The sequence below is a fragment of the Nonomuraea jiangxiensis genome (genome assembly GCF_900099965.1).
Classification (GTDB): domain Bacteria; phylum Actinomycetota; class Actinomycetes; order Streptosporangiales; family Streptosporangiaceae; genus Nonomuraea; species Nonomuraea jiangxiensis.
The window spans coordinates 1-42,278 of sequence record NZ_FNDJ01000054.1; the positions used below are offsets into that span (position 1 = coordinate 1).

At 67.8% G+C, this 42,278-nt stretch carries 43 protein-coding genes and 2 pseudogenes; 24 read left to right on the plus strand and 21 right to left on the minus strand.

Annotated features, from left to right (window positions below):
- Nucleotides 1-150 precede the first annotated feature (150 nt).
- A complete protein-coding gene (locus BLS95_RS52875; RefSeq protein ID WP_218135763.1) occupies nt 151-1,350 on the plus strand; it encodes an ISAs1 family transposase in 1,200 nt (399 codons plus the stop codon).
- On the opposite strand, the gene BLS95_RS58800 is transcribed toward BLS95_RS52875, so the two are convergent.
- From BLS95_RS58800 to BLS95_RS52885, 3 genes and pseudogenes are all read right to left on the minus strand, one after another.
- Nucleotides 1,330-1,605, minus strand: a complete 276-nt coding sequence (locus BLS95_RS58800; protein WP_245765826.1) for a hypothetical protein — start codon at nt 1,603-1,605, stop codon at nt 1,330-1,332. The two genes, BLS95_RS52875 and BLS95_RS58800, sit on opposite strands and share 21 nt — an antisense overlap.
- 328 nt (nt 1,606-1,933) lie before the next feature.
- Nucleotides 1,934-2,263, minus strand: a pseudogene (locus BLS95_RS60175) (HU family DNA-binding protein); the annotation flags it as partial.
- A 140-nt stretch (nt 2,264-2,403) separates the two neighbouring features.
- A complete protein-coding gene (locus BLS95_RS52885) occupies nt 2,404-3,198 on the minus strand; it encodes a DUF6585 family protein (protein WP_090947213.1) in 795 nt (264 codons plus the stop codon).
- 1,916 nt (nt 3,199-5,114) lie between these two features.
- Here BLS95_RS52885 and BLS95_RS52895 point away from each other — a divergent pair.
- Nucleotides 5,115-7,034 carry a sialidase family protein gene (locus BLS95_RS52895; RefSeq protein ID WP_218136452.1) on the plus strand — a complete coding sequence of 640 codons (1,920 nt, stop codon included), beginning with the start codon at nt 5,115-5,117 and terminating at the stop codon, nt 7,032-7,034.
- 123 nt (nt 7,035-7,157) lie between these two features.
- Here BLS95_RS52895 and BLS95_RS52900 read toward each other — a convergent pair whose 3' ends face one another.
- The gene (locus tag BLS95_RS52900; protein ID WP_090947215.1) at nt 7,158-8,090 is read right to left on the minus strand and encodes a dihydrodipicolinate synthase family protein; all 933 of its coding nucleotides are present in this window, start codon (nt 8,088-8,090) and stop codon (nt 7,158-7,160) included.
- 181 nt (nt 8,091-8,271) lie between these two features.
- On the opposite strand from BLS95_RS52900, the gene BLS95_RS52905 reads away from it, so the two are divergent.
- Nucleotides 8,272-9,006, plus strand: coding sequence for a FadR/GntR family transcriptional regulator (locus BLS95_RS52905; protein ID WP_090947249.1), 735 nt, complete (start codon nt 8,272-8,274; stop codon nt 9,004-9,006).
- A gap of 611 nt (nt 9,007-9,617) precedes the next feature.
- On the opposite strand, the gene BLS95_RS52910 is transcribed toward BLS95_RS52905, so the two are convergent.
- Nucleotides 9,618-10,211: a GNAT family N-acetyltransferase gene (locus BLS95_RS52910; protein ID WP_218136453.1), complete on the minus strand. Its 594-nt coding sequence runs from the start codon at nt 10,209-10,211 to the stop codon at nt 9,618-9,620.
- A 122-nt stretch (nt 10,212-10,333) separates the two neighbouring features.
- On the minus strand, nt 10,334-11,371 hold the full coding sequence (locus BLS95_RS52915) for a DUF6461 domain-containing protein (protein WP_090947216.1): 1,038 nt from the start codon (nt 11,369-11,371) through the stop codon (nt 10,334-10,336).
- Between the two features lie 366 nt (nt 11,372-11,737).
- Here BLS95_RS52915 and BLS95_RS52920 point away from each other — a divergent pair, with 366 nt between their 5' ends.
- Nucleotides 11,738-12,631 carry a TIGR03621 family F420-dependent LLM class oxidoreductase gene (locus tag BLS95_RS52920; RefSeq protein ID WP_090947217.1) on the plus strand — a complete coding sequence of 298 codons (894 nt, stop codon included), beginning with the start codon at nt 11,738-11,740 and terminating at the stop codon, nt 12,629-12,631.
- Between the two features lie 984 nt (nt 12,632-13,615).
- Here BLS95_RS52920 and BLS95_RS56610 read toward each other — a convergent pair.
- Nucleotides 13,616-13,783: a hypothetical protein gene (locus BLS95_RS56610; protein WP_176993914.1), complete on the minus strand. Its 168-nt coding sequence runs from the start codon at nt 13,781-13,783 to the stop codon at nt 13,616-13,618.
- Nucleotides 13,784-13,980: 197 nt separating this feature from the next.
- Here BLS95_RS56610 and BLS95_RS52935 point away from each other — a divergent pair, with 197 nt between their 5' ends.
- Genes BLS95_RS52935 through BLS95_RS52945 form a run of 3 tightly spaced genes read left to right on the plus strand, consistent with a single transcriptional unit; the run spans nt 13,981 to nt 15,018 of the window.
- Nucleotides 13,981-14,223, plus strand: a complete 243-nt coding sequence (locus BLS95_RS52935; protein WP_218136454.1) for an ArsR/SmtB family transcription factor — start codon at nt 13,981-13,983, stop codon at nt 14,221-14,223.
- Nucleotides 14,213-14,620, plus strand: a complete 408-nt coding sequence (locus tag BLS95_RS52940; RefSeq protein WP_090947220.1) for a YbaK/EbsC family protein — start codon at nt 14,213-14,215, stop codon at nt 14,618-14,620. The genes BLS95_RS52935 and BLS95_RS52940 overlap by 11 nt, the downstream gene beginning before the upstream one ends.
- A 26-nt stretch (nt 14,621-14,646) precedes the next feature.
- Entirely contained in the window at nt 14,647-15,018 is a 372-nt protein-coding gene (locus tag BLS95_RS52945; RefSeq protein ID WP_090947221.1) for a cupin domain-containing protein, read from the plus strand.
- Between the two features lie 220 nt (nt 15,019-15,238).
- Here BLS95_RS52945 and BLS95_RS52955 read toward each other — a convergent pair whose 3' ends face one another.
- From BLS95_RS52955 to BLS95_RS52975, 5 genes are all read right to left on the minus strand, one after another.
- A complete protein-coding gene (locus tag BLS95_RS52955; protein ID WP_143044313.1) occupies nt 15,239-15,973 on the minus strand; it encodes a sensor histidine kinase in 735 nt (244 codons plus the stop codon).
- A 215-nt stretch (nt 15,974-16,188) separates the two neighbouring features.
- The gene (locus tag BLS95_RS52960; RefSeq protein WP_090947223.1) at nt 16,189-17,190 is read right to left on the minus strand and encodes an NAD-dependent epimerase/dehydratase family protein; all 1,002 of its coding nucleotides are present in this window, start codon (nt 17,188-17,190) and stop codon (nt 16,189-16,191) included.
- A gap of 157 nt (nt 17,191-17,347) precedes the next feature.
- Complete coding sequence (locus tag BLS95_RS52965) at nt 17,348-18,877, minus strand: carboxylesterase/lipase family protein (protein WP_176993915.1); 1,530 nt, start codon at nt 18,875-18,877, stop codon at nt 17,348-17,350.
- 174 nt (nt 18,878-19,051) lie between these two features.
- Nucleotides 19,052-19,636 (minus strand): hypothetical protein, encoded by a 585-nt coding sequence (locus BLS95_RS52970; protein ID WP_143044314.1) that lies wholly within the window; start codon nt 19,634-19,636, stop codon nt 19,052-19,054.
- Between the two features lie 120 nt (nt 19,637-19,756).
- Nucleotides 19,757-20,284, minus strand: a complete 528-nt coding sequence (locus BLS95_RS52975) for a GNAT family N-acetyltransferase (protein WP_090947226.1) — start codon at nt 20,282-20,284, stop codon at nt 19,757-19,759.
- A 380-nt stretch (nt 20,285-20,664) separates the two neighbouring features.
- Between BLS95_RS52975 and BLS95_RS57430 the strand changes: the two genes are divergently transcribed.
- Both BLS95_RS57430 and BLS95_RS52980 read left to right on the plus strand, forming a co-directional pair.
- Entirely contained in the window at nt 20,665-21,054 is a 390-nt protein-coding gene (locus tag BLS95_RS57430; RefSeq protein ID WP_218136455.1) for an SMP-30/gluconolactonase/LRE family protein, read from the plus strand.
- A complete protein-coding gene (locus BLS95_RS52980; protein ID WP_218136456.1) occupies nt 20,963-21,547 on the plus strand; it encodes an SMP-30/gluconolactonase/LRE family protein in 585 nt (194 codons plus the stop codon). The genes BLS95_RS57430 and BLS95_RS52980 overlap by 92 nt, the downstream gene beginning before the upstream one ends.
- A 306-nt stretch (nt 21,548-21,853) precedes the next feature.
- Here the strand turns inward: BLS95_RS52980 and BLS95_RS52985 are convergent, their stop codons facing one another.
- The gene (locus BLS95_RS52985; protein ID WP_090947227.1) at nt 21,854-22,129 is read right to left on the minus strand and encodes a hypothetical protein; all 276 of its coding nucleotides are present in this window, start codon (nt 22,127-22,129) and stop codon (nt 21,854-21,856) included.
- 67 nt (nt 22,130-22,196) lie between these two features.
- Here BLS95_RS52985 and BLS95_RS52990 point away from each other — a divergent pair, with 67 nt between their 5' ends.
- The 3 genes from BLS95_RS52990 to BLS95_RS53000 all read left to right on the plus strand — a co-directional run bounded on the left by BLS95_RS52990 (nt 22,197) and on the right by BLS95_RS53000 (nt 24,985).
- Complete coding sequence (locus tag BLS95_RS52990) at nt 22,197-22,784, plus strand: RNA polymerase sigma factor (protein ID WP_090947228.1); 588 nt, start codon at nt 22,197-22,199, stop codon at nt 22,782-22,784.
- Nucleotides 22,777-23,520, plus strand: a complete 744-nt coding sequence (locus BLS95_RS52995; protein WP_090947229.1) for a hypothetical protein — start codon at nt 22,777-22,779, stop codon at nt 23,518-23,520. The genes BLS95_RS52990 and BLS95_RS52995 overlap by 8 nt, the downstream gene beginning before the upstream one ends.
- A gap of 589 nt (nt 23,521-24,109) precedes the next feature.
- Nucleotides 24,110-24,985 (plus strand): LysR family transcriptional regulator, encoded by an 876-nt coding sequence (locus BLS95_RS53000; RefSeq protein ID WP_176993916.1) that lies wholly within the window; start codon nt 24,110-24,112, stop codon nt 24,983-24,985.
- 127 nt (nt 24,986-25,112) lie between these two features.
- Here the strand turns inward: BLS95_RS53000 and BLS95_RS53005 are convergent, their stop codons facing one another.
- From BLS95_RS53005 to BLS95_RS53020, 4 genes are all read right to left on the minus strand, one after another.
- The gene (locus BLS95_RS53005; RefSeq protein WP_090947231.1) at nt 25,113-27,311 is read right to left on the minus strand and encodes a xanthine dehydrogenase family protein molybdopterin-binding subunit; all 2,199 of its coding nucleotides are present in this window, start codon (nt 27,309-27,311) and stop codon (nt 25,113-25,115) included.
- Nucleotides 27,308-28,291: an FAD binding domain-containing protein gene (locus tag BLS95_RS53010; protein WP_090947232.1), complete on the minus strand. Its 984-nt coding sequence runs from the start codon at nt 28,289-28,291 to the stop codon at nt 27,308-27,310. Before BLS95_RS53010 ends, BLS95_RS53005 begins: the two co-directional genes overlap by 4 nt.
- Complete coding sequence (locus BLS95_RS53015) at nt 28,288-28,902, minus strand: (2Fe-2S)-binding protein (protein WP_090947233.1); 615 nt, start codon at nt 28,900-28,902, stop codon at nt 28,288-28,290. Before BLS95_RS53015 ends, BLS95_RS53010 begins: the two co-directional genes overlap by 4 nt.
- Before the next feature lie 168 nt (nt 28,903-29,070).
- A complete protein-coding gene (locus tag BLS95_RS53020) occupies nt 29,071-29,688 on the minus strand; it encodes a helix-turn-helix transcriptional regulator (RefSeq protein ID WP_176993917.1) in 618 nt (205 codons plus the stop codon).
- 208 nt (nt 29,689-29,896) lie between these two features.
- Between BLS95_RS53020 and BLS95_RS53025 the strand changes: the two genes are divergently transcribed.
- The 6 genes from BLS95_RS53025 (at nt 29,897) to BLS95_RS53050 (ending at nt 35,830) form a co-directional block, all read left to right on the plus strand.
- Complete coding sequence (locus BLS95_RS53025) at nt 29,897-31,168, plus strand: extracellular solute-binding protein (RefSeq protein WP_090947235.1); 1,272 nt, start codon at nt 29,897-29,899, stop codon at nt 31,166-31,168.
- The gene (locus BLS95_RS53030) at nt 31,165-32,109 is read left to right on the plus strand and encodes a carbohydrate ABC transporter permease (RefSeq protein ID WP_090947236.1); all 945 of its coding nucleotides are present in this window, start codon (nt 31,165-31,167) and stop codon (nt 32,107-32,109) included. The genes BLS95_RS53025 and BLS95_RS53030 overlap by 4 nt, the downstream gene beginning before the upstream one ends.
- A complete protein-coding gene (locus tag BLS95_RS53035) occupies nt 32,106-32,945 on the plus strand; it encodes a carbohydrate ABC transporter permease (protein WP_245765827.1) in 840 nt (279 codons plus the stop codon). The genes BLS95_RS53030 and BLS95_RS53035 overlap by 4 nt, the downstream gene beginning before the upstream one ends.
- A gap of 538 nt (nt 32,946-33,483) precedes the next feature.
- Entirely contained in the window at nt 33,484-33,825 is a 342-nt protein-coding gene (locus tag BLS95_RS57435) for a GMC oxidoreductase (RefSeq protein WP_218136457.1), read from the plus strand.
- Nucleotides 33,826-33,868: 43 nt separating this feature from the next.
- Nucleotides 33,869-34,468 (plus strand): PadR family transcriptional regulator, encoded by a 600-nt coding sequence (locus tag BLS95_RS53045; protein WP_090947238.1) that lies wholly within the window; start codon nt 33,869-33,871, stop codon nt 34,466-34,468.
- A gap of 12 nt (nt 34,469-34,480) precedes the next feature.
- A complete protein-coding gene (locus tag BLS95_RS53050) occupies nt 34,481-35,830 on the plus strand; it encodes an FAD-dependent oxidoreductase (protein ID WP_090947239.1) in 1,350 nt (449 codons plus the stop codon).
- A gap of 322 nt (nt 35,831-36,152) precedes the next feature.
- Here the strand turns inward: BLS95_RS53050 and BLS95_RS53055 are convergent, their stop codons facing one another.
- Nucleotides 36,153-36,542: a MerR family transcriptional regulator gene (locus BLS95_RS53055; protein ID WP_090947240.1), complete on the minus strand. Its 390-nt coding sequence runs from the start codon at nt 36,540-36,542 to the stop codon at nt 36,153-36,155.
- A 78-nt stretch (nt 36,543-36,620) separates the two neighbouring features.
- Here BLS95_RS53055 and BLS95_RS53060 point away from each other — a divergent pair, with 78 nt between their 5' ends.
- On the plus strand, nt 36,621-36,917 hold the full coding sequence (locus BLS95_RS53060) for an SDR family NAD(P)-dependent oxidoreductase (protein ID WP_245765828.1): 297 nt from the start codon (nt 36,621-36,623) through the stop codon (nt 36,915-36,917).
- Complete coding sequence (locus BLS95_RS53065; RefSeq protein WP_090947242.1) at nt 36,914-37,282, plus strand: SgcJ/EcaC family oxidoreductase; 369 nt, start codon at nt 36,914-36,916, stop codon at nt 37,280-37,282. The genes BLS95_RS53060 and BLS95_RS53065 overlap by 4 nt, the downstream gene beginning before the upstream one ends.
- 116 nt (nt 37,283-37,398) lie before the next feature.
- On the opposite strand, the gene BLS95_RS53070 is transcribed toward BLS95_RS53065, so the two are convergent.
- Nucleotides 37,399-37,728, minus strand: coding sequence for a putative quinol monooxygenase (locus BLS95_RS53070; RefSeq protein WP_090947243.1), 330 nt, complete (start codon nt 37,726-37,728; stop codon nt 37,399-37,401).
- Nucleotides 37,729-37,792: 64 nt separating this feature from the next.
- Here BLS95_RS53070 and BLS95_RS53075 point away from each other — a divergent pair, with 64 nt between their 5' ends.
- Nucleotides 37,793-38,152 (plus strand): MerR family transcriptional regulator, encoded by a 360-nt coding sequence (locus tag BLS95_RS53075; RefSeq protein WP_090947244.1) that lies wholly within the window; start codon nt 37,793-37,795, stop codon nt 38,150-38,152.
- Nucleotides 38,153-38,312: 160 nt separating this feature from the next.
- On the opposite strand, the gene BLS95_RS53080 is transcribed toward BLS95_RS53075, so the two are convergent.
- A complete protein-coding gene (locus BLS95_RS53080; RefSeq protein ID WP_090947245.1) occupies nt 38,313-39,176 on the minus strand; it encodes an SDR family NAD(P)-dependent oxidoreductase in 864 nt (287 codons plus the stop codon).
- Between the two features lie 315 nt (nt 39,177-39,491).
- Between BLS95_RS53080 and BLS95_RS60180 the strand changes: the two are divergent.
- The 3 genes and pseudogenes from BLS95_RS60180 to BLS95_RS53095 all read left to right on the plus strand — a co-directional run bounded on the left by BLS95_RS60180 (nt 39,492) and on the right by BLS95_RS53095 (nt 41,379).
- Nucleotides 39,492-40,385 (plus strand): annotated as a pseudogene (locus BLS95_RS60180) (RNA polymerase sigma-70 factor).
- Between the two features lie 21 nt (nt 40,386-40,406).
- Nucleotides 40,407-40,790 carry an ATP-binding protein gene (locus BLS95_RS53090; protein WP_090947246.1) on the plus strand — a complete coding sequence of 128 codons (384 nt, stop codon included), beginning with the start codon at nt 40,407-40,409 and terminating at the stop codon, nt 40,788-40,790.
- Nucleotides 40,791-40,860: 70 nt separating this feature from the next.
- A complete protein-coding gene (locus BLS95_RS53095; protein ID WP_090947247.1) occupies nt 40,861-41,379 on the plus strand; it encodes a DinB family protein in 519 nt (172 codons plus the stop codon).
- A 431-nt stretch (nt 41,380-41,810) separates the two neighbouring features.
- Here the strand turns inward: BLS95_RS53095 and BLS95_RS53100 are convergent.
- A partial coding sequence (locus BLS95_RS53100) for a GlxA family transcriptional regulator (RefSeq protein WP_143044316.1) occupies nt 41,811-42,278 on the minus strand: 468 nt, incomplete at its 5' end.

Here is a 42,278-nt window from a genome sequence, read left to right on the forward strand (position 1 = left end):
CAGGGCCGATGCGTTCTCGGCTGATGGGACGCTCGCGGCGCGTTGAGGCCGGGCGGTTGAGGGGGCACCCCGGGGTATAGATGGCAAACGCGACCCCTGATGATCGTTGGGTGTCTACGCCAGTCGATCAAGAACAGGGGCCGCGTTCGCGTGCCATCATCCCCGATCGACGTGCTCGCCCGCCACCTGGAGCACGTCACCATCGCCGACCCACCGGGCGACCTGCCCGATCTGCCGACCCTGGCCCAGGTCCTGGACGCCATCCCCGACCCGCGCAGCCGTCGCGGACGCCGCTACCGGCTCGGCCCACTGCTGGCGTTATCCCTGCTGGCCGTCCTCAGCGGAGCGACCTCCCTCGTCAAGATCACCCGGTTCATCGCCGGGTATGACCCCGCGCTACGCCAACGAGCCGGTCTGCCCGGCACCGTACGGCTGGCCGCCAGCACCCTGGGTCGCCTGCTCGCCCGCCTGGACGGCGACGACTTCGACACCGCCACCTGCGCCTACCTGGCCATGCTCGCCGCCGACGCATCACCCACCACCAGCCCGCCCTCAGCCCGGACTCCGCTCACCGGCCTGGCCGTGGACGGCAAGACCCTGCGCGGCAGCCGCACTGCCGGCGGCACCACGGTCCATCTGCTGGCGGCCACTCGCCATGACACCCAGACCGTCGTGGCCCAACGCCAGATCGACGCCAAGAGCAACGAGATTCCCGCCTTCACGCCCCTGCTGTCCGGGCTGGACCTCACCCACATGGTGATCACCGCCGACGCCCTGCACACCCAGCACGAACACGCCCGCCACATCATCGCCGCCGGCGGCCACTACCTGTTCATCGTCAAGGGCAACCAGCCCACCCTGCACCGCCGGCTCAAGGCCCTGCCCTGGCGGGAAGCCGTGTTGAACGACCGTACCGACGAGCAAGGCCATGGCCGCCGCGAGATCCGTCGCATGAAGATCTGCACCGTCCGCCCCAACCTGCCCTTCCCCCACGCCGCCCAGGCCATCCAGGTCAAACGCCGCCGCACCGACCACCGAACCGGCAAGACCACCATCGTGACGATCTACGCCATCACCAGCCTCCCACCCGGACGAGTCACCCACCCCCAGCTCGCCGCGCTGATCCGCGGGCACTGGAGCGTCGAGGTCCTGCACCACACCCGTGACGTCACCTACCGCGAAGACGCCTCCCGCGTCCGCACCGGCACTGCACCCCGGATCATGGCCAGCCTCCGCAACCTGGCCATCGGCCTGGCCCGCCTGATCGGCTGGACCAACATCGCCGCCGCCACCGACCACTACCGCAGCCACCCCGCCGACGGCCTTCAACTACTCGGTCTTACGACATGAGAACGCTTCGGCCCTGGTCACGTGGCCCTGCTCGCTTAGCTGGAAGGTACGCAGTGCCGTATCGGCGGTACGGCGCGCCGTATCGGCGTTGCGGGCGGTGTAGTAGACCGCGACCAAAGCTATGACGCCGGTCGCGATCGCCAGCAGTCGGCCGCGTACAGCATCCGTGGCCGCGGCGAGATCCTTCGCGTTGAGTTGGTCCGCTCGGACGCCGTCGAGGTGCACCAGTACCCAGCCGGCTCCTGGCCCGAGCATCCACCCCAGGGCGGCGACCACCAGGACCCCAGCGAGGGCGTATGCAATTCGCGGCCGCGGTAAGCCCTCTGCTGGTTTCCACGCCCAGCCCCACGCCCGAGACCACTTCTGCCGGGCCTGCTCCGTTCGCTTGCCCATGCTCCCCACGATGCGTAGACACGCCGTGGCTGTCTTCCCCATCGCGGAGATCGAGCGCAAATCGTCGCCAATTCGGCAGCTCTGTTGTAGTGGTTGATGTTGAGGGTGAAGGCGCGAGCCGTCCCCGTCCGGCTCGCGCCCCGGGCGGCCACTGCCCCTGCTGCACCGGCCGCTCGGCCACGGCGACCTTGAAGCTGCTGCCGGGCCGGAACTTCACGACCCACTTCGTCGGCACAGCGATACGCCCACCGGTCGACGGGTTGCGCCTGTCACGTCCTGCCTGCAGCACGGGCTCGAACTTGCCCAGCTCGGCCACCTGGACGGTATTCCCGGCCTCGACCTTCTCACGGATGTAGCTGAACACGCCGGTCACGTACGGTTCTGCGTGGGCCCGGGTGGGTGCGTCGAGCCTTTCGGCGAGAGCGTCGATGATGTTGCCTTGCGCTTGATGTCCATGGTTCTCCCTAGATCGATAGTTGTTGTGGGCAGCGTATAGTGACAGTGATACCGCTGGCGCTATGAGTTAAGCATTTCCGCGGCGATGGCCTGCACGAAAGCCACAGAACTGTCCCGCCAGGAATGACCGAAGCCCCGGTCGTCACCCAACCCCGGCTACGACTGGCGCGGGCGCCGAGGCTGCCGCGAACGCGAGTGAGACGCTCAGAGCGGGCCGAGCAGGTGCTGATCGGGTGGCCGCGATCCGTGGGCGTCACCCTTGCGGCGCCGATACCGTTCGGCGCCGTCCGACACCAGGTCCACCAGCACGGTGACATCGGGGATCGTCCTGACCTGCCGGGAGATCGCCGGTCGGCCGGCGCCCGTCCAAATGCGTAAGCGCACTCGTCCGCGTTCCACTCCGGTGATGTCCGACCAGCTCGCGAACCGGTCACCATCGCGTACGCCCTCAGTGGTGACGGTTATCGGGCCGAAGGTTGAGGCACCGGTCGCGGTGATCTCCGCGCTTCTGCGTGGATGGCTGGTCGCGACCATCTGCTCTTCGACGGACGCGATGAGTTGGTCACCTCCGGCGTAGGGCGGTCTCGCAAGGTTGAGCTTCGTGCCGTCCTTCAGTACCAGGACACACCTCCCCAAGTCGTCAGGAGGGCTTTGGTAGAGCCGGGTGGTCCACACTCGTATGTGAGCAACGTCCTCCCAGGTGAAAAGGGTCCTCACGGTGCTCTTCCCCGTTGTGGTGAGCAACCCGTCGGAGCACAGGTACAGTTTCCTGCGGGCCTGCAGCCAGGTGGGCAGGGAGATGAGCAACGCCAGCCCGGAGGCCACGGCACCTATGATCTTCCCCAGGTCGTCACCGATGAGCAGGCCCGCCAGCCCAAGACAGGCAAGGGTGACGACGAAGCTCATCTCTATCGCCACTGACGGGCGATAGCGGTCCACGACCTTGCCCAGGCCGGCATCGGCGGCGATCTGGTCAATCTCAGGCGGGTAGCTTTGCACCGGCGCTCACCTCCCACCCCCATTTGGCCACAAATCCGGCGACGTCGGCCCTTGGTCAGCCACAAGTGACTTAATAGCCAGTCGTTTCACCCAACCGAATCCGCCTTTGCGGCCGACGTCGCCGTTCAGAAAGCCCGGTATCGCACCGCTTGAACTCCCACCTTTGTCATGAGCTGTGCCGACGACATGCTCGCAAGGACCAAGGGCCGGGCGCCTCGTTGACCAGGCGCGGACGATCGCCGGTGTGGTCGATCCGGCGGCTGGCGGCTCTCGCCGACGCGGCTTGCAACCTAGAATCGGCGGTTCACTCGCTGCCTACTTGGGCCAGCGTGTGACGGGGATGAGGACGGTGTAGTTGCGCTCGTTGCGCAGGCCGGGCACCGCGTGGACGAGGCCCTCGCGCCCCATCCTTGGACAGCTCATCCACCTGCGTCACGGCCGCGCCTCCCTGATCATCGCGGCGGCCTTCGCATGCGCCTCCTTCCACATCAGGTGTTCGCGCTCGACGAGCGCGCTGGTCAGCCTGTGCCAGGCCATTGCAGCGGTGTCGGCGAACGAGGTTGCCGAGCTTCCGCCGAGCGGCGCGGCGAGCGAGTAGAGTCACGTCTCCTGCTCCGCGCGGGTGGCGAGGTGGCCAAAGAAGGAGTGTCAGCACACGGTGATCGAGCGCCCGCACGGCTCGCAGATCGTGCTGTCGAGTAGACTCATGATCTTTCTCCTTGGAACAGGACCTCCTGCCGGACGGATGCGTCGGGCTTGCCCGAGACGAGCCGCGCCCCGCGTCCGGGCCCATCCGTCACCAGCAGGTAGGAGGAATCGGTGATGTCGGCGATCGGCGCATCGAGGTCGAAGAGCCCCTCGTGGGACTGATCGACGGCCCGCCGCCAGGCGAGGACGTCGGGCAGGTTCTTGTCGGGCGGTTGCCGTACCCGTCGTAGCGGAGGCTGAGGACCTCGGGGTCCTCACCCAGAGCGCGAAGGAACTCCTGCTGGCCGGGAGCGCGCCGCATGCCGCCCGGCACGCTCGCGAGGACGAGCGCCTTGGACGGAACTTCCTGAAGTGCGTCGGCCGTGGTGACGGCGGTCATCCGGCGCCCAGTAGGAGGCCGTCATGGATGTTCGAATGCGGTCCCGCTGGCGCTTCACGAGGGTCGCGAGGCATTCGCGCGTCGGCACCCCCGCATGGCTCGATCTTGACCAGCGGTTCCGACCGCTGACCAGGCGAACATCGCAGGAACGGGCGGGCCTCCAGTCTTACGGAGTCCCGCCCGTTCTCGTTGTAGCTCGCGGGTTGTGGGCCAGTTGTGGGCCACACCGGAGTTTCCCTCCAAGCCTCGAACGGCCGGAGTCCCATGTAACCGGTGCGTCCTCAGATGCGATTGAGGTTGGACGCGGGCCAGCAGATCCGCCGTATCGTCCGGGTGCTGATCGCAATGATCACTTGCCGCCACCACGGTTAGCGTGAGAGCGCCTGACCCAGTGTCTGCACCGGCCGGCCGGTGCAGGGCCGTCCCGGGCGGTGTCTGTCCGTGAAGGTCCACTTGCGCGTCACGAGGTGACGATGCCAGCGCAAGATCGCCGCCGGGGTGACCGGGAACGCCTCCGCCCACCGGCGGCGGTGGACAAGCGGCGACAACGCGCTGAGCCAGAGCCGGTCGGCGTGACCCCACCGCGGTCGGCCATTGAGCTGCCGGCGGAGCACCTGATTCTCGTGACGGAGCACGAAACCGAGTTTCCGAGCGGGACAGCGCGAGTGCGCCGATGTCCCCGCCGTGGATTCTCTCGGGTCAGCCGGACGATCAGCTCTCGGACACATTCGCTCACTCGCGAACATTCTACGTTCACCATCTGTTAGACATCCTACGTTGGACGTAGGATGTCCCCTCATAACCTTCACCTGTTAGGAAGGGCGAGGACATGCACGATGGCTACCCCCAGGAGGGCCGTACCGGGCGCTCCTGGCGCAGCCGGGCGGGCGCCGTAATGGTGCTCGCCGGCTTACTCGTCAGCGCGTTCAGCGCGCCGGCGACCGCGGCGCCGGCGGAGACCTTCGAGGCCGGCACAACGGGCGAGACCGCACCGTTCGTGGACGAGCAGGTGCTCTACAAGCAGGGCGACTTCGGATACGGCTGCTTCCGGATCCCCGCCGTGGTGCGGGCCACGAACGGCATGCTCCTGGCGTTCGCCGAGGGGCGGGTGAAGGACTGCGGCGACGACGAGGACATCGACCTCGTGCTGCGCCGTTCGGCCGACAGCGGGCGGACCTGGGGACCGCTGCAGGTGATCTCGGAGGGCAACGGCACGACCAACGGCAACCCGGTGCCGATCGTTGACGAGCGTACCGGGCGGGTCGTGCTGGTGAGCACCCACAACGGTGCGGAGCCGTGCCCGAACGGCTGTGACCGCGACCCCTGGGTGCAGTTCAGTGACGACCACGGGGAGACCTGGTCGGCCGCCAGGGAGATGACCGAGGGCAAGCGTCCGGAGTGGAACTTCTGGTACGCCACCGGCCCGATGCACGGCATCCAGCTCAAACTCGGCCCGCACGCCGGCCGACTGGTCGTCGGGGCGAGCTTCGAAAGCTGGGACCGGGTCGGCAAGCACGTCTACGGCACGCACCTGCTCTACAGCGATGACAGCGGCGTGACCTGGAACATCGGCGCCGAGACGTTCCGCGACGACGGCACGGTCATCGCCCAGGAAGTCACCGTCGTCGAGCTCACCGACGGGCGGATCTACGCCTCGGCCCGCGAGCGCGGCACCGACGAGGGCAGCCGGGCGTACGCGACCAGCAGCGACAGCGGCGAGACGTGGGACGCGCCGTTCCGCACCATGCCGGCGCTGGCGACGACGGACGTCCAGGCATCGCTGGTGCGGTTCAGCCAAGAGCGCATCCTCTTCTCCTCGCCGATGCACCCGGGCGCCCGGGAAGCGATGGGGATCCGGTCGTCCTACGACGAGGGACGCAGCTTCGAGACATGGGACGAGGGCAAGGTCTTCTACTGGGGGCCGTCGGCGTACTCGGACATGGTGCGCCTGGACGGCGACGAGGCGGCCTTGATGTACGAGGCCGGCAACATCACGCCGTACGAGCAGATCCGGTTCGCGCGGTTCAACGAGGCGTACCTGGAGACGCCGAACGGCACCCCGCCTGGCATCCCCGGACCCCCGGCGCCCGGCCCGACGACGCCGGACCAATCGCCGTACCGCAACCAGGCGTATGTCCGCGGTGGTGCGCAGACCACCGCCGGGCGGTTCGGCGACGGGCTGGCACTGGACCGGGTGGACGACCGGGTGGAGGTGCCGTTCAACGACTCCATCGACCTCGGCGCGAAGGACTTCACGCTGACCTCCTGGTTCCGGTACTCGGAGCAGACAGGCGCGCACACGATCCTCTGGTTCCACCGGGTGAACAAGGGCACCAACCCGCCGGCGCTGTTCCTGCGGGCCGAACCGGCCAGTAACCGCATCCGGGCGATCCTCGCCGTCGACCGGTTCAACGTGACCGTACAGTCGCCGAGCGCGTACAACGACGGGCAGTGGCACTTCGTGGCGCTACAGCGGGTACGCGGTGAGCTCCGGCTTCTGGTGGACGGCGTACAGGTCTCGTCGGCGGCGACGCCGGCCGGTTCGGTGACCCTCGGCAAGGAGTTCGGGCTCGAGGGGATCCATATCGGACAGCGGATGGACGGTGTGGACCGCTTCCGCGGGACGCTGGACGAGGTACGCGTCTACCGGCGCGCCCTCACCGACGCCGAGCTGAACCTGATCCGAGAGCGGAACCTCTCGGTCGGCGGTCAGCTGGGGCTGCGGCTGCCGTTCGATCACGTCAGCTAAGGGGACACGAACCGCTTGGCGATGGCGCTCGCGGGGTCACGTGGGCGTCATCGCCGTGCCTTGACGGTTTCCGGATGCCCGGTCATGGATAACCGGGCACCCGACAGGACATCCTACGTCCCGCTACGCCCCCGGGAAGAGCTCGGGCAGTTGTGCCCGGACCAGTGGCCTGAGCCGTACGGCGAGCGAGGCGTCGACCGAGTCGTACGGCCACCGGACTCGAGTGCCGATGTCGGCCCAGTCGCCGAGGTGGGCCAGGAACTTGTCCAGCGCGGCGCTGGCGTACCCGCTGCGCTGGAGCGGCTGGACATGGGCGGCGAAGAACTCGCGGATCCGTTGCTCCACATCGAGCGCGGCTTCGGGTTGCGCGACCATCATCCGCTGCCATGCCATGGCGCCGGCCGGGTTGAGGGCGGCGATGTTCGAGTAGGAGCCGGCGGCACCGTACCGCCGTCCGGTCGCCAGATCGTGGCCGGCGACGAAGACCGCGAGGCCGGCCGCGTGGCGCTCCATCTCCGCGTACCACCGCGCGTCACCGCCGGCCACCTTGATCCCGATGACCGCGGGAACCTCGCGGCGGATCACCGGATACAGGTCGGCCGGCACCTGCGTCTTGGCGTGCGGCGGGTTGTACAGCACGAGCGGCACCGGGTCGGCGGCGGCCGCGACGCGGGCCAGGAAACGCACCACCTCGCCGCGCGACACCGGCAACCAGTCCGGCAGCGTCACCTGGATCGCACCGGGCCGGAGCTCCCGCGCGCGGGCCACTCGGGCCAGGCAGGTCTGCGCGCTCATGTGGCCGGCACCGATCTGGAACGGCAGCTGGTGCCGTTCACACTGCTCGGCCAGCAGCGCGTTGACGCGGTCGTACTCGTCCTCGCCGAGCGTGTGGAACTCGCCCGCGGTGCCGTGCGCGTACAGGCCGTCGAGCCCCACGGCGACGAGCACGTCCAGTGCCGCCTCAAGGCGCGCCCAGTCGATCGACTCGTCGTTCCGGATGGGCAACAGGACCGTACCCCAGGTGCCGCCAAGCGCCCCCGCTGTCAATGTCTCCACAACACCCCGCTATCCGATCGGTACACATAGGACATCCTACGTCTCGAACGAGTGGGAACAAGCCACGTCTGACCGGTTGCCATCTGTGTCGTCGGTGTAAATTTTCCCGCCCCGCCTGGCCCTCCGGGATGGAGAGGTGGGATGTTTGGACATATGGTCTTCGACGAGCCTGGGGGGCAGCATGCGTATGCGTGACGGCACGTCGCTTCAGGAGCGCATTATCGCCCTGATCCACGAGCGCGGACTGGCCCCCGGGTCACCGATGCCGACCGAAGTGCAGTTGATGGATCTGCTCGGGGCGAGCCGCAACAGCGTCCGCGAGGCCGTGCGGGCCCTACAGGCGTTGGGCATCGTCGAGATCCGGCACGGTCATGGGACGTTCGTCGGGCACGCGTCGCTCGACGTGCTGACCCCGTCGCTTGCCTTCCGGGTGCGTTCGGGGCCGGGCGGCGGGATCCGCGCACTGGAGGATCTGGTCGAGGTCCGCGAGCTGCTCGAGACCGGGCTGATCGGCCAGGTGGCCCAGAGCACCAGCGCCCCCCGGCTCGCCGCGTTGGACGCCCTGGTCAATGGCATGGATAGGGACCGGGAAGCCGATCGGGCATTCCACGCGCTGCTGTACGAGTTGTGCGGGAACGAGTTGGTGCTGCAGCTGATCGGCTTGTTCTGGGACGTCTACCACGAGGTCGAGCCGACGCTCGGCCCGCCGGAGGAGCGGAGCGCGGAGATCGTCGTCAACCACCGCCGGATCGTGGCGGCGCTTCGCGCTCGGGACGCGGAGGCCGCCCGGGAGGCGATGCAGCTGCACTTCCGCGACGTCAAGGCGCGCATCGCGCGGGCGGAGGCCCGGCCGGTACCCGCGGCCGACCCGACCCGGCCTGCCGACCATACCCGGTCACGCCAGGCCGACGGCTGATGTCCGTGCGGAGGCCGGAGCCTGACGGCCGCCTTCGGTGATGGAGCGTGGCGCTCGCCGTCGGCATGTCCCGGCACGATGCCGACCAGGTCTCTGAACTCGGCCACCCTGCTGGATCCGTCGTCGATGTCGTGGTCGAGGACCTCGCTCAGGTCGCACGTGGGCTGCTGGTCGGCGGCCTGCTCTTGCGTCAGACCACGCTGCGGCATGTCCTGGAGGGCGGGCCGGAACGGTGCAGGGCCTTGGAGCGCTCCGGGTGGGATCCGCGCAGGCCAGCCGGAACACCTCGCGCGCCAGTTCGAGCCACGTCGCGGAGCCGGAGTTCACCTATACGGGAACGTCAGCGTGCCGCCAGACCCGGTACAGGCGTCCATTCGCCTGCCGAAAACGTCATCCATGCAGGTCAAGCGGCATGTGGGCACTCGTGGAGAACTCCTCCGAGTCGGTCTCGTCGGCGTACGCCCAGGGCTGCGACGAGGAATCGCCATGAGGCTGATTCGTACCGCGTAGTACCAGGGCCGCCGGTCCAGGCGCGCGTGGTCATCGATTCCAAGGCGGCAACTCTCTAGGCCAAGCACCTCGATGGGGACATCTTCGTCTGGCTGACAGCGTCACAGCACTGGCGGGACGTCGTCGTCAACCTCAGCGTGGGTGCGTACATGCAGGTGCCCGTCGAGCGGATACTGTGGCGGTGCCGGGGGCAGGACTACGTCGAGCTCGTAGCGGCTTTTCTGCGCCACCCGGCACGACGCCGGGTTGTCCACTTGGTGCAGTAGTTCAAGGCGTTCCAGCCCGTCAGCACCAAAGGTGTCGAAGGCCCATCGGGTTACAACCTCCAATGCCCCGGCGGCGACACCCCGGCCTCGGGCGTGCGCCACCGTCCAGTAGCCGACCTCGGCGAACGGTTTCCCCGGGGCGACATCCTTGACGACAATATTGCCCACCACCTGGCGGAAGGCCGGCCTGGAGTGCGCGTCAAGGATGGCGAAGCTGAACCGCTTCCCCGTCGCCCAGCCTCGCTGCTGGGCCCGTACCCACCGCAGCCCGTCGGCCTCGGTTTCCACCCGTGAACTCGTCCAGCGACGAAGAACAGGATCTTGATAAGCCGCCACGACCGCGGCCACGTCCTCCACACCCCACGGGCGAAGCACAAGTGCGGGTGTGACCGGCATCGCGGCGGCATTGAGCATCACGGAAGCTTTCACCGGGTGATGATATGCAGGATCACCGGGTGCTTTCCTCATCGTCAACAGACACTGCCCGCCAGCGTGGCAAAGTCCGTAGCGACCCTCGCAGTCCAGTGACACTTCGCGAGCTGCAGCGGTGATCAGCCGAGCAGAGCCTTCAGGGCTCGGCGCACACTCGGCCATTGGTCGCCCGCCGCAAAGTACGCATGAACGAGTGGCTGGAAGACGTCATACCCGTGCGGCGTGAAAAGGCTGGCCAGTGCCTGCGCTGCCTGCCAACGAGCACGGCGAGGGTCCTGGTCGGGATGCACCTCGAATCGGTGGGCTACGTAGTCCATCCGCAGCCGGGAGGTCAGCGAGTCGCACCCCGTGAGCCCCGGTGGGTCCGCTGTGACCTTGTCGGCAGCCAGCAGCTCGAGTCCCGCACGGACGGCGGGCTCATTCAGCAGCTCGTGCTGAGTCAGCACCTCGGTCACCGCCCGCTGAACGGCGAGGGCTTGAACCGAAGGGTCTGCGAGACGGAGCCGGGCGTCCAGGTCGGGATCCAACTCGACGACGCCACCGGAGGGCAGATCGGGTCGCGGGACCTTGGCCTCCCGTCGAACCATGGCGTGCGGCTGGGCGAGCCAGTCGAGGTCCAGCCGGACTCCTGTGGCAGCCTCCACTACGGCCATCGCAGCCGCGGTGTGGAGGTCTGGATGGCCCGATTCGTGGGCGGTGACCTGCTCAAGGACGGTCAGCTCCTCGTCCAGGGCATGCGGCTGGTCGCCGTAGCGCCAGTCGGGAGAATGGATCGCCAGGGAGGTCACCAGTCGGCCGTAGACGGCGTACTCCAGGTGACCGGGAGTGGTGACGCCCCAGAAGACGCTGCACGCCCGGGCACCCGTACTGAGGCGGAGCAGAACCTCCTGCAGGGAGGTCTGGTAGCCGTTCGGTTCGACGACGACAAAGGATGAGCCGGACCGGCCGATGAACATGCCTTCTTCCAACTCGCCCGTCAGGTCAACCGGGCGTGCCGGCTCCATGTCGGATTCCTGCAGTCCCATGCGCTCCAGAAGTTCGGCAGGGGTGGGAGCACCGGTAATGGGCTGGATGACGGTCCAGGTCAGGGCGTCGGAAGTGGGCGCCAGGACGCCGTTCAGGAGGTCGCGATAATGGGCGAACGTATCGTTGATCACGCGATCAGTATGGCGAGGCCCACCGACAACGCCCCGGCGCCGATGCGGGCCGGAGCGAACTCAAGTTCCCTTCGGCCAGTGCCGGAGTTGCTATCCGTCCGCGCTCTATCAGCGTGGTGCCATCGCGTGAATCCGATTCGAAATCAGAACATAACCTACCCCGCGTGTCACCACCTACTCGTGGCGACTGTCATGGTCGGGGAAGACGTCGGTAAGGGTGACCACCCCGGCGGGCCCCTATGCCGTCCCGCTGCCGCCCGGAAAAACCCCTGTTTTCTGCTCAGCCGCCCGCTCGTTGTGTTTCACCGCGGTTCCTCCGTGTACCGTCGTTTCGGTTGATGAAAGTAAGTCGCCCGGGGGAGAATCATGGTCGCCGCAAAAGATTCACTGAGGTTTGGCGTGCTTCTCATTTCCGATGCCAGCGCCCGCGCCGAGTGGGTGGATAAATGCAGAAGAGCGGAGAGCCTGGGCTACGACGTCATCGTGAGCCCGGACCATCTGAACCTTCTCAGCCCCTTTCCCTCGGCGATGCTGGCGGCCGAGGTGACCGAACGGCCGCGGATCGGCACCTACGTGCTCAACGCCTGCTTCTACAACAGCGCCCTCCTCGCACGTGACATTGCGACGACCGACCACTTCGTCGAGGGCCGGATGGAGTTGGGGATCGGGACCGGCTACGTCGAGTCGGAGTTCACGGCCACGAAGATTCCGTTCGGGTCGCCGGGATCGCGAGTGGACCGTATGGAAGCCCTACTGGATGATCTGGAGGCGCATTTCGCCCACGGCGACCAGCCCCGTCCCCTTCAGCAGCCGTGGCCGCCTGTGCTGATCGGCGGCCACGGCGACCGGGTGCTTCGGCTGGCGGCGCGGCGGGCGCAGATCGTGAGCTTCACCGGCGCCGAGTTTCGGCCGCAGTACGGCAGAACCGCCTTGGCGAACGCTGCGAAGATGCTCGAGAAGGTCAAGCTCGTACGGGCGGAGGCCGCAGAAAGAGCGCCGGATCTCGAGTTCAACGTGCTCGTCAAGGCCGTCGTGCTGACGCAGGACCGCCGGTCCGCCGCCGAGGCCGAGGCCGTGCGTCGCTACGGCCCCGATCTCACGACGGAAGAGTTGCTGGAGGTCCCGACCCTCCTCCTCGGGACTGCGGCACAGATCGCCGAGCAGGTGCGATCGCACAGCTCGGCCTACGGCATCACCTATTTCACCGTCATGGAGCCCGCCATGGAGGACTTCGGGAAAGTGATCGCAATCCTCCGCTGACCACCGGCTCGCCCGTTCCCCAGATTCCCTCGCCGGGTCGCCCCCAGTAGTTGAGCGGCCTCGTCGGGTGATTTCCCGTGGCTCCAGGTCAGGCACATGTCATCGAGGGGAACCCTTGATCGCCGCAGGGACTGGTAATGCGACACCACATCGTCAGCCACTTCGGCATCCTGCCCGCCGTCTCGCCATGCGGAGAAGGGTTTGGCACGCATAGTCAAGAGGATGGCGCGCAAAATCGGATGTCGTTGGCACATTGGCCTGTAGCCTGCGGTGAAGGGAAACCAGCTTCGCAGAGTTGGCGGTGCTGAATGAGGAAGGAGTGGCGTCGCTTATCTCCGGTAAGCCCGTTCTCGCTGGGGCTACCTTGAAGAGGGCATTCCAGCCGTAGTGGCACTGATGACCTTCGTCACTATGAATCTGATGTTCCTTCGGACGTCTCCGCAGAATTCGGCTGGGGCGACAACAGGGAAGCATATTACGCGCCCGCGCCATGTCGATAGGTCCGTGGGAGGGAAAATCAGAACGCGGCCACCTACGTGTCAGCAGAGTTTAGCTATCCTGGTAACAACAATGCCATGCTGCGCGCGCGGCACTTCCGTAGGCCCGTGGGGATACAATACGAGCCCTGATCGCGCTTTACACTGAACAGCACTCACGGATGAGCGCCGCTTGTACAACAAGAACGAACGGCACTCATGTGCGGATTACCTATCGCCCAGCGACCATTATCCGACCATTGTGTGTAGAGGCCCCGAGGTCGGCGCGGAGTGCAAGCTGTAGGCCCAGAATAAATCGTCTCGGGCCCGAAAAGGATCGCCGATCTGGATGTGGCGAAGCCGGCCTCGCACACGCCTCTGGGACCACGTAAGCCGCCACGCCCGGACGACCCGGACGAGGAAGTCAGCCAGGACGGGGCCGGGCCCGGCCGGGTCGTGGTGTTCGACGGTGGTGGGCATGAGCGCCTCCGAAGAAGCATTGCTCGTCTCAAGCAGCGGCGCAGGCGCGAGGGCGGCAGGGCCCTGATGCCCGATCCTTGGCTCGCTGCGCCTGCTCCCCCATGCGTACGCGCAGTGCCGTGGCCGTCAACGCCACGAACGCGGCCAGCAGCGCCGGGATCGCCAGCGCCCGGGGCAGCCCCGTCAACTCGGCCACAGCCCCGATGAACACCGGCCCGGACAGGAGCGATCTCGTCGAGCAACTCCATCGACCGCTTGCGGTAGGCGGCGGCGTCGGAGGCTTCGCGGCCCCAGCCCGATAGACAGGCAATTAGCTAAATGCCATAATGCCTTAGTGCTAGATGTGGAGCTGGCAAAAGCGCTGGTCAATGACAAGCGCGTGCAAATCCTGGAGTGGCTGCGCGATCCGGAGCGGCACTTCCGCCGCAGAGCGACGGCGACCTCGTACGCGACGGGGTGTGCTCGCTGTTCATTGCGCAGAAGCTCGGGGTGAGCCAGCCGACCTGCGGCGAGCACCTGAGGTGGCTCTCGCAGGCGGGCCTGGTGCGCAGCGTCAAGATCAAGCAGTGGGTGTTCTACCGGCGTGACGAGAGCCGGATCGCCGAGGTGAAGGAGGTGCTGAGCGGTGAGTGGTGAGTTGGAAGACGCGGTCGCGAAGCCCGACAGCGGACCTGGCCGGTACGAGCGCCTGATCGTGATGGTCAAGATCGGCAAGAAGCGGAGCCGGCACGTGCTCGCCGTCATGCCCGGCGACGCACGCCTGGACCTGCAGGCGGTCAAGAGTTTGCTGGAGGGCACCTACGTGGCCTTCACCGACCGGGCCAGGGCCGAGGAGTTGGCCGGAAGCGTTAGCGGCACCGTGCTGCCCTTCAGCTACGGCCCCCGGCTCGAGCTCGTCGTAGACCCGAAGCTGCTCGACTTGCCGCGACTGTACTTCAATGCCGCCCGGCTGGACCGCTCGATCGCGATGTCCGTCGACGACTACGTACGCATCGCCGCGCCCCGCATCGCCTCCATCACCGCCGCGTCCTGACCCCGGATCCCAAGCGAGGGAAAGCCATGCCTCAGACTGATTACGCCATCAACTACCAGCCCCTGTTCGCCGCGCTCCAGACCATGGACGTGCAAGCGCTGATCGACCAGGTCGACGAGCCCTGGTACAACCAGACCCTCATCCAAGTGGGGGACGTGTGGGTGCGGCTGGGCGTCATGCAGGGCGAGTTCCACTGGCACAAGCACGACGACCAGGACGAGTTCTTCTTCGTCCTGGACGGAGTTTTCCGCATCGAACTGGAGAGCGCCGACACCGTCGAGCTCGGCCCCCGTCAGGCATTCACGGTTCCGGCGGGCATGCTTCACCGGCCTGTCGTACCGGTCCGCAGCGCCGTCCTGATGATCGAGAAGGCGGGTGTCGTCGCCACGGGCGACTGAGCCTGCGCCGGCCCTCTGCCGCGTGACGCCGGCCCTCGCCGTATCGAGTGCGCGCCGCACCGGCGCGGTGAGGGACGGCACTGGCCGCCCGAACGTCGTAAGAATCATCACCCGGCACTCGGGCAGCGCCGCCCGGATCTCGGCAATGGTGGTCAGCCCATCCTTGCCGGGCGTCTCGATGTCCAGCAACACCACGTCGGCCTTACCTGTTCGGCGACGACTACCGCCTCCGCCACGACTTCCAGGTCCTCCTCCAGCCCGAGCAATGTCGCCAGCGCGCCCCGCACCATGTTCTGGTCATGAGGCGGAGCCAACGGGAACGCGGACCGCGACCCGGAAGCCACCGCCCTGCAGCGGGCCGGATCTCGATGACGCAGCGGGTGGCGTGAGCGTGGCGGATGACGTTGGCGACCGACTCGCGTACCACCCAGCTGAACACGCCGTCGGCCGTCTTCGGCAGGGGCTCGCCCCTCGTCCGGACCGTCGTGTCGATGCCGGCCGCTGCCTGGACCGCCCGGGCGCCGTCCAGTTCTACGCCCAGCTCGCGCCGCCGGTAGCCGGAGATCGCCTCGCATGCGTCCGCCAGCGAGGAGCGTGCCACGGACTCGATGTCGCCGATCTCGGTGACGGCGCGGGCCGGGTCGCGGTCGGCCAGCCACCGCGCCCGCTCACTCTTCAGCACGATCAGCGACAGGCTGTGGCCGAGCAGGTCGTGCAGGTCGCGGGCGATGCGCAGCCGCTCGTCGGCGGCGGCCAGCCGGGCGACCTCGCCGCGCGCCTCGCGCAGTTGTACCACCAGCGCCCGCGAGTGCCGGAGCGCGACCATCAGCATCCCGAACGCCAGTATCATCAGCGCGAACACGCCGAGCGTCGGGGCCGGGGCCCCGGTCAGCGCCCCGTCGCCGGCCGCACCGCTATCGACCCCAGCACCCCGAACGGGTCGTCCCAGCGCCACCGCACGAAAGCCTGGCCAGTGTGAGGGCGTGGCTCGTCGTGTGTGAGGGCCGTGGGCACGAGCCGCCGCGATGGTCCCGGGCCGGTTCCCATGGTGTCTGCCGTCCCCTCTGTTGAGGTGTTCGGCGTCGATGTCGCCTTGACTTGTCCGAGCGCGTCCGCGGATTGGGGCCACCGGCCTCGGCGTCCTGATAAGGGCGCCGGCCCTGGCGATATCTAGCCGGCGATCACCTTCCGCTCCTTGCCGGGGTCGATGCCGAGCGGGGTCGTGCCCTGCACGTACGGCTCGGCGGTCGGGCCGCGCTCTCGCAGCCAGTCCCACGTGTCGCGGGCGGTGTCCATGATCGGACGGCAGCGCAGCCCGGCGGCCTGGGCGCGGGAGGTGTCGGCCAGCCAGATCGCCTCCCAACCGGGCTGGTCGGGCGTCCACAGGGGCAACTCCGTCCACGGCTGGACCTCGGCGGCGAGGAGTCGCTCGTCCGGCACCCAGACGAGCTCCGCCCTGCCGCCCGTGGCCTCCACGCAGGCGTCGAGCAGGCCCTTCATCGTGGCGGCGCCGGTCGGGCCGGTGGTGAGGAACCTGCCTGTCGTGCCTCGTTCGAGCAGGTCCAGGCCGAAGACGGCGAAGTCGCGTGCGTCGATGTGCTGCAGGGCACGCTCGGGGTCCCCCGGGGCGAGCACCTGACCACCCCGCGCCACCCGCTCCAGCCACCACGACAACCGGCCGACGTTCTCATGCGGGCCGACGAGCAGGCCGCAGTTGAGGATGAGCGACCGGCCGGCGCCGAACCGCTCCAGCACCGCACGTTCACACCCGGCCTTGAGATGGTTACCGGGAGCCTGACCGGCCGGGGTGTCGGCAGGGCAGGGGTACGTGGCGGAGTCCTCATTCACGACCTGCGTGCCCCAGTCCGTGAACGCGTGGATGGAGGAGACGAACGTGTAGTGGTCAGCATGCTCACTCAGGAGCCCCGCGGACAGCAGAACGTCGCTCGGCTGCTGCCCGGCGGTGTCCACCACCGCGTCCCAACGCCGGCCCGCGACCAGCCGCTCCAGATCCGCCGCGCTGGTGCGATCGCCCCGGACGGCTTCCGCCCCGGGCTGGTCGGAGCCGCTGAGGCCCCTGTTGAACGTGGTCACCTCATGACCACGGCGCAACGCCTCCGACACGTACGCCCGCCCCAGAAACGCCGAACCACCGAGTACGAGAATCTTCATACGGCCACTCTCCCGACCACCGCCAGAACCGATCGCCTGCTTCGCTGTGAGCTGCACTGGTTTCGGCCCAAGGCGGATGGCTTGTTTTGTTTCGTTGTGTACGAGATCCGCAGCGTTTTCCGCCGCAGCGGCGTTTCCTGCGTGGCGGGGCGCGGGGCTAGTGGTGGTTCCAGAAGGCGCAGTGGTGGCCGCTCACGAAGTCGACCGGCCGGACGCCGTGCGGCCCGGACGCGAGCGAGAGAACCGTGCCACCGGGGTGGTAGGCCGCCCAGCGAGGGAGCCCGGGCGCGTTAGGGTCGCCGGTGGCGGCGAAGCGCGTCCAGTAGGCGATCATGTCGCGTGACAGCTCCCGCTGCTCGGGAGAGAACGCCGGGGGCGAGCCGGGCCCGTCCATGAGGTACGGCAGTTCGGCGGCGTGTGCAGCACCGAGCGGGAAGCCGACGATCTGCTGACCTGAGCTTTCGGCGAACTCATAGGCGTAGACGGGGGCACGGCGGGCCGCCGCGTCGTTCGCCGGCAACTGGGAGCAGGCGCCGAGCTTTCCGCCCCAGTCGGTCAGCACGCCGGCCAGCGCGAGGCTGGGGCTGGGGTAGCCGTCGGCCGGATACCGATCGAGCACAGCCTGGGCGCGGTCCCCGAACAGGCTCGCCAGTATTTCGGGATACTGCTGGGCCGTCACAGGCCGGCCCTGCGCGTCGAACTGCACCGCGACGAAGGGCCGCATCTCGTCACGGGCATTGCCCTGAACGAGGGGAACCGGCGCGGCGGTGCCGCGGCGCAACGCCTCCAGCGGCTGCGTCGGCAGCGCGGGCGTATCCGCCGTGAATATCCAGGGCATGTCACCGATCCGGGCGGTCGCGGTGAAGACCTGGTCGGCGCCGATGGGCAGCAGGTCGGCGACGGGCTTGGCCCGCAAGCATGCGAGCGTCTGAGTGGCGCACCCGAGATCGGCGGCGATCTTCGTGGCCCGTTCCCGCGCCGCGGACCGGGTGACGAAGTCGTTGCCGCAGGGACCGCTCTGCACGATCGCCTTCTGGAACAGGCCCCGCGATCCGGGCGCCGCCAGCTGGGCGCATACGCTGAAGCCGCCCGCCGACTGGCCGGCGATCGTGACGTTGCCGGGATCGCCGCCGAAGGCCGCGACGTTGCGCCGTACCCAGCGCAGCGCGGCCTGCTGGTCGGCGAGCGCGTAGTTCCCCGCGTACGGGTCGTCCATGGCCGGGTGATCCAGGAAACCCAGCGCCCCCAGACGGTAGTTGAGGGTCACCGTGACGACCTTGCCCTGGGTGGCCATCCGGGTCAGGTCGTAGTCGCTGCCCGCACCCTGGACGAATCCTCCGCCGTGGATCCAGACGATGACGGGCAGCCGCTCGGCCGGCCGGGTGGCGGGCGTGACGACGTTGAGGAACAGGCAGTCCTCGCTGCCGATCTGCGCCGGCGGCCGGTCGGGACCTCCTCCGTCGAGTTGGGGGCATGGGTTGCCGGGCGTCGTGGCGTCACGCACTCCCGCCCACGTCGGCGCGGGCGCGGGCGCTCGCCATCGCCGCTCGCCGGTCGGTGGGGCAGCATACGGGATGCCGGCGAAGGTCCGGTGGTCCGGAGCCGCCAGGCCGTGCAGGGTTCCCTGGGCGATACGTACGGTGGCAGCGTCCACCCGCGCATGCGCCACCCCTGTGTCCAATGGCATGAGCAGGGCTATGGGCAAGGCGGCGAAAATCAGTGACGTCAACTTCGTTCGCATGAAGCCAGCTTTACGAGGTCCGCGACGCTCCACGTCGTCTCACGAGCGTGCTTGCGAATACATCCATTGATGTAGCAGAGGTGCGTTCGTTCACCGTGTGCGGGTACCGCCTACCGGACGTTACGGGCAGACGCCGGGCAGCCTGCCGACCTTGGCGGCCATCGTCCTGGCGTCCTTGGCCAGCGCACCGGGCTTGTAGTCCCCCTCGGTAGCCGTGTAGATCATCACTGCACTACCCCGGCGTGCGACGATACCGGTGATCGTCGCGTTCAGCTGGCCGCCCTGCCAGACCTGATAGCCCATGCCGATGGCCTCATCTCCCGCCGTGGCCTTGTTCGTCCGCCACCGGATCTTGAGCTCTGGTTCCGACGGGTCGCCCTTGCTCGCGCACCGCTTGACCTGAGTGCGCAACCCAGTGAGTGCCGAACGGGCGGCGCTGGGACTCTTGTAGATGACGAGTTGTTCGGAAGAGATGCTAGGTGCGCTGCTCCAGTACGTGATCGTGCGGGCTGTCACCCTGCCGCGATCGATGGCGCGCTTATACCCGCAAGGGTTCACCTCCAACGGTTCTGTGGGCTTGTCGCTGATTTTGTAACCCTGTTCAGCCAAGTCATCGGGGCTCATCGGCTGCCGCGCGTCGCGTTCGGTGAGCAGGAAGTTCTTGGGGATCTCGGTCACGGTCGCCGGGGACAGAGCCAGCAGCATGGTGAGCATCACATTGATCACTGGAAGTTAGATGCGGACGAGATCGGCTTGGTTCTCAGACGCCATGTCGGCTGGGTCATTTCTGTCGCAGCGCCGCCCACGACCGGGGATGCCGGGTGCCTACAGCGATGAGGGGTCGTCGCGCAGCCGGCTGTAGAGACATCCGTCGCGCCACTGTCCGGCCCGGAACTCGGCCGCGCGGATTCGGCCCTCAAGCTGGAAGCCGGCCTTCTCCAGCGACTTCTGCTCGGCGACGTTCTCCAGGTGGGTGGCGGCCTGGATCCGCTGTGCCGGCGTGTGGTGGAACAGGTAGTCGCACAACATCGCCTGCGCCCGCCAGCCGATGCCGCGTCCGCGCCACTCGGGCAGCAAGGCGATCCCGATCTCCCAGTACTTCGCCATGCCGGAGTACAGGCCGGCCCGGTAGCTGACGAGGCCGGCGGCGACGTGGTCGTCCTCCACCTCGACCATGAGCCGCCCGTCGTTGGCGCCGAGGTAGCCATCGGCGGCGAACCGCCGGGCGGGCTCCTGGGCGTCACGGAAGCCGCCCCAGTCGAGACCGATGAGAAACGGTTCCGTGAGAAAACGGCGGAACATGGTCAGGTCGTTCTCTTCAACCGGCCGCAGCCGGATGGATGGTTCAGTCACTTCTCGGACCGTCTCCCTTTCGCACGATGTGTTCGGTACCTCGGGCGTAGCTGCGTGAACAACCCTGGCTCGGGTTCGAACGAAGATGCCACATGCGAGGGGGGTCCGGCGTACTCCCCTAGATGTAGTTGCGGTGACATCCGCGAGAGGACGACGACAGCGATCCCCGAGGGGAGGCCGTGCCGCTTACCTACCGGTTGGTGAGGGGCTTTGGTCGGCTTGCTCACCGGTCCTGGTCCGCGCTGATCCGTCGAAGGACGTCGAGTTGGTGGTGCTTCTTTCCATCCGCACCTGTTGTCGATCCCGCTTGGTGTCGTTCGTCTAGGGGGTGAGAGGCCGGCCACATGCCGGTGAGGACTCTGTGGAACAGGAGAATCTCCATGACCAGAACACACACTCTGACGGCCGGACTGGTGATCGGTGAATCACCGCGTTGGCACGACGGTCGTCTGTGGTTCGCGCACTGGGGTACGCAGGAGATCCTGGCGGTCGATCTCGCCGGAAAGGCGGAGGTCGTAGGGAAGGGAAGGCCCGGACTGGGATGGTCCATTGACTGGCTGCCCGATGGGCGGCTGCTCATGACCGGTGATGAGCTCACCCGCCGGGAACCCGACGGTTCGATGGTCACTCACGCCGACCTGAGCGGGCTGGCAGACGACTGGAACGAGATCGTCGTCGATGGCCGCGGCAACATCTACGTCAATTGGCGGATGCGACTTCCATCCCGGGGAGGGCATCGCGCCGGGAGTCATCGCTCTCATCACTCCTGATGGCTCAGTACGCAAGGTCGCCGACGACATCGCCTTTCCCAACGGCATGGTGGTGACGCCCGACAACTCGACGCTGATCATCGCTGAGTCGTTCGCGGGCACGCTGACGGCCTTCGACATCGCCGCTGACGGCACCCTGTCCAATCGCCGCGTGTGGGCCGATCACCCGGGCGACGGAATCTGCATGGACGCCGAAGGCGCCATCTGGTGTTCGGCCATGGACGCCGACAAGCACAGCGTCGTACGTGTCCGCGAAGGCGGCGAGATCTTGCAGCGGATTGAGCTCGGCCTGCCCTGCTTCGCCTGCATGCTCGGAGGTGAAGACGGCAGAACACTCTTCATGCTCGTCGCCGACTGGCGCGTGCAGGAAGGCTTTGAGGACAACATCCACCGGCTGACCACACAAGAGCGGTCCGGCAAGCTGCTTACCGCCACCGCGCCCGCCCCGAGCGCTGGCTGGCCACTCGTCGACCACCTCCGCCGCACCTGCTGAGCACCGCGGCACTCACCAGATGCCGTTCGGGGCCCAGCCCCAAGGCACGCCTCTACGCTGCCTACCCGGCAGCCGGACTCGTCTCCCGAGGGCCGACTCCCATACCGGGATGGGTCCGCTGCGCTCGTCGGCGCGACCCGGCCCCGCGTCGCGAGGGCCGGGGAGACCGTGCTCGATGCCGAGGGGCCGACGATGGAGGCCCTGCGGCGCCGATCGCCCCCAGCCCGCCACAGCGCGGTAGCGGCAGGGCGTTCGGCGCGGCGGGCAGCTCGCGCACATCATCCACTCCATCGCAAGGAGGAAGGTTCAGCCGGTGACCCGGGCCAGGAACTGGCCCTTGGCGTGCTCGTCGGTCTCCCGGGTGCCGTAGCCGGCGGCCCACAGGCCGCCGCCCGGCACAGCGCCGAGCTGCTTGATCCGGTAGTCGTCGAGCAGCAGCGGTTTCGGCGCCTGCTGCCAGGCGGAGCCGTTCCAGCGCAGCAGCACACCGACGCTGCGCGCGGTGTCGTCGTCCTGCCCGCTGCCTCCGGCCCACACCTCGGTGCCGTGCTCCGGACCGGGTGTTGCGATGCCCGTGAACACTTAAGCCGCTTGCGACAAGACACAGGTGACATCTCGAAGGGGGTCCAGTGCCGAAAATAGATCATCTATGGTGACAGACACGTCACCGCTGGTGGTGGACTCCGAGATCATCACAAGTTCCCTCGATGATCCGGAGAAGTTCGCCGCCCTGTTCGACCGCCACGCCGGAACGCTTTACAGGTACATCTCCTTCCGCCTCGGCCCAGAACTCGCCGAGGACCTCGTCGGAGAGACCTTCCTGATCGCATTCCGCAGGCGCGACGCGTACGACGTCTCCTACCGCGATGCCCGGCCCTGGCTGCTGGGCATCGCGACCAAGCTCATCACCGGTCAACGCCGGACCGAGGTCAGCCGCTACCGCGCGCTGGAACGGCAGAGCCCGGCCCAGCCCGTTGAGGGACCGGAAGAGGCGATCACTCGTGACCTGACAGCGCAGGGGTCACGGACGGTCCTGCTGAACGCGCTCGCGCTGCTGTCGCGAGGCGACCGAGACGTCCTGCTCCTGGTCGCCTGGAGCGACATGACGTACGAGGAAGCGGCCCACGCGCTCGACATCCCGGTCGGCACGGTCAAGTCACGACTCAATCGGGCCCGGCGCAAGATCCGCCACGCCCTGGGCGGAGTCAACCCATTGGAGGGACACGATCATGGATGAACTGAAGACGCTCATCAAGGAACTGGAGCATGAGCCACCCCACTCCCTGGCTCGGCAACGACTCCGGCTCGCTCAGGAGGCGACCGCGGCGCCGCGCGATCGACGCTGGAGCAGGCTGCTTCGGCACAATCGGCGGGAACAGCCGCTCCTGAGCGGGCGGCGGCTGGCGATGGGCGCGGCTGTGGCGGCGGCCGTCGCGGCGGGCGTGGCCGTGCCTTCCTTGCTCGGTTCCGCCGACCCGGCGTACGCCCTGACGAAGAACCAGGACGGATCGATCAACCTCAAGATCTACGATTTCCGCAACCCCGAGCACGTCGAGAAGGAACTGGCAGATTGGGGTGTGCCGGCCGACATCACCTACCTGCCTCTCGGCAAGCGCTGCGGAAACAACCGGGCACCCTTCCTCAAGGGTGACGACGTCGGCGCGACCAAGGAGGAGCTGTCGAACAGTGATGCCGCCGTGCAGGCCGGGCTTCGGGAGAGACTGGAAAAGTCGAGCTCTTACCAGGCGATTCGCCCGCAAGACGGCATCACCATCTACCCCCGCCACATCAAGCCAGGCCAGATCGCGCTGATCGAGGTCATGGAGAATCCGGTCACGCCCACGGTGGAGCGTCCCGGCGTGGCCTGGCAGTTCAGCGGGCGCCTGACGACCGGCCCCATTGAACCGTGCAAGGTCGTGGCGGATCCCTCGGCCACCGACATCGGCGACGCCACACCACCTGCCGGCAGTTGATCCGCTCCCCGCGCCACTGACGCGGGGAGCGTTTCCGATGAGCACGGCCGCGGGGCGGATGACCTGGTAAGACGGTTGAGGGGCCACGGAGATTCCGGACAACCCCTCGAAGAGCGGGCCAGTGATCTCCAGCACTCTTCGCGTCGTCGCAGGTCATTGACAGCCCACGCAGGATCACGTCCACCCCGCGCTTCAGGGGCGTCGAACCGCTCGTCGTCGGTGTCGGCCGGCTTCCACAACACCGGATCGTCCCTGCCCCGGCTGATCGAGGCCGCCGACCGCACCGTCATCCCGGCGTCGGTGACCGCCTTGCCGTCCCGCGTGAGCCCACTCGCGGGGGCGGTGCGGGCTCACGGGGCGCGGCGGGTCGCTTCATCCCTGACGCCATGGGTCATGAGGGGACCGAAGAGATGTCGGGACTGACCCGCCGCGAACCCGCGCTGACGCGCCGACATACCCGTGAGGTATCGCGTCGGTCCTCGATGGACCTGGCGGCAGGTGGGCGGGGCAGGTGATGATCGGGCTTCGTGGCGTGCGCCGTCGCGGAGCCTTCCGCGCGTGGCGTCAGGGGAAGGAAGGTGTGCGCACGATGGTGGAGTTGCGCGAGATCGAGGTCTTCCTCGTCCTGGTCGAAGAACTGCACTTTGGCCGTACGGCGGAGCGGCTGCGGCTGTCGCCGTCCCGGATCAGCCAGACCGTGCGCGTGCTGGAGCGGCGGGTCGACGGGCGCCTGTTCGAGCGCACCAGCCGCAAGGTGGTCCTCACCCCGCTCGGGCAGCGGCTGAGCGACGGGTTGCGCACGCCGTTCGAGGAGATTCACCGGGTGATGCGCTCGCTCGGCAAAGTCGGCGGCGAGATGAGACTGAGCGTCGCCAACCGCGTCTGCGCGGGCCCGTTGTTCATCGAGATCCTGAAGACCTTCGAGACCACCCATCCGGACTGCCGGACGGTGGTCCGCGAGGAGACCACACTCGACGGCCTCGCCCGGCTGAGAAAGCGCGAGGCCGACGTCATGATCGCCTGGCAGCCCATGGGACAGGCCGACATGACCGTCGGGCCGGTTGTCAGCCGACAGTCGCGTGTCCTGCTGGTCCGTCGCGATCACCACCTGGTCCGGCGGGGATACGCCACCGTGGAGGACCTGGCGGAATGCGACCTCCCCGACGGAGGCGGTGTCCCCACGGCCACCCTTGACGCCTTCATACCGCCCTTCACGCCGAGCGGTCGCCCGATCAGGCGGAGGTATGCGCAGTCCACGCTGACAGAGGCGGTGTGGCGCATCGCGATGGGCCTCATGGCGCATCCCACCGTGGAGACCTCGCCCCGGTTCTACGACCATCCCGACATCGTCGCGCTGCCGTTGCGGGGCCTGCCACCGCTGGAGAGCGCCCTGGTCTGGGCCACCGGCCGGGACACACCGCTGATTCACGCCTTCGCCGAGGCCGTCACGGAGGTGCGCCGATGATCCGCCGCCATGCTTGACGGGGCGACGTGAATCGACGTCTCGTGACGTTGCGTGGGCGTGGCCGGATCTTCGCTGATCGACTCATTCAGGGCTGGACCGGGGGACGCCAGGCGGATCGTCGGTGCACTCACTCTCGCGGCCCCAGCAGGAGATCGGGAGTGATCGGCAACTGGCGTACGCGGCGGCCGGTCGCGTGGTGGACGGCGTTGGCGATCGCCGCCACTGTGCCGGTTCCGGTCACTTCGCCCATGCCTCTGGCGCCCAGGGCGCTCGCGTCAGGGGCAGGCTTGTCAACGAAGATCACGTCGATGTCGGGGACGTCGGCCTCGACCGGGATCAGGTAGCCGGCGAGGTTGGCGGTGACGATGCGGCCCAGCCGCCGGTCGACGAGGGTGTGCTCGGTGAGCGCCATGCCGATGCCCCAGATCATCCCGCCGATGGCCTGGCTCCGGGCTGTCTTGGGGTTCAGCACCCGGCCCACGTCCACCGCGCCCACCAGGCGGGTGACGCGCACCTCGCCGGTGACCGTGCTGACGTGCACCTCGGCGAAGACCGCGCCGTACGATCCGCCCGCCTGGTTGGCGAGGTCGGCGTTCCCCTGCGCCTCGACCGGCGAGCCGTGCCGGGCCAGCACGTCACGGTAGGTCTCCCCGCGCCGCGGCCTGGCCTTGAGGAAGAGCCGGTCGTCCGCGGTCTCGACCGCGGCGGAGGCGGCGCCGTGCAGCGGGGAGCGCGGGTCGGCGATCGCGATCCCGATCACCTTCTCCCGGGCCGCCCGGCCGGCCTCCCGCACGGCGGTGCCGACGGTCACGGCGGTGGCGGAACCGCTGGAGGACGCGGCGGGCGGCAGGCGGGTGTCGCCGAGACGGGGCCGTACGGACGACGGGCGCATGCCGAGCGCGTCGGCGGCGATCTGCGTCATGATCGTGTAAGTGCCGGTGCCGATGTCCTGCGTCCCCGAGCGGACGAACGCCCGCCCGTTCGTGTCGATCTCCACCGAGGCCTGCGCGGTCATCCCGTGCCAGTTGTGGAAGGAACCCGCCATTCCCGTGCCCACCAGCATCTCGCCCGCGCGCGTTGAGCCCGGCTCCGGCTTGCGGCGCCGCCAGCCGAAACGCTCGGCGCCGAGCTCGTAGCACTCGCGCAGGTACCGGGTCTGCCGCGCGCCGGTCGCCGGGTCGCGGTCGGTGTAGTTGGCCAGCCTGAGCGCGATGGGATCGACGCCCAGCTCCAGGCTCAGCTCGTCCAGCGCCATCTCCAGCACCTCATTGGTCGGGCCGGAGGGCGGCCGGGTGGCGATGGTGGTGCCGAGGTTCACCTCGACCAGTTCCGTACTGACCCGCAGGTTCGGGCACGCGTAGACGGCCTGAGGGGAGGCGATCACCGTGAAGTTGACCAGGTCGTGGGACGCGGTGTGCGAGATGACGTGGTGGGTGAGCCCGGTGAGCCTGCCGTCCTTTGACGCGCCGAGCCGGACACGCTGCACCGATTCCGGTCGATGGCCGCAGGAGGTGTACATCTGCGCCCGGGTGAGCACGAGCTTCACCGGGCGGCCGACCACCCTGGCCACGGCCGCCGTCAGGTAGGTGTGCGGCCACACGAAGCCCTTGCAGCCGAAACCACCGCCCAGGTAGGGGACGACGACCCTGACCCGTTCTCTGGGCATGCCCAGCATCCGGGCCACGACCTCCTGGGTGAACGACATCGACTGGGTCGACTCGTAGAGAGTGAGGTCCTCGCCCTCCCAGACCGCCAGCGTCGCCGAAGGCTCGATCGGGTTGTGATGGTTGATCGACGTCGAGTACTCCGCCTCGATGCGGACCTCGGCCCGGTCGAGCCCGTCCCCGGGGTCGCCCCTCTCCAACTGGATCACTCCCGGCACGGTCGTCGGGGGAGCGTAGGCCCGGTCGAGGTTCGCCCGCAGGCCGATGATCGGCGGCTCGACGTCGTAGTCGACCTCGACCAGGGCCGCGGCGTGACGCGCCTGCTCGGGAGTGCCCGCCACGACCATGGCGAGGTGCTGCCCGCCGTACCGGATCGTGTCGTCCTGCATGGGGACCAGCGACTGGCCGTAAGGGAAGGTGTAGCCGTCCGGCCGGTAAGCGAAGCGCGGGAGGTTCTCGTGGGTGTAGACGCCGAGCACGCCGGGCGCCGAACGGGCCGCACGCGTGTCGATGGCCTTGATCCTTCCGCTCGCGATCGTGCTCTGCACGAGCACGGCATGCGTGAGCCCGGCCACCGGCTGGTCGGCGGCGTACCGCGCCGTGCCTGTCACCTTGTCGCGGCCGTCCACACGGTTGAGCGGCCTGCCCACGGACTGCGTCATCGCTTCCCTCCGATCCTCGCGAGCACGTCGGCGAGCGTGCGCCGGACCAGCTCGACCTTGAAGCCGTTGTGCTCGCGGGGAACCGCCCCGCGGACCGCCGCCTCCGCCGCGGCTTCCAGCACGTCCGGGTCCAGCCGCCGGCCACGCACGGCCTCCTCGGCCTCCACGGCCCGCCAGGGCCGGGGCGCTACCCCGCCCAGCGCGATGCGGGCCTCGCGTACGGCGTCTCCGTCCATGTCGAGTGACACGGCCACTGAGACCAGCGCGAACTCGAACGATGCCCGGTCACGTACCTTGCGGTAGCCGGATCGTGACCGCGTCAGGCCGGACGGGATCTCCACGCCGACGATCAGCCCGCCGCGCGGTAACGCGGTCTCGACGTGCGGGGTGGAGCCGGGCAGACGATAGAAATCGCCGATCGGGACCCGCCGTTCGCCCTGGGCGTCCCGGATCAGGATCGTGGCGTCGAGCGCCGTCAGTGCCACGGCCATGTCGGAGGGATGCACCTTGATGCAGTGCTCGCTGCCGCCGAGGATGGCGTGCCACCGGTTCTCGCCCTCGATCGCCGGGCAGCCGCTGCCCGGGATGCGCGTATTGCAGGGCAGGGCGGCATCCCTGTAGTACCAGCAGCGGGTCCGTTGCATCAGGTTGCCGCCGACGCTGGCCATGTTGCGCACCTGCGCCGAGGCGCTGGCCGACAGGGCCTCGGACAGCACGGGCAGCCGGGTGCGGATCCGCGCGTCCCCGGCGACCGCCGCCATCGAGGTCAGCGCCCCGATCCTCACGACGTCGCGGCCCCAGGCGATGCCGTCCGCCGGGACCGCGTTGACGTCCACCAAGAGGTCGGGAGCGAGCAGGCCGTCCCGGATCAGATTGAGCGTCTCGGTCCCGCCCGCGATGTACACCGCCGTGGGGTCGGCCGAGGCCAGCGTGACCGCGTTGGCCTGGCTCGTGGCGCGGGCATATCTGAACGCCTTCACCTGCGTCCCTCCGCCACGTCGCTGATCGCGTCGACGATGTTGGGATAGGCGCTGCACCGGCACAGGTTGCCGCTCATGCGATCGCGTATTTCGGCCCTGGATCGTGGACGTCCCTCGGCCAGCATCCCGACCGCGGACATGATCTGTCCGGGGGTGCAGAAACCGCACTGGAAGGCGTCCCGCTCGATGAACGCCGCCTGCATCGGGTGCAGCCGCTCACTGCCTGCGAGCCCCTCGATCGTGGTGATCGCCGCGCCCGTCTGCATGATCGCCAGGGTCAGGCAGGACTTCGCGCGCCGTCCGTCGATCAGGACCGTGCATGCCCCGCACTCACCGTGGTCGCACCCCTTCTTCGTTCCGGTCAGCCGCAACCGGTCCCGCAGGGCGTCCAGCAGCGTGACCCTCGGCTCCACGGCCGTCTCGCGGATCGTGCCGTTGACCCGCAGGGACACCTCCACCTCACCCGGCCCGACCACCTCCGGTACGGCATGCGTGGCCGCCGCCGCGGGCCGCTGCCCGGCCGCCGGGGCCACGGTCGCCCCGGCCGCCAGCACCGTACCCGCCACGATCACCTGCCGCCGGCTGACCTGTCCGTCCGCATCTCCGTCCATGCCTGTCTCCCGTTCCGTCGGCGATTCCGGGGACGCGGTACGGCGTCGCCCACGGTTCGTACTGTCCTCAACTGCGACAGCCGGGAACAACGGCGATCAGCTCAACGCAGCGGTCAGCATCACTAACGAATGGGGCCCGGCCTGCTGAGTTCGACGTGATCCACCCGGTCAGCCCGTGCGAACCTGGTCCAGGTAGTTGTACGCGGTCACCCGCGAGATGCCAAGCCTCCTGGCCACCCGGTCGACGGCGCGCTTGACGACGAACGCCCCCTTCTCGTCCAGGAACCTGAGCACCCCGATCTTGTGGTCGCGGTCCATCAGGGCCACGGTCCTTCCCGTCTTCGCGATGGCGGCCTCGATGAGGTTGTCGAGCACCTCGTTGATGTCGCCGGCGAAGACCTCCTCCCGGTCAGGGGCGGCCTCGCTGCTCCTGAGCACCTCGTCCAGGCCGGCCCTGGCGGCCTGGAACGGGGTCATGTCCACGTTGACGCACAGGGCCGCGATCACCCGCCCGTCCCCGTCGCGGATGTAGACCGAGGACGAGCGGAGCTCGCGGCCGTCGCCCGTGTGTCCCTTGTATCCGAACTCGTCGTGGTTTTCCGCTTCCCGCTTGCGCATCTCCAAGCCGAGGTTGGTGGAGGGCCCGCCGACCCGCCGACCCGTGATGTGCCCGTTCTCGATCGCGGCGATGGTGTGCTCCATGCCCTCACGCGACAAGTCGTGCAGCACGACCTCGCAGTACGGCCCGACCGCCGTCGCCACCGCCTTCATGATCGGCCGAAGCATCGGCTCGAGGTCCTCGAGCCGACGCGGGGCCCAGGGGTCTGGTACGGAACCAGCGCTCATCTCGTGCCTCCTGGCAGCGGGACAGATGGACAGCTTCTCACGCTCCCGAGCTTCTCCGGGAGACATTACAGAAAATCTGTTAAGGCATTGACTATTTGTCAACGGCACGCACACACTTGGCCATCCGCTTCGAGAAGGAACGGAAGCCATGAGACTGAAGACACCCCCATGGTGGGCCGCCGCGGGCACCGTCCTGCTCGCTCTCGCGGCATGCGCCCCGTCCACCGCTCCAGCCTCCTCAGGAGGCGACGAGAAGGCGGGAACATTACGTGTCTGGCTCTTCGAGGAGCCGAACCAGGCACCGAAGGACAAGGTCGTCGCCGAGGCGATCAAGGAGTTCACCGCGACCAACCCCGACGTCAAGGTCGAGGTCGCCTACATACCGACGTCGCCCGCCAGGCACGAGAAGTTCAAGGGCGCGTTCAACGACCCCAACAGCGCTCCCGACGTCGCCGAGTACGGCAACACCGACCTCGCCGAGTACGCCGCCGCGGGCGGCTTCGCCGATCTGGGACCCGACGTCGACGGCTGGCCTGAAGGCAAGGACATCGCCGCCGACCTACGCAAGTCCGCCACCGTGGACGACAAGCTGTACGGCGTGCCGTGGTTCATCGGCATCCGCGCGCTCTACTACCGCACCGACGTGTTCGAGGAGCTCGGCCTGAAGCCGCCGAAGACGATCGAGGAGCTGACCTCCACGGCCAAGACGATCCGGGCGAAGAAGCCTGACCTGTACGGCATCGCGGTCGGCGGCGAGTACACGTTCGGCGCGCTCCCGTTCGTCTGGGACGCGGGCGGCGACATCGACCGGCTTGACGCGCCGGAGTCCCGCACGGGGGTCAAGGCGTACACGGACCTGCTGAGCGACGCGGTCTGCCCACCGCAGGCGTGCGCGAGCCTCACCGGCGGCAAGACGGTCGAGCTGTTCGCCGGCGGCAAGGCCGCCATGGGCATCCTGGGCAACTTCAGCAGGTCGGCGGTGGACGCCGGCGCGGCGGCGGGCAAGTACGCCGTAGTGCCGCTGCCCGGCTCGAAGGCAGGGTCGATCGCCCCGGCGTTCGCAGGCGGGAACAACCTCGGTGTCATGAAGAGCAGCAAGCACCGCACGCTCGCCGTCAAGTTCGTCCAACTGCTGGCGGGCCGGACCTACCAGCAGAAGATGTACGAGGCGATGGGCAACCTGCCCACGCTCACCTCGGCGCGCGAGGAACTGGCCGCCAAGGACGAGTTCCTCAAGCCGTTCCTCGACACGGTCGCCGCGGGCACGCGTTTCGTGCCGATCGACCCGGCCTGGGTGAAGATCGACAACCAGAAGGTCATCCCGACCATGCTGCAGAAGGTGGCGACCGGGCAGTCCACGGTCGAGCAGGCCACGGAAGAGGCGGCGGTGGCCGTGAAGGCCGCCTTCGGGCGGTCATGACCACGGTGACCACCGCGCCGGCGGGGCGGGAGGTCGGCGCCCACGGGGCGCCCTCCCGCGCCGGCCGCGGAAACCGGCCGCGGCCGTGGCTCTACCTCCTGCCCACGGCCGCGGTGCTGCTGCCGCTGTTCGGCTACCCGCTCTACATGCTCGGCCTGCTGTCCGTGTTCGACTACCGGCAGGCACAGGTCAGCGGCGGGCAACCGGCGACGTTCGTCGGCCTCGGCAACTACGCGACGCTCCTCGGCGACCCGAGGTTCTGGTCGATCCTGTGGCAGACGGTGGCGTTCGCGGGCGCGCTCGTGGTCGCCACCCTGGCCGTGGGCGCGACGCTCGCCGTGGTGCTGACCAGGGCCGGGCGCGTCCCGCGCATGCTGCTGTCGCTGTCCGCCATGGCGGCGTGGGCGGCCCCGGCCATGACCGGCTCCACCGTGTGGATGTTCCTCTTCGACACCGACCTCGGCCTGGTCAACCAGGTGCTCGGCATCGAGGGCTTCAACTGGTTCTACGACAAGTGGCTGGCGTTCTTCGTGGTCGGCGCGACGGTGGTCTGGCACTCCTTCCCGTTCGTCATGGTCACCCTGTACGCCGGCATCCAGGCGGTGCCGTCCTCGGTCCTGGAGGCGGCGGCGCTGGACGGCGCGTCGGCATGGCAGTCGTTCTGGCGGGTGCTCGTGCCCATGTTGCGGCCATTGATCACGATCGTCGTGATCCAGTCGATCATCTGGGACTTCAAGATATTCACGCAGATCTACGTGATGACCAACGGCGGCGGCATCGCGGGCCAGAACTCGGTGCTCAACGTGTACGCCTACCAGACCGCCTTCGGATCCTCGGAGTACGGCCTGGGCTCCGCCATCGGAGTGATCATGACTGTCATCCTGCTCGTCGTGACCCTGTTCTACATCCGCGCGATGTACCGCCGTGGGGAGGCGCTGTGAGCAGGTCGCGGCTCGTGGCGAACACGGTGGCGGTGGCCGCCGCCGTCGTGACGCTGTTCCCGATCTACTGGATGGTGCTCTCCGCGATCAAGCCGCCCGGCGAGATCCAGTCGCTGGAGACCCGCCCGTGGACGCTCGCGCCGACCCTGGACAACTTCACCAGGATCCTCGGCGGGGAGAGCTTCGACAGGTACCTCCTCAACAGCGTCGTCGTGACGCTGTCGGTCGTCGCTCTGTCGGCCCTGGTGGCGTTCCTGGCGGCGGTGGCGGTGACCCGGTTCAGGTTCAGATTGCGCACCACCGTGCTCATCATGTTCCTGATCGCGCAGATGGTCCCGATCGAGGCGCTCACGATCCCGCTGTTCTTCCTGGTGCGCGACCTCGGAGCGGTCGTGCCCGGCGTCGGGCTGAACACGCTGGGGTCGCTCGTCCTGGTGCAACTCGCGTTCTCGCTGCCGTTCGCGATCTGGATGCTGCGCGGGTTCGTGGCCGCCGTTCCCGAGTCGATCGAGGAGGCCGCGATGATCGACGGTGCCGGCCGGGCCACGGTGCTGTGGCGCGTCCTGTTCCCGCTCGTCGCGCCGGGGCTGGTCGCGACGTCCGTTTTCTCCTTCATCACGGCCTGGAACGACTTCATCTTCGCCAAGACGTTCATCATCTCCGCGACGGAGAACCAGACGCTGCCCTCGGCGCTGCTGGTGTTCTTCAAGCCGGACGAGAACGACTGGGGCGGCATCATGGCGGCCTCGACGCTGATGACGATCCCGGTACTGATCTTCTTCGTGGCCGTCCAACGCCGGCTCGTGGCGGGCCTGGGCGGCGCGGTCAAGGACTGACACCGATGGAGCGCAAGGCCGTACCAGGGGCTGGGTACCGCGTCGGCGATCAGCTTGGCGGTAGGCCCCGCGGCGCCCAGCCGGTCGTCCGGGAAGGGAAAATCTGTCTTCGCACCCGCGTGCTCCAGGCGCTGTTGTCGCTGGAGGTCTGAATGGTGAAGTTCACAGGGAAGCCGTAGCCGGCGTTGGCCCCGTCATTGCGCGGCGCGAGATCCACCCGTCGCTCGACTACTGGCATGCCAATGACGGCCGCCCGGTGCCCTTCACCGTCGAACACCTCACCGGCCACCCTGCCCGCACGTTCGCCACCTGGACCCGGGACTACGCCGGCGACTTCGACGAGTAACTTCCAGCAGGCAGGACAGCATCACTCCCAGCCAGCAGGTGCACACGAGAGCCCTTGACTTGGGCCAACGCCTTTCGCGAGTGCCTGGCTTCGTTCACGCCAGGCATAACGGCACCGCCGTTCCCTGGACGGCGCGGGCCCGAGCACCCGCGGTGCCACGCTGCCCGGCTGTCGGAGAATCCCGCTGCCCGGGTGCTGCTCCTGGAAGCCGGCGGTGAGGACACGAATGAGAACATCAAGGTGCCGGCGGGGCTGAGGCCCCGCGGCTGCGGGCGAGTGACGCTCGCGTCCACCGACCCCGAACAGCCTCCGCTGATCGACCCCCGGTACGTCACCAACCCCGAGGACGTGGCCGCACTCATCCGCAGCCTGCGAAGCGTCATCGAGATCGGCGACCTGGAGCAGCTCGCCAGCTACATCGCTCGGCCTTACCTGCCGGCAGGCGCCGATCTCTCGGTATTCGACGACAAGGCGCTCGTCGACATGCCGGCTCTCGTGGCTCCCATCCTGCCGGGGCAGCACAGAGGAACGTAGCGAGAATTGTCATAGTTGCCTGGTAACTAGTAGCCTGGCGACTATGAACGCCACTCAGCGCCGTTCGACCCTGGCCCTGGCAGTGCTGTCCCTCCTGCGGGAGGCCGAATACCGGGGCATGCCCGCCATGCACCCGTACAAGATGCAGCGCTTGATCAAGGACCGCGGTAAGGGCGAGGTGGTGAACGTCGGGCAGCGCGCCAGCCTCTATCGCACCATCGAGCGCCTGCAGAGAAGCAGGCTGGTCGAGGCGCGCGAGAGCAGCCGCGAGCACAACCGGCCGGAGAAGACGCTGTACGCGCTCACCGATGAAGGCCGCGCGACCTGGCGCGAATGGATGCTCGACGCGCTGGCCAATCCGACACGGGATTTCCCGGAATTCCCGGCGGCGTTGGCGTTCATCCCGCTGCTGACACCCGACGAGGTGCTGAGGCAGTTGGAGAAACGTGAGGAGAAGCTTTCCGCCGAGCTGAGCCGAATCCAGACGGTCATGGAGGATGGCGCGGAGTGGGGGCGGCTCTTCATGCTGGAAATGGAATATCTGCGCGCCACTACCGCGGCCGAACTGGAGTGGGTGCGGTCCGTCGCCAACGATCTGCGGTCCGCCGAGATCACCTGGGACGAGGAGTCACTCCTGCACTAGGAATCAGAAAGCATGTTTCACGTTCTCATCATCGGCGCTGGTACCGGCGGGCTCTGTCTGGCCCAGGGACTCAAGCGGGCCGGCATAAGCGTCGCGGTCTACGAGCGCGACCGCACCCGGCGCGACGGCCTGCAGGGATATCGGGTCGGGATCGACGCCGACGGCAAACGAGCGTTGAAGGCGAACCTCGCGCCGGATCTGTACGACACGTTCATCGCCACCTGCGCCCAGCGGCCCGCCTACGGAAACCAGCTCACCCACAAGCTGAAGTTCCTCTTCTCCGCCGGCCCCGAAGTGTCCACGGCCAAGGAGGACGACGAGCAGGACGAATCGGTGAGCCGCATGACGCTGCGCCAGGTCCTGCTCACCGGCGTCGAGGACGTCGTGCATTTCGACAAGGAGTTCGTGCGTTACGAGCGGCGGCCGGACGGAAAGGTCACGGCCCATTTCAGCGACGGCAGCAGGGCCACCGGTGATCTGCTCGTGGGAGCCGAAGGAGCATGGTCAAAAGTACGGGCGCAATATCTTCCGCACGCGAAACTCGTCGAGACCGGGCTCATCGGGCTCACCGGCAAGACGCCGCTCACCCCCGAAACCGCCGCGTTGCTACCCCAGCGAATGATCGAAGGGGTCAGCTTGGTGCACGGCCCGAAGGGATTCATGTGCATCTTCCACGTCATGCGCTTCAAATGGGACGCCGACGGCAGGCCGAAGAGCGGAATCGGCGCCACGGACGCGCAGGCCATCGCGAACTGGCCCGGCATGCTCTACGACAACAGCCGCGACTACATCATGTGGGGGTTCGCGGCGGCCGAGCGATGGTTGCCGAAGGACGTCTCCGGCATGCGCGGCGCGGAAATCCAGCGACTGGTCCTGGAGATGACCAGTGACTGGCATCCCGACCTGCGCCGGATCTTCGAGCTCGGCGATCCAGGCAGCAGCTTCCCGCTCACGATCCGCACCTCTGAGCCGATCGCCCCCTGGCAGACCACGAACGTCACGCTGATCGGCGACGCCATCCACACGATGACCCCCGGTCGCGGCGTCGGCGCGAACACCGCCCTGCGCGACGCCCGGCTCCTCACCCGCAATCTCGCCAGGGCTCACCGGGGTGAGCTGCCCCTACTGGAGGCCGTGCACGACTACGAGACGAAAATGACGGCGTATGCGTGGGACGCCGTCGTCAAGTCCCGCGCGCAGATGAACGGCCACTCCGTCCTGCACGACGGCGGCTTCGCGGGCAGCCTGGCGCGGGCGGGCATGCGGACGGCGATGCGCGTCATGAATCGCATACCACCCCTCAAGCGCAGAATCGTCGACGCCGAGTCCGGCTTCCGCGGCGCAGGCCGCGACGACGACTGACGCTGGCGCGGACCGCCCGCTCCATGAGGTGATCATGCTGCCGTTCCCGGGCCACCGTCCCGGGAACGGTTGGCACGCCCCGGCGCAGCGAGATGCATCTGCCGAGCTGCGGGAGCCGACAACCCGTGGCGAGTGTGGATCGGCACGGCGACCGACCACCACTCCTGCGGAAGCCGCGCCTTAGGTGCTCAATGTGCTGCGGGCCGAAGACACGTTCGGCGAAGAACCCGTAGACCAGATCCAAATGATCGTCCTTGCGGACCCGAAGGCTCTTTCTGAGGTCTTGCCGTGTATACGCCGTTGCACCGGAGTCGGTGTTCGATCACAGGGCGGGCTCAGGGAGCACATCTGCCGCCTGCCTTAGCGCCGCATCCAGGATCGCATCCAGCATCCCCTGGGAGCTCTGGAGCTGAGTGATCGCCTCGATGATGCGGGCGCGCTCGCGCCGCAGGTCCTCAATGAAGGTCGGGCAGCCGGACGGCACCACCAGTTCGTCATCGTCGTGGACGCAGTGCAGGACTCGGGCGATGACCGCGGTGGGAAGCCCGGCGGCGAGCAGGGCTCGGATGTGGCTCACCGTTGTGACGTCCGCCCCGGCGTACTCGCGGTAGCCGTTGACCAGCCGGACTGGCTTGAGCAGGCCCTGCTCTTCGTAGTAGCGCAACAGCCGCCGGTGCACTCCGGTCTCGCGAGCCAGGTCGCCGATCCTCATTCGGTTCCTTTCGTTTGACCTTCACATGGATGTGACGCTTTACCGTCCCCAGTATCGCTAATCGCGAAAAGTGAGGAGATGTCAGTGTCACGTGCAGTGATCATTGGTGCGGGTCCGGGGACCGGACGGGCGGTGGCTCGCCGGTTCGCGCGGGAGGGGCTGCCGATCACGCTGATCGCCCGGAGTGAGCGGACGCTGCGTGCCGCGGCCGAGGCGGTTGATTTGCGCGGTGTCCCGGCTGTCACGTTGGAGGCCGACAGCACCGATCGGGCCGCGTTTAATGCCGCGCTCGACGAGGCTGCCGGCGAGTACGGCCGGTGGAAGCACGAAGCTCACCACTCCGGGCTGATCGGCCAGGGAAGTGGTAGGCCTTGAGCGGCATCTCGAGCACGGGTGTCATCGCAGGATTGCTGGAGGTCTGGCGGCGAGCCTTCGACGAACAGCGGGTGAGCGATCTCGTCTCCCTTTTCAGGGAGGATGCACTCTTCCAGGGCATCAGTCCGCACCTGCGCACGGGCCGGGAGGAGATCTCCGAGTACTACGACAACGTCGCTGACGGTATGACCGCAAAGGTCGAGGTACTACGCGAAGTCCAGTTGAGCGAAGGGATCGTGATCGGGTTCTCGGACGTGACCTTTACCGCTCGTACCGGTGAGACCCGCCCGATACGCCTCTCCATCGTCGCGGAGCAGGTCGAGGGCACTTGGCTGATCCGCCAATATCACGCGGCCACGCACTAATATGGCGCGAGCGCTTCCGTGTGCGTGGTGACCTGGTGCAGGCGGTGGTGCTCGCCTATGAGGTCGGGCTGGTCACTCCAGGCTGGAGCTCTTTCGAGTGTGCTGCAAGCCACCGGTCAGGCCACGATGGCCGGATAGGGACTTCTCATCTCGCCGAAGTAGGCCTCGGGCGCTCCTTCGATGTGCTCGGACACTTCGTCCATGAAGGCACGCAGCAGTGGGGTCGCGTTGTGCCGGTCGAGGTCCTCCTGCGAACGCCAGACCTCATAGAGGAAGAATCGGCCGTCCTCCTGCTCGTGGAGGTGGTACTGAAGGTTGCCCTCGTGCCCTCGGGAGGGCTCGACGAGATCCATCAGGAGCTTCCTGAACTCGTCGGCGTGTCCGGGCTTGGGGGTCAGGAATCCGTAGAGCGAAACGGGCGCTGGTGCAGTCGAATTCGTTGTCATGTCCGCAACGTTAGGATGTGACACCAATGTTAGGTTCAAGCCGCTGCCCTATGAGGTGGATCACATGAAGATCGGAGAGCTGTCCCGCGAAACGGGTGTGGCCGTACGTCTCCTGCGCTACTACGAGGCCCAGGGGCTGCTCACCTCCCACCGCAGCGAAGGCGGCCACCGCCAGTACGATCCCGATGCCCCCGCCACCGTCGCCCGCATCCGCACCCTGCTCGCCGCCGGACTCCCTACCAAGGTCATCCGCGAGCTCATGCCCTGCTTCGTCGGCAACGGCACCGAGCTCCAGGCATGCGTTCTGGACCACCTCAGAACCCAGTACGCGGAGTTGGACTCCCGCATAGCCGACCTCGCCCGGGCCCGCACGGCTCTGGGCGACATCCTCGAAGCCTCCGCCCGAGCACTCACCCACGTCTGAACCGGCAGTCACACATCGCCAGGTCCGTAGCCCAGCCAACTTCCGTCAGAGGGCGAAATCGTCGCTCATGCGATGCAATGGGCACTCTGCCGAGCATGGGCAACGCAGACTGCTCCCGAGCGCGCAGCGGTGACAAAAGGGCAAAGCGGACGGTCCGAGCTCAGGTTTCGGAAAGCTCTGACCGAGGGTCGAGCCTGCCGTGAGCCTCCGCCGAAAGATCCTGCCAGTCGGCCCAGGTCTTGAGCCGGTCGGCGTAGACCTGCTGAAGCATCGGGTAGAAGCCCTGGCCGAACAGCACCCGCAGGGGCGGGTTGTCGGAGTCGACGATCTTGAGGAGCGCCTGGGCCGCGGCGGCCGGGTCGCCGGCGGGCTGCCTTCCCGCGAACTGGGCGAGGCGCTGGCGGAGGCCGTCGTAAACCCGGTTGGCCTCGGCCATGTGGCCGTTGTTGAGGGGATCCGGGTTCTTGCCGGACCTGGTGGCGAAGCCGCCGGGCTCGACCACGGTCACCTTGATGCCGAAGCCGGCGACCTCTTGGGCGAGGGATTCATTCAGGGCTTCCAGGGCCCACTTGGAGACGTGGTACGCGCCGCCGAGCGGCATGGCGATGAGCCCGGCGGCCGAGGAGAGCTGGATGATGTGCCCTGCGCCCTGCTCGCGCAGGTAGGGCAGCGCGGCCTGGATCACCCACACCGCACCGTACAAGTTGGTCTCCAGCTGGTCGCGCAGGTGCTGCTCGGTCAGCTCCTCGATGGCGCCCATCTGGGCGTAGCCTGCGTTGTTCACGATGACGTCCAGACGGCCGAAGTGTTCCTTGGCCCGCTTCACGCTCTCGAAGACGGCGGCCTTGTCGGTCACGTCCAGCTTCAGCGGGAGCACCGCGTCGCCATAGGCGGCGACCAACTCGTCAAGGCTTCCGGTGTTGCGGGCGGCCGCGGCCACCTTGTCGCCGCGAGACAGCGCCGCCTCGACGAAGTTGCGGCCGAGGCCGCGGGACGAACCAGTGACGAACCAGACCTTGCTCATGATGTCCTTCCGTTCTTTCTGCGGTGGCGGTATGCGCGGCGGTCACCACGCAACGAGCCAAGGCGATCACTCGTGGAGTCGGGTGCCGCGCGGATCGTTCGCGCTGCGCCCTGACGACCATGAGGCGCCGGTGACCCGATCCCTGTGACAGGGCGGTCATGTGACATGCGTCACCGATCACGAGTGTCACAAGGCGGTGAGGGCCGGCGTCTTGTGCAGGAGCAAGAATTGAGAGCCAACAGGCAGGAGTGGGCTGTGAACGAGCGCAGCGAGCCAACGACGGGCGCAGCCGAGCCGCTCGCTGGTGGCGGCCGGATGGACTGCGGAATGGGCTCCGCAACCGAGACGTTCGTTTCTCACCGCAACCTGCTGTTCACCGTCGCCTACGAGATGCTCGGATCGGCGGCCGACGCCGAAGACGTCCTGCAGGAAACCTGGCTGCGATGGATGAAGGTCGACGTGAGACAGGTGCGCGACCAGCGCGCCTACCTGGTCCGGATCACGACCCGACGCTCGCTCGACCGGCTGCGCACCATGAGGCGCCGCAAGGAGGCGTACGTCGGCTCCTGGCTGCCCGAGCCGATGCTCACAGCGCCGGACGTGGCCGAGGACGTCGAGCTCGCCGAGAGCGTGTCGATGGCGCTCATGCTCGTCCTGGAGACGCTGTCGCCGACCGAGCGTGCCGTCTTCGTGCTGCGCGAGGTCTTCGACGTCGCCTACGACGAGATCGCTGCCGCCGTCGGCAAGAGCCCCGCGGCCGTCCGCCAGATCGCGCACCGTGCCCGCCGGCACGTCGATGCCCGCCGCCCTCGCGAGGTGGTCTCCCCCGGCGAGGCCCGGGCGGCTCTGGAGTCGTTCTAGCGCGCGCTCGACACCAGGGACCTGCAAGGCCTGCTTGATGTGCTCGCCCCTGAGGTCGTCTTGATCAGTGACGGCGGCGGCATCAAGCAGGCCGCGCCGCGGCCGATCACCGGCGCCGACAAGGTGGCCCGCTTCATCGTCGGCGGCCTCGGCAAGGCCGAAGTCGCGCTCACCGGTGAGTCCACAGTGGTCAACGGCAACCCGGCACTCCTCGTCCGCGTGGACGGCGAGATCGACGGCGTCATAGCGATCCGTGTCGAGGACGCCCGCATCACCGGCCTCTACTACGTCCGCAACCCCGACAAGCTAACTCGTATCGAATCCGAGACCCCGCTCACTCTTCGATGAATGCCGTAACGCTCCGCGCCCTTGCGGGCAGCGAACGAACGCGGGACCGGGTGCAACCGCTGGGCGGCGGTCCACGGCGGGACGGGCACTCTCCGCCGGCTCAAGGCCGCCGACGCCATCGGTCGTCTGGGCTCCAAGCTGCGCGCTTACCTGCGCCCTCAGGTCCTGGTGCTGGACGAGGCCGGCTACCTACTGCTTGCCCGCGACGAGGCCAACCTGGTCTTCCAGATGTCTGGCCGCCGTCGAAGCCGAGATCGCCGCTACCGGCTGACAAGGCTGGCTCGCTTCTGCTCCGCTGGATCCGATGACACCGGCATGACCACCACTTACTGCCTGATCGACATCCTCAGCCTCACCATGGAGAACCTACGTCGAACTGCGGAAACCCAGGACGGACAGTGCTGAGCATGAACCGCGTCATGGATGAGCGCCAAAACCGGATGATCCATTTAAGCAGCGACGGCATCCTAGTCCGATGATCTGGATCGCTCCTGCTGCAACCCGCATCGACGAGCCCTTCGTCGCCGATGAACGCGCCATGTTAGAGGGTTTCCTGGACTGGCACCGCGGCACCCTGCTTCACAAATGCGCAGGACTCACCGCAGCGCAATTGACCGAACGGCCGCTGACGCCCTCCAACCTCTCCCTGCTCGGCCTGGTCCGCCATCTCACCGATGTCGAACGCACCTGGTTCCGCCGCCGTTTCGCCAGCCAGCCTCTACCCAGCCTCTACAGCCGGCCCGGCCAGCCGGATGCCGCCTTCGACGACGTTGATCCCGCGCGAGCGGCCGAAGACCTGGCCGTCTTGACCGCCGAGCAGGACGCCGCCCGACAGGCCACTGCCGGCATGCCACTCGATGCCGTATTCGTCAGCCCTCGCTGGGGTCCAATGAGTCTGCGATGGGCCTTCGTCCACATGCACGGCGAATACGCCCGTCATAACGGCCACGCCGACATCCTGCGCGAACGAATCGATGGAACCGTCGGCACATAGACAAGGACCAGTGCCCGAGTCCGAAACGGTCAACTCTGCACATCAAGGAGTACGCCGACCGGCGGTCGGGTGCAACGTCAGCGACAGTCCGCGGGCTTCGACGAGCAGGTGCAATTTATGGGTCAGTCCACCACGGAATCGTCCGAGCGCCTGCCTGATGTGCTGTTGCTTCGTATCGATCGTCCCGCCGCCGTCTCCCATTTACGGGCTCCGGCGGCGTGCCGGTGCGCGCGAGCGATGGTCGAGCCGGCCCGTTGATGGCAGGTCGGGCATCGGCCGCTCCAGGTGGCTAACAGCACCTGAAATGTGCAAGAGCTTGTAGAAGGTCACACCGTGCGAGCCGCTTTTGGGCTGGTCTTCGGGCAACTGACGGTAGCCGAGCTCGGTCGGCCGGTTGCGCCAGGTGATGCCCGGGCCCAGATCCTCAGGCGCTAATCCGCGTTCGCGCGGCGGGCCGTGCTGAACCGGCGTTGGTAGGCGGCCGGGCTGATCGACAGCTTCCTGGCGAATACCCGTCGCATGCTTTCGTAACTGGGAAACCCGGCAAGGATCGCGGCCTGCGTCGCGGTGCGTCCTTGGTCGAGCAGCGCCCTGGCCAGGTCGAATCGGATGTTCTCCACGTACCGGGCCGGTGTCGTGGACAACTCGTCGTGGAAAAGCCGGGTGAGGTGCCGGGTGCTCACGTTGAGGTGTTTCGCGAGCTCACCGAGCGAGTGGTCCCCGCGGGGGTTCGCTGTCACCAAGTCGGTGATGCTGCGGAGAGCCGGCGAGCGGGGCGGCGGTCCTTGCAGCGGTGCCGAGAACTGGGACTGGCCGCCCGCGCGCTGCATGTAGACCACCAGGGCACGGGCGACGTCGCGCGCCACGTGGGGCCCGTGGTCCTCTTCGACGAGAGCGAG

Bases quoted from the DNA above. Each gene is read 5' to 3' on its own strand.
- BLS95_RS58800 (WP_245765826.1), bottom strand. From the start codon at position 1,605: ATGCTCGGGCCAGGAGCCGGCTGGGTACTGGTGCACCTCGACGGCGTC.
- BLS95_RS52895 (WP_218136452.1), top strand. From the start codon at position 5,115: ATGCACGATGGCTACCCCCAGGAGGGCCGTACCGGGCGCTCCTGGCGC.
- BLS95_RS52905 (WP_090947249.1), top strand. From the start codon at position 8,272: ATGCGTATGCGTGACGGCACGTCGCTTCAGGAGCGCATTATCGCCCTG.
- BLS95_RS52920 (WP_090947217.1), top strand. From the start codon at position 11,738: ATGGTCGCCGCAAAAGATTCACTGAGGTTTGGCGTGCTTCTCATTTCC.
- BLS95_RS52945 (WP_090947221.1), top strand. From the start codon at position 14,647: ATGCCTCAGACTGATTACGCCATCAACTACCAGCCCCTGTTCGCCGCG.
- BLS95_RS52960 (WP_090947223.1), bottom strand. From the start codon at position 17,190: ATGAAGATTCTCGTACTCGGTGGTTCGGCGTTTCTGGGGCGGGCGTAC.
- BLS95_RS52965 (WP_176993915.1), bottom strand. From the start codon at position 18,877: ATGCCATTGGACACAGGGGTGGCGCATGCGCGGGTGGACGCTGCCACC.
- BLS95_RS52970 (WP_143044314.1), bottom strand. From the start codon at position 19,636: ATGCTGCTGGCTCTGTCCCCGGCGACCGTGACCGAGATCCCCAAGAAC.
- BLS95_RS57430 (WP_218136455.1), top strand. From the start codon at position 20,665: ATGACCAGAACACACACTCTGACGGCCGGACTGGTGATCGGTGAATCA.
- BLS95_RS52980 (WP_218136456.1), top strand. From the start codon at position 20,963: ATGGCCGCGGCAACATCTACGTCAATTGGCGGATGCGACTTCCATCCC.
- BLS95_RS52990 (WP_090947228.1), top strand. From the start codon at position 22,197: ATGGTGACAGACACGTCACCGCTGGTGGTGGACTCCGAGATCATCACA.
- BLS95_RS52995 (WP_090947229.1), top strand. From the start codon at position 22,777: ATGGATGAACTGAAGACGCTCATCAAGGAACTGGAGCATGAGCCACCC.
- BLS95_RS53000 (WP_176993916.1), top strand. From the start codon at position 24,110: ATGGTGGAGTTGCGCGAGATCGAGGTCTTCCTCGTCCTGGTCGAAGAA.
- BLS95_RS53005 (WP_090947231.1), bottom strand. From the start codon at position 27,311: ATGACGCAGTCCGTGGGCAGGCCGCTCAACCGTGTGGACGGCCGCGAC.
- BLS95_RS53015 (WP_090947233.1), bottom strand. From the start codon at position 28,902: ATGGACGGAGATGCGGACGGACAGGTCAGCCGGCGGCAGGTGATCGTG.
- BLS95_RS53020 (WP_176993917.1), bottom strand. From the start codon at position 29,688: ATGCTTCGGCCGATCATGAAGGCGGTGGCGACGGCGGTCGGGCCGTAC.
- BLS95_RS53025 (WP_090947235.1), top strand. From the start codon at position 29,897: ATGAGACTGAAGACACCCCCATGGTGGGCCGCCGCGGGCACCGTCCTG.
- BLS95_RS53030 (WP_090947236.1), top strand. From the start codon at position 31,165: ATGACCACGGTGACCACCGCGCCGGCGGGGCGGGAGGTCGGCGCCCAC.
- BLS95_RS53045 (WP_090947238.1), top strand. From the start codon at position 33,869: ATGAACGCCACTCAGCGCCGTTCGACCCTGGCCCTGGCAGTGCTGTCC.
- BLS95_RS53050 (WP_090947239.1), top strand. From the start codon at position 34,481: ATGTTTCACGTTCTCATCATCGGCGCTGGTACCGGCGGGCTCTGTCTG.
- BLS95_RS53055 (WP_090947240.1), bottom strand. From the start codon at position 36,542: ATGAGGATCGGCGACCTGGCTCGCGAGACCGGAGTGCACCGGCGGCTG.
- BLS95_RS53060 (WP_245765828.1), top strand. From the start codon at position 36,621: ATGTCAGTGTCACGTGCAGTGATCATTGGTGCGGGTCCGGGGACCGGA.
- BLS95_RS53070 (WP_090947243.1), bottom strand. From the start codon at position 37,728: ATGACAACGAATTCGACTGCACCAGCGCCCGTTTCGCTCTACGGATTC.
- BLS95_RS53075 (WP_090947244.1), top strand. From the start codon at position 37,793: ATGAAGATCGGAGAGCTGTCCCGCGAAACGGGTGTGGCCGTACGTCTC.
- BLS95_RS53080 (WP_090947245.1), bottom strand. From the start codon at position 39,176: ATGAGCAAGGTCTGGTTCGTCACTGGTTCGTCCCGCGGCCTCGGCCGC.
- BLS95_RS53095 (WP_090947247.1), top strand. From the start codon at position 40,861: ATGATCTGGATCGCTCCTGCTGCAACCCGCATCGACGAGCCCTTCGTC.